At 69.2% G+C, this 54980-nt stretch carries 59 protein-coding genes and 1 pseudogene (2 of these 60 only partly in view); 23 read left to right on the top strand and 37 right to left on the bottom strand.

All coding sequences use genetic code 11. The features are described from left to right. Positions 1–319 carry the 3' portion of a flavin-containing monooxygenase gene (locus ACFRAQ_RS30095; RefSeq protein ID WP_379105714.1) on the top strand. Its footprint begins 1220 nt before the window's first position, so 319 of the gene's 1539 nt are visible here — the last part of the coding sequence; the start codon falls outside the window, past its left edge; it ends in the stop codon at positions 317–319. Between the two features lie 48 nt (positions 320–367). Here the strand turns inward: ACFRAQ_RS30095 and ACFRAQ_RS30090 are convergent, their stop codons facing one another. Together ACFRAQ_RS30090 and ACFRAQ_RS30085 are read right to left on the bottom strand one after the other, a co-directional pair. Further along, entirely contained in the window at positions 368–1135 is a 768-nt protein-coding gene (locus ACFRAQ_RS30090) for an SWIM zinc finger family protein (protein WP_379105594.1), read from the bottom strand. After that, a complete protein-coding gene (locus ACFRAQ_RS30085) occupies positions 1132–3966 on the bottom strand; it encodes a DEAD/DEAH box helicase (RefSeq protein WP_379105592.1) in 2835 nt (944 codons plus the stop codon). Before ACFRAQ_RS30085 ends, ACFRAQ_RS30090 begins: the two co-directional genes overlap by 4 nt. A gap of 198 nt (positions 3967–4164) precedes the next feature. Between ACFRAQ_RS30085 and ACFRAQ_RS30080 the strand changes: the two genes are divergently transcribed. Then, complete coding sequence (locus ACFRAQ_RS30080; RefSeq protein WP_357282100.1) at positions 4165–4527, top strand: hypothetical protein; 363 nt, start codon at positions 4165–4167, stop codon at positions 4525–4527. A 68-nt stretch (positions 4528–4595) separates the two neighbouring features. Further along, entirely contained in the window at positions 4596–5294 is a 699-nt protein-coding gene (locus ACFRAQ_RS30075) for an HNH endonuclease family protein (RefSeq protein ID WP_379105589.1), read from the top strand. On the opposite strand, the gene ACFRAQ_RS30070 is transcribed toward ACFRAQ_RS30075, so the two are convergent. Continuing rightward, positions 5235–5870: a TetR/AcrR family transcriptional regulator gene (locus tag ACFRAQ_RS30070; protein WP_379105587.1), complete on the bottom strand. Its 636-nt coding sequence runs from the start codon at positions 5868–5870 to the stop codon at positions 5235–5237. The two genes, ACFRAQ_RS30075 and ACFRAQ_RS30070, sit on opposite strands and share 60 nt — an antisense overlap. A 54-nt stretch (positions 5871–5924) precedes the next feature. Here ACFRAQ_RS30070 and ACFRAQ_RS30065 point away from each other — a divergent pair, with 54 nt between their 5' ends. Further along, entirely contained in the window at positions 5925–6665 is a 741-nt protein-coding gene (locus ACFRAQ_RS30065) for a class I SAM-dependent methyltransferase (protein WP_379105585.1), read from the top strand. A 119-nt stretch (positions 6666–6784) separates the two neighbouring features. Here the strand turns inward: ACFRAQ_RS30065 and ACFRAQ_RS30060 are convergent, their stop codons facing one another. The 3 genes from ACFRAQ_RS30060 to ACFRAQ_RS30050 form a co-directional block, all read right to left on the bottom strand. Beyond that, a complete protein-coding gene (locus tag ACFRAQ_RS30060; protein ID WP_379105583.1) occupies positions 6785–7618 on the bottom strand; it encodes a sulfurtransferase in 834 nt (277 codons plus the stop codon). Between the two features lie 206 nt (positions 7619–7824). Then, positions 7825–9033, bottom strand: a complete 1209-nt coding sequence (locus ACFRAQ_RS30055) for a benzoate/H(+) symporter BenE family transporter (RefSeq protein WP_379105581.1) — start codon at positions 9031–9033, stop codon at positions 7825–7827. Positions 9034–9096: 63 nt separating this feature from the next. Further along, the gene (locus ACFRAQ_RS30050; RefSeq protein ID WP_379105579.1) at positions 9097–9597 is read right to left on the bottom strand and encodes an Lrp/AsnC family transcriptional regulator; all 501 of its coding nucleotides are present in this window, start codon (positions 9595–9597) and stop codon (positions 9097–9099) included. Positions 9598–9776: 179 nt separating this feature from the next. Between ACFRAQ_RS30050 and pdhA the strand changes: the two genes are divergently transcribed. The 3 genes from pdhA (at position 9777) to ACFRAQ_RS30035 (ending at position 13299) form a co-directional block, all read left to right on the top strand. Then, positions 9777–10856: a pyruvate dehydrogenase (acetyl-transferring) E1 component subunit alpha gene (gene pdhA / locus ACFRAQ_RS30045; protein WP_379105577.1), complete on the top strand. Its 1080-nt coding sequence runs from the start codon at positions 9777–9779 to the stop codon at positions 10854–10856. Then, on the top strand, positions 10853–11836 hold the full coding sequence (locus tag ACFRAQ_RS30040; protein ID WP_379105575.1) for an alpha-ketoacid dehydrogenase subunit beta: 984 nt from the start codon (positions 10853–10855) through the stop codon (positions 11834–11836). The genes pdhA and ACFRAQ_RS30040 overlap by 4 nt, the downstream gene beginning before the upstream one ends. Positions 11837–11898: 62 nt before the next feature. Then, positions 11899–13299, top strand: coding sequence for a dihydrolipoamide acetyltransferase family protein (locus ACFRAQ_RS30035; protein ID WP_379105712.1), 1401 nt, complete (start codon positions 11899–11901; stop codon positions 13297–13299). Here the strand turns inward: ACFRAQ_RS30035 and ACFRAQ_RS30030 are convergent. Together ACFRAQ_RS30030 and ACFRAQ_RS30025 are read right to left on the bottom strand one after the other, a co-directional pair. Next, entirely contained in the window at positions 13296–13739 is a 444-nt protein-coding gene (locus ACFRAQ_RS30030; protein ID WP_379105573.1) for an acyl-CoA thioesterase, read from the bottom strand. The genes ACFRAQ_RS30035 and ACFRAQ_RS30030 overlap by 4 nt on opposite strands. Before the next feature lie 37 nt (positions 13740–13776). Beyond that, positions 13777–14733 (bottom strand): cupin domain-containing protein, encoded by a 957-nt coding sequence (locus ACFRAQ_RS30025; RefSeq protein ID WP_379105570.1) that lies wholly within the window; start codon positions 14731–14733, stop codon positions 13777–13779. A 74-nt stretch (positions 14734–14807) separates the two neighbouring features. Between ACFRAQ_RS30025 and ACFRAQ_RS30020 the strand changes: the two genes are divergently transcribed. Continuing rightward, positions 14808–15665, top strand: coding sequence for an NAD(P)H-binding protein (locus tag ACFRAQ_RS30020; RefSeq protein ID WP_379105568.1), 858 nt, complete (start codon positions 14808–14810; stop codon positions 15663–15665). A gap of 228 nt (positions 15666–15893) precedes the next feature. After that, a complete protein-coding gene (locus ACFRAQ_RS30015; protein WP_379105566.1) occupies positions 15894–17138 on the top strand; it encodes an MFS transporter in 1245 nt (414 codons plus the stop codon). Between the two features lie 3 nt (positions 17139–17141). Here the strand turns inward: ACFRAQ_RS30015 and ACFRAQ_RS30010 are convergent, their stop codons facing one another. After that, the gene (locus ACFRAQ_RS30010) at positions 17142–17672 is read right to left on the bottom strand and encodes a MarR family winged helix-turn-helix transcriptional regulator (RefSeq protein WP_379105564.1); all 531 of its coding nucleotides are present in this window, start codon (positions 17670–17672) and stop codon (positions 17142–17144) included. A 59-nt stretch (positions 17673–17731) separates the two neighbouring features. Between ACFRAQ_RS30010 and ACFRAQ_RS30005 the strand changes: the two genes are divergently transcribed. After that, the gene (locus ACFRAQ_RS30005) at positions 17732–19171 is read left to right on the top strand and encodes an MFS transporter (RefSeq protein ID WP_379105562.1); all 1440 of its coding nucleotides are present in this window, start codon (positions 17732–17734) and stop codon (positions 19169–19171) included. Positions 19172–19284: 113 nt separating this feature from the next. Here ACFRAQ_RS30005 and ACFRAQ_RS30000 read toward each other — a convergent pair whose 3' ends face one another. Genes ACFRAQ_RS30000 through ACFRAQ_RS29990 form a run of 3 tightly spaced genes read right to left on the bottom strand, consistent with a single transcriptional unit; the run spans position 19285 to position 21191 of the window. Next, entirely contained in the window at positions 19285–19923 is a 639-nt protein-coding gene (locus tag ACFRAQ_RS30000; RefSeq protein WP_379105560.1) for a Type 1 glutamine amidotransferase-like domain-containing protein, read from the bottom strand. Positions 19924–19926: 3 nt separating this feature from the next. Then, positions 19927–20745 (bottom strand): maleylpyruvate isomerase family mycothiol-dependent enzyme, encoded by an 819-nt coding sequence (locus ACFRAQ_RS29995; protein ID WP_379105558.1) that lies wholly within the window; start codon positions 20743–20745, stop codon positions 19927–19929. Next, the gene (locus tag ACFRAQ_RS29990; RefSeq protein WP_357282123.1) at positions 20742–21191 is read right to left on the bottom strand and encodes an HIT family protein; all 450 of its coding nucleotides are present in this window, start codon (positions 21189–21191) and stop codon (positions 20742–20744) included. The genes ACFRAQ_RS29995 and ACFRAQ_RS29990 overlap by 4 nt, the downstream gene beginning before the upstream one ends. A 325-nt stretch (positions 21192–21516) precedes the next feature. Between ACFRAQ_RS29990 and ACFRAQ_RS29985 the strand changes: the two genes are divergently transcribed. The 3 genes from ACFRAQ_RS29985 to ACFRAQ_RS29975 are packed head-to-tail and all read left to right on the top strand — an operon-like array spanning position 21517 to position 24419. Next, positions 21517–22659, top strand: a complete 1143-nt coding sequence (locus ACFRAQ_RS29985) for a Re/Si-specific NAD(P)(+) transhydrogenase subunit alpha (protein WP_379105555.1) — start codon at positions 21517–21519, stop codon at positions 22657–22659. Then, positions 22659–23000 carry an NAD(P) transhydrogenase subunit alpha gene (locus ACFRAQ_RS29980; RefSeq protein ID WP_379105553.1) on the top strand — a complete coding sequence of 114 codons (342 nt, stop codon included), beginning with the start codon at positions 22659–22661 and terminating at the stop codon, positions 22998–23000. The genes ACFRAQ_RS29985 and ACFRAQ_RS29980 overlap by 1 nt, the downstream gene beginning before the upstream one ends. Before the next feature lie 3 nt (positions 23001–23003). Beyond that, positions 23004–24419: an NAD(P)(+) transhydrogenase (Re/Si-specific) subunit beta gene (locus ACFRAQ_RS29975; protein WP_379105551.1), complete on the top strand. Its 1416-nt coding sequence runs from the start codon at positions 23004–23006 to the stop codon at positions 24417–24419. 55 nt (positions 24420–24474) lie between these two features. Here the strand turns inward: ACFRAQ_RS29975 and ACFRAQ_RS29970 are convergent, their stop codons facing one another. Continuing rightward, complete coding sequence (locus tag ACFRAQ_RS29970) at positions 24475–25182, bottom strand: polysaccharide deacetylase family protein (RefSeq protein WP_379105549.1); 708 nt, start codon at positions 25180–25182, stop codon at positions 24475–24477. Between the two features lie 41 nt (positions 25183–25223). On the opposite strand from ACFRAQ_RS29970, the gene ACFRAQ_RS29965 reads away from it, so the two are divergent. Together ACFRAQ_RS29965 and ACFRAQ_RS29960 are read left to right on the top strand one after the other, a co-directional pair. After that, the gene (locus ACFRAQ_RS29965; RefSeq protein WP_379105547.1) at positions 25224–25799 is read left to right on the top strand and encodes a TetR/AcrR family transcriptional regulator; all 576 of its coding nucleotides are present in this window, start codon (positions 25224–25226) and stop codon (positions 25797–25799) included. Positions 25800–25871: 72 nt separating this feature from the next. Continuing rightward, complete coding sequence (locus tag ACFRAQ_RS29960) at positions 25872–26660, top strand: oxidoreductase (RefSeq protein WP_379105545.1); 789 nt, start codon at positions 25872–25874, stop codon at positions 26658–26660. A 1-nt stretch (position 26661) separates the two neighbouring features. Here ACFRAQ_RS29960 and ACFRAQ_RS29955 read toward each other — a convergent pair whose 3' ends face one another. Next, entirely contained in the window at positions 26662–26982 is a 321-nt protein-coding gene (locus ACFRAQ_RS29955) for a GroES family chaperonin (RefSeq protein WP_379105543.1), read from the bottom strand. Between the two features lie 124 nt (positions 26983–27106). On the opposite strand from ACFRAQ_RS29955, the gene ACFRAQ_RS29950 reads away from it, so the two are divergent. Both ACFRAQ_RS29950 and ACFRAQ_RS29945 read left to right on the top strand, forming a co-directional pair. Next, the gene (locus ACFRAQ_RS29950) at positions 27107–28426 is read left to right on the top strand and encodes an FAD-binding oxidoreductase (RefSeq protein ID WP_379105710.1); all 1320 of its coding nucleotides are present in this window, start codon (positions 27107–27109) and stop codon (positions 28424–28426) included. Positions 28427–28506: 80 nt separating this feature from the next. Then, positions 28507–28797: a GNAT family N-acetyltransferase gene (locus ACFRAQ_RS29945; protein WP_379105541.1), complete on the top strand. Its 291-nt coding sequence runs from the start codon at positions 28507–28509 to the stop codon at positions 28795–28797. Positions 28798–28801: 4 nt separating this feature from the next. Here the strand turns inward: ACFRAQ_RS29945 and ACFRAQ_RS29940 are convergent, their stop codons facing one another. Next, a complete protein-coding gene (locus tag ACFRAQ_RS29940) occupies positions 28802–29122 on the bottom strand; it encodes a hypothetical protein (RefSeq protein WP_357097672.1) in 321 nt (106 codons plus the stop codon). Between the two features lie 318 nt (positions 29123–29440). On the opposite strand from ACFRAQ_RS29940, the gene ACFRAQ_RS29935 reads away from it, so the two are divergent. Then, a complete protein-coding gene (locus tag ACFRAQ_RS29935; protein WP_379105537.1) occupies positions 29441–29965 on the top strand; it encodes a hypothetical protein in 525 nt (174 codons plus the stop codon). A 104-nt stretch (positions 29966–30069) separates the two neighbouring features. On the opposite strand, the gene ACFRAQ_RS29930 is transcribed toward ACFRAQ_RS29935, so the two are convergent. The 4 genes from ACFRAQ_RS29930 to ACFRAQ_RS29915 all read right to left on the bottom strand — a co-directional run bounded on the left by ACFRAQ_RS29930 (position 30070) and on the right by ACFRAQ_RS29915 (position 33802). Then, positions 30070–31227: an acyl-CoA dehydrogenase gene (locus tag ACFRAQ_RS29930; RefSeq protein WP_357097668.1), complete on the bottom strand. Its 1158-nt coding sequence runs from the start codon at positions 31225–31227 to the stop codon at positions 30070–30072. 142 nt (positions 31228–31369) lie between these two features. Continuing rightward, on the bottom strand, positions 31370–32065 hold the full coding sequence (locus ACFRAQ_RS29925) for a TetR family transcriptional regulator (RefSeq protein WP_379105535.1): 696 nt from the start codon (positions 32063–32065) through the stop codon (positions 31370–31372). 35 nt (positions 32066–32100) lie between these two features. After that, positions 32101–32604, bottom strand: coding sequence for a 5-(carboxyamino)imidazole ribonucleotide mutase (gene purE / locus ACFRAQ_RS29920; RefSeq protein WP_357097664.1), 504 nt, complete (start codon positions 32602–32604; stop codon positions 32101–32103). Then, positions 32597–33802, bottom strand: a complete 1206-nt coding sequence (locus ACFRAQ_RS29915) for a 5-(carboxyamino)imidazole ribonucleotide synthase (protein ID WP_379105532.1) — start codon at positions 33800–33802, stop codon at positions 32597–32599. The genes purE and ACFRAQ_RS29915 overlap by 8 nt, the downstream gene beginning before the upstream one ends. A 138-nt stretch (positions 33803–33940) precedes the next feature. Between ACFRAQ_RS29915 and ACFRAQ_RS29910 the strand changes: the two are divergent. Beyond that, positions 33941–34474, top strand: a pseudogene (locus tag ACFRAQ_RS29910) (GtrA family protein); the annotation flags it as partial. On the opposite strand, the gene ACFRAQ_RS29905 reads toward ACFRAQ_RS29910, so the two are convergent. From ACFRAQ_RS29905 to ACFRAQ_RS29880, 6 genes are all read right to left on the bottom strand, one after another. Beyond that, complete coding sequence (locus ACFRAQ_RS29905) at positions 34455–35171, bottom strand: sensor histidine kinase (RefSeq protein ID WP_379105708.1); 717 nt, start codon at positions 35169–35171, stop codon at positions 34455–34457. The pseudogene ACFRAQ_RS29910 and the gene ACFRAQ_RS29905 sit on opposite strands and share 20 nt — an antisense overlap. A gap of 623 nt (positions 35172–35794) precedes the next feature. Beyond that, on the bottom strand, positions 35795–36487 hold the full coding sequence (locus ACFRAQ_RS29900; RefSeq protein ID WP_379105530.1) for a response regulator transcription factor: 693 nt from the start codon (positions 36485–36487) through the stop codon (positions 35795–35797). Between the two features lie 37 nt (positions 36488–36524). Next, complete coding sequence (locus ACFRAQ_RS29895) at positions 36525–36932, bottom strand: hypothetical protein (RefSeq protein ID WP_379105528.1); 408 nt, start codon at positions 36930–36932, stop codon at positions 36525–36527. Positions 36933–37045: 113 nt separating this feature from the next. Continuing rightward, positions 37046–38356: a sensor histidine kinase gene (locus ACFRAQ_RS29890; RefSeq protein ID WP_379105526.1), complete on the bottom strand. Its 1311-nt coding sequence runs from the start codon at positions 38354–38356 to the stop codon at positions 37046–37048. Positions 38357–38443: 87 nt separating this feature from the next. Continuing rightward, positions 38444–39121 (bottom strand): response regulator transcription factor, encoded by a 678-nt coding sequence (locus tag ACFRAQ_RS29885; RefSeq protein ID WP_040805082.1) that lies wholly within the window; start codon positions 39119–39121, stop codon positions 38444–38446. A gap of 33 nt (positions 39122–39154) precedes the next feature. After that, a complete protein-coding gene (locus tag ACFRAQ_RS29880) occupies positions 39155–39676 on the bottom strand; it encodes a PH domain-containing protein (RefSeq protein WP_379105524.1) in 522 nt (173 codons plus the stop codon). Positions 39677–39827: 151 nt separating this feature from the next. Here ACFRAQ_RS29880 and ACFRAQ_RS29875 point away from each other — a divergent pair, with 151 nt between their 5' ends. Together ACFRAQ_RS29875 and ACFRAQ_RS29870 are read left to right on the top strand one after the other, a co-directional pair. After that, a complete protein-coding gene (locus ACFRAQ_RS29875) occupies positions 39828–40781 on the top strand; it encodes an acyl-ACP desaturase (protein WP_379105521.1) in 954 nt (317 codons plus the stop codon). A gap of 59 nt (positions 40782–40840) precedes the next feature. Further along, a complete protein-coding gene (locus tag ACFRAQ_RS29870; RefSeq protein ID WP_379105519.1) occupies positions 40841–42250 on the top strand; it encodes a protein kinase in 1410 nt (469 codons plus the stop codon). 31 nt (positions 42251–42281) lie between these two features. Here the strand turns inward: ACFRAQ_RS29870 and ACFRAQ_RS29865 are convergent, their stop codons facing one another. The 6 genes from ACFRAQ_RS29865 to ACFRAQ_RS29840 form a co-directional block, all read right to left on the bottom strand. After that, the gene (locus ACFRAQ_RS29865; RefSeq protein WP_379105517.1) at positions 42282–43082 is read right to left on the bottom strand and encodes a biotin--[acetyl-CoA-carboxylase] ligase; all 801 of its coding nucleotides are present in this window, start codon (positions 43080–43082) and stop codon (positions 42282–42284) included. A 64-nt stretch (positions 43083–43146) separates the two neighbouring features. After that, on the bottom strand, positions 43147–43392 hold the full coding sequence (locus ACFRAQ_RS29860) for a hypothetical protein (protein ID WP_379105515.1): 246 nt from the start codon (positions 43390–43392) through the stop codon (positions 43147–43149). A 245-nt stretch (positions 43393–43637) separates the two neighbouring features. Further along, the gene (locus tag ACFRAQ_RS29855) at positions 43638–43982 is read right to left on the bottom strand and encodes a hypothetical protein (RefSeq protein ID WP_379105513.1); all 345 of its coding nucleotides are present in this window, start codon (positions 43980–43982) and stop codon (positions 43638–43640) included. Then, the gene (locus tag ACFRAQ_RS29850; RefSeq protein WP_379105511.1) at positions 43982–44407 is read right to left on the bottom strand and encodes a DUF1707 domain-containing protein; all 426 of its coding nucleotides are present in this window, start codon (positions 44405–44407) and stop codon (positions 43982–43984) included. Before ACFRAQ_RS29850 ends, ACFRAQ_RS29855 begins: the two co-directional genes overlap by 1 nt. A gap of 65 nt (positions 44408–44472) precedes the next feature. After that, positions 44473–46266: a biotin carboxylase N-terminal domain-containing protein gene (locus ACFRAQ_RS29845; protein ID WP_379105509.1), complete on the bottom strand. Its 1794-nt coding sequence runs from the start codon at positions 46264–46266 to the stop codon at positions 44473–44475. Positions 46267–46462: 196 nt separating this feature from the next. Then, entirely contained in the window at positions 46463–47362 is a 900-nt protein-coding gene (locus ACFRAQ_RS29840; RefSeq protein WP_379105706.1) for a sulfurtransferase, read from the bottom strand. 166 nt (positions 47363–47528) lie between these two features. Here ACFRAQ_RS29840 and ACFRAQ_RS29835 point away from each other — a divergent pair, with 166 nt between their 5' ends. After that, positions 47529–48344, top strand: a complete 816-nt coding sequence (locus ACFRAQ_RS29835; protein WP_379105507.1) for a helix-turn-helix transcriptional regulator — start codon at positions 47529–47531, stop codon at positions 48342–48344. Here ACFRAQ_RS29835 and ACFRAQ_RS29830 read toward each other — a convergent pair. The 6 genes from ACFRAQ_RS29830 to ACFRAQ_RS29805 form a co-directional block, all read right to left on the bottom strand. Next, positions 48270–48911, bottom strand: a complete 642-nt coding sequence (locus tag ACFRAQ_RS29830) for a Maf family protein (RefSeq protein WP_379105505.1) — start codon at positions 48909–48911, stop codon at positions 48270–48272. The genes ACFRAQ_RS29835 and ACFRAQ_RS29830 overlap by 75 nt on opposite strands. 6 nt (positions 48912–48917) lie before the next feature. Further along, positions 48918–49229, bottom strand: a complete 312-nt coding sequence (locus tag ACFRAQ_RS29825) for an acyl-CoA carboxylase subunit epsilon (RefSeq protein ID WP_379105704.1) — start codon at positions 49227–49229, stop codon at positions 48918–48920. 146 nt (positions 49230–49375) lie between these two features. Then, positions 49376–51013, bottom strand: coding sequence for an acyl-CoA carboxylase subunit beta (locus ACFRAQ_RS29820; protein ID WP_379105503.1), 1638 nt, complete (start codon positions 51011–51013; stop codon positions 49376–49378). Positions 51014–51265: 252 nt separating this feature from the next. Next, on the bottom strand, positions 51266–52456 hold the full coding sequence (locus tag ACFRAQ_RS29815) for a hypothetical protein (protein WP_379105501.1): 1191 nt from the start codon (positions 52454–52456) through the stop codon (positions 51266–51268). A gap of 193 nt (positions 52457–52649) precedes the next feature. Next, positions 52650–53990, bottom strand: coding sequence for an L-lysine 6-transaminase (gene lat / locus ACFRAQ_RS29810; RefSeq protein WP_379105499.1), 1341 nt, complete (start codon positions 53988–53990; stop codon positions 52650–52652). Between the two features lie 100 nt (positions 53991–54090). Continuing rightward, on the bottom strand, positions 54091–54543 hold the full coding sequence (locus ACFRAQ_RS29805) for an Lrp/AsnC family transcriptional regulator (protein WP_040855781.1): 453 nt from the start codon (positions 54541–54543) through the stop codon (positions 54091–54093). Between the two features lie 59 nt (positions 54544–54602). On the opposite strand from ACFRAQ_RS29805, the gene ACFRAQ_RS29800 reads away from it, so the two are divergent. Next, a protein-coding gene (locus tag ACFRAQ_RS29800; protein WP_379105496.1) for an aldehyde dehydrogenase family protein crosses the window boundary here: on the top strand, positions 54603–54980 show its beginning. Its footprint extends 1152 nt past the window's final position; only the first 378 of its 1530 coding nucleotides appear in the window; it begins with the start codon at positions 54603–54605; its stop codon lies beyond the right edge, outside the window.

Here is a 54980-nt window from a genome sequence, read left to right as displayed (position 1 = left end):
GCAGACCACCCACATCCTGCGACTGCTCCGCCGGGCCCGCCGCCACGCCGCCACCCGGGTGGAGGTCACCGCCGCCGCCAACGAGCGGTACTTCCAGGAGATGATGTCGCGGCGCGGCACCCAGGTGTTCTGGCAGGACAGCTGCACACTGGCCAACTCCTACTACTTCGACAAGAACGGCGACGTCCCGCTGCGGGCCATGAGCACGCCCGAAGCCGCCTGGCGCGCAGCCCATTTCGATCTTAACGACTACACCTTCGAAGCGCCCGGCGGACGCCGCACCGACGATCGGCCCGCCACCCGGACCGCCACGGCCTAGCGCCGCGGCGAGCCACGGCCCAGCCCGCAGCGGGCCGGGGAACAGCCCTCAGCGGTCCAGGGAGCGGTAGAGGTCGCGCAGGTGCCGCAGCCCGGCGGCGACGGACTGCTCGTCCTCGGAGGTCATGCGCAGGGCCTGGCGCAGCAGCACCGGGTCCAGATCGTCGGGGGCCGGATGGAATTCGGGGTCCGGCAGCGTGGGCAGCGCCGCGTGCTCGCCGTACAGGTCACCGCAGTCGAGGGTCTCGCTCTGCAGCAGGCCGCCGATGAGGTCGTCGAGCCGGATCCCGCGCAGGGTGAGCAGGTCGGTCGGGTGCTCGTCGAGCCGTTCCGCCACCACGTAGCAGATGGCGGCCGCGTGCTTGCAGGGCCAGCTGTGATCCGGGCAGCTGCAGGAGAAGTCGAGTTCGGACACCGTCGTCGGCAGCAGCAGCGGGCCCAGCGCCCGGGGCAGCGTGCCCGCCGCGATCTCGCCCAGCATGCCCGGCGACTCGCGCACCGCGTCCGCCAGTTCCTCCAGGTGGTGGCGGTCGAAGGTCCGCAGGGTCAGCACGGAGACGAAGGGGCGGGGCTGACTGCCCTGCACCTCCGCGGTCACCATGCCCTCCTCGAGCCGGTAGTTGATCACCTGGCCGGTGCGGGCGTAGGAGCGGCCGCGCGAGAGCCGCCCGGCGTCGGCGACCTGCTCCACGGCGTCCAGAAAGGCACGGCCCCACCAGGTCCGGGCGAAGGCGGCACCGCGGCGGCTGCGCGCCGGCACCCCGCCGCGCACCGGGCGGCGCTTGCCGTACCCGCCGAAGTCGATGACATCGTTCATTCGCCGACCGCCTCCGCTCCCAGCGCGAACAGTTCCCGCAGCTCCTCGTCGCCGAGTTCGGTGATCCAGTGCTCGCCGGCGCCGACGGTGAGATCGGCCAGCCGGCTCTTGCCCTTCAGCATGTCGTCCACCCGCTCCTCGATGGTGTCGACGCAGACCAGCTTGCGCACCTGCACATCCCGGCGCTGGCCGATCCGGAAGGCGCGGTCGGTGGCCTGGTTCTCCACCGCCGGATTCCACCAGCGGTCCAGGTGCACCACGTGATTGGCGGCGGTGAGATTGAGGCCGGTGCCGCCGGCCTTGAGCGACAGCAGCATCAGCGGCGGGCCGTCGCCGCCCTGGAAGTCCGCCACCATGGCATCGCGGGCCTGCTTGCTCACCCCGCCGTGCAGGAACGGAACCTCGGCCCCGAAGCGCTCGGACAGGAAGGGGGCCAGCAGCTTTCCGAACTCCGCGAACTGGGTGAACATCAGGGCGCGTTCCCCGTCGGCGATGACCGATTCCAGGATGTCCTCGACCAGCGCCAGTTTCCCGGACCGGTGCTGACCGCGGCGCAGCACCGCCGAACCGTCGTTCAGGTAGTGGGCCGGGTGGTTGCAGACCTGCTTGAGCCGGGTCAGCGCGGCCAGTACCGCGCCCTTGCGTTCCATGCCCTCGGCGGCCTTCAGTGTGGCCGACATATGGTCCAGGACAGCCTGATACAGCGCGGCCTGCTCCACCGTCAGGTTGGCCCGCACCGTCATCTCGATCTTCTCCGGCAGATCCGAGATCACCGCCGGGTCGGTCTTGACCCGGCGCAGCACGAACGGCGAGGTGATGGCGCGCAGGCGGGTGACGGCGTTCTCGTCGTGCTCACGCTCGATCGGGACCGCGAACCGGGCGTGGAACTCCGACGCCTTGCCCAGCAGCTTGGGATTGGCGAAATCCAGGATCGACCGCAACTCCTCCAGGCGGTTCTCCACCGGAGTTCCGGTGAGCGCCAGTCGATGCCGCGCCGGGACCAGCCGGGCCGCGCGCGCCTGCCGGGTCCCGGCGTTCTTGATGTGCTGCGCCTCGTCCAGCACCACCCGCTGCCAGTCCTGCCGCTTCAGCTCCTCCACATCGCGGGCCAGCAGGGCGTAGGTGGTGACCACCAGATCCGAATCCGCCACCGCCGCATCCAGTTCCGCGCCCGAGCGGCGGGCGGGGCCGTGGTGCACCAGCACGCGCAGATCCGGGGCGAAGCGTTCGGCCTCCCGCTGCCAATTGCCCACCACCGACATCGGGCACACCAGCAGGGTGGGGCCGGTCGACTCGGCGGCCGTCTCCCGCTCGTGCGCCAGCAGGGCCAGCACCTGCACGGTCTTGCCCAGGCCCATGTCGTCGGCGAGGATCGCACCGCAGCCCAGGCGGCTCATGGTCGCCAGCCAGGCCAGGCCGCGCTGCTGATAGGGCCGCAGCTGCGCCTTCAGGCCGACCGGGTCGGGCACCGGCTCGGTGGCGCGCTCGCCGTCGAAAAGCTCTGCCGCCCAGCCGGTCGCGGTGACCTCGTCCAGCGGCACACCGATCACCGGATGCGCGGACAGCTCCGCGAACAGGCCGCCGATCGTGGTCTCGGTGCCGTCGGTGCGGCCCGAGACGTAGTCGGCGGCCGCGGCGAGCATGCGATGGTCCGCCTGCACCCAGTCCCCGCGCAAGCGCACCAGATCCGATTTCGCGTCCACCAGCCGCGCCATCTCCGCGGGCGTCAGCACCGTGTCGCCCAGCGCCAGCTCCCACCGGAACGACACCAAACCTTTGAGCCCTACAGCGGTTTCGGTGGCCGCGGGGCTCTGCACCCGCAGCTTCATGGTCGGTGCGGCGACCCGCCACGCACGCGGCAGCATGAGACGCACCCCGGCGGCGGCCAGCACGTTCGCGCCGTGCGCCACCAGGTCCATGACCACCTCGGTGGGCAGGAACAGGTCCATGCTGCGCGGATCGCCGGGCAGGTCCCGCAGGCGCGGATACACCTCCTTGGCGGCGCTCAGCTTCTCCCCGGCCAGCCGGGTCAGCATCGGATCGCCGGGCAGCAGCACCGGTTGCGGCGCTTCATCTTCGACGCGCAGGCAGACCTCGAGCCGCCACAGTTCACCCGGCTCGTCGCCGTCGGGTTCCAGCAGGCGCAGCACCAGATCGGGTTCGCCCGCGGTGAGACTGGTGCGCCAGTCCTCGAGCACCGCCGCCACCCGATGCGAGCCGGTCTCCAGCGGTGTGGCGTCCAGCAGGGCCCTCAACAGCGGATGCGACACCGAATCCGGCGGCGCGGAACCGATCTCGGGATCGCGTTCGGAAATCCATATCCTGGCAATGGGATCGGTCAGCTCGGCGACCAGGTTCTCCAGGATGTCGGCGGGCCTGCCGTGGTCCTTCAGCGCCGCCGGCATGGCCACGGCCAACTCGGCCAGCCAGGCCCGCTGCCGCTGCCCGCCGACCAGCCGCCACCGCACCCACCACTCCCCGTCGTCGCGCCGGATCTCCGGCACGATCCGCCCCGCCCGCACCCAGCGCTCGATCCCGCGCGCCACATGGCCCAGATAGCGCAGATCCCCCGCCACCGGCCAGTGCGGCGGCAGCTCCCCCAGCAGCACCCGGGCCGCCGCCTCCGGGGCCAGCGCGTGCGCCCGCACCCGGGCCCGTTCCTTGCCGTACTCCCCCGCCAGCGTGACCTCGGCCCAGTGCCGCCACTTGGCCGCCCGCACCACCGACCGCAGCGGCTCGGGCAGCTTCTCCGTCTCATCGGCGAGCACGAAGCCGTCCGGGTCGTGCCACAGCACCAACCCGGACCCGGGCGTCCACAGTCCGTGCAGCATCCGACCATCCAAGCAGCCCGCCCCGACAGGGCCCGCGCTACCCGCGAGTCAGGTCCCTCTTTATTTCTGATCGGATACGGCACATACTGGATAAATCCGCAGGTCACCGCATGTCGGTAACACCTGTGTGCGCACCCGACATCACCGCGACCCAATCCGGGGCCGTGGCACTTTCGAGACCGTAGGGAGGCCGTGAAGATGACGATTCTGCTCCAAGTGCTCGAGCAGGCCTTCACGCCCACGACTTCGTGGGAACGGCGGAAATTCACCTTCGTGGATACAGCGAAGATCGTGGGGATGCGCCTGGACGGGCAGTCCGGGGTGTGGCTGGATCTGTCCCGGCCCGGTGAGTCGCAGCGACTCGCCCGGACCCCGGATCCACGCGACTCCATCACATTCCTGCTCACCATCTTCGCCAAGATCGCCGAGTGCGAGGACCGGGGCGGCTCGTGGCTCATCGGGCACGACGGCGCGCACGTGGATTCCATTGCGGCCACGCGCTTTCCGCCACAACTGTCGGAGACGGCGGCCGACGACATCCTGGCGCACGCCTGGCTGTAACCCGCCGCGGGGGTGCGAAGTTCGCATGACGGCCCGCTCCGGCGGGCGGTAGCGATACACCTGATGCCGTGTGGCTCAGAGGCGCGACTTCGCTGCTCGGCACGGTGGTCATCCTGTTCGCGGTCCTGGGGTGCGGGGCCGTCGGGCAGGTGACTCCCGCGCCGGGCAGCCCTACCCGCGCCCAGCTCGAACGCCTGCTCACCGCCGTGGTCACCGTGCCCGCGCGGCCGCGACCCGGCGGCTACCAGCGCGGATGCGGCGACGGGCAGGGGTGTGTGTTCGGCCCGTCCTGGACCGATGATCACGACGGGCCCGGCGGCCACGACGGGTGCGACAGCCGCAACAGCGTCCTCGCACGCCAGCTCACCGAGGTGGTCCTGCGGCCGGGCGATGCCTGCGTGGTGGTCGCGGGCGCGTTGAACGATCCGTACACCGGGCGGCGCATCGCGTTCGAGCGGGCGGCGGCCAAGGCCGTGCAGATCGACCACGTGTATCCGTTGGCGGCCGCCTGGGATCTGGGCGCGGCGGGCTGGCCGGTCGCGCGGCGGGTGCGGTTCGCCAACGACGTCGACTACAACCTGCTCGCGGTGGACGGAAAGACCAACCAGGACAAGGGCGATCGCACGCCCGGCGACTGGCTGCCGCCCGCGCGGGCGAATCGCTGCTTCTACGCGGGCAAGTATCTGACCGCCGCCGGCCGGTACGGGCTACCTGTCACCGCCGCCGACCGCGCCGCCCTCGCGGGCGTCGCCCGCGGCTGCCCATAGCGCGGCGAAATGCCGGTACGCCTGTTCGGCGGTGAGCTCCTGGGCCGGATCCATGACCGATTCGAGCAATCCGTAAAGCCCCCAGGAAAGAAAGGTGATCGCGACGGACGCCGCCGCGGGGTCGGGGCCCAGCAGCGGGGCCAGATGCTCGGTGAGCAGTTCGGCGTACATCTGCCGGATCGACCGCAGCACTGTGGCGTTGGCGCGCGGACCGACCAGCGGCCGGTACACCTCCGGGTGGGCGTCGATCAGACGGAACAGGACCTCGATCGGCAGCAGCGGCGGCGGGGGGCCCGGAAAACGGGACAGCTCCGCCGAAATCTCGGCCCGCACATACTCGATACAGCTGACCAGCAGCAGATCGTCCTTGTCGCGGTAGTGCGCGTAGAAGGTGGAGCGGCCGACGTCGGCGCGATCGATGATGTCCCGCACGGTGATTCGCGCGTACGGGCGGGACAGCATGAGTTCGATGAGCGCCCGGTGCAGGGCCGCACGGGTGCGGCGCACCCGGCGGTCGGCAACCGGGCCCGGATCCGTTCCGGGATGGATCCCGGCGGGGTGTCCCGAAACGTACACATCCGAGGAAACTGCGTCTGGCCTGGCATTTCCCATCCTTCGATGATGGAACACATGACTGAGAACAAGCAAGTGTCCGATATCGACGCCCGGTCCGTCGGAGCCCTGATCACCTGGCCGCGCGGCTACACCCTGCTCACCGACGTCTTCTTTCTCGGCCGCGGCGGCAGCCTGGTGCGGCACTTCGCCACCACCGCGGGCATCCGGTCCGGAGATCACGCCATCGACGTCGGCTGCGGTCCGGGGCGGCTGGCCAATGAGCTGGCCCGCCAGGCCGGGCCGCACGGGCGCGTGGTCGGCGTCGATCCGTCCGCGCCGATGATCGAGTACGCCACCGCCCACGCGGCCCCGAACTGTGTCTTCGAACTGGGCGCGGCCCAAGCCCTGCCCCATCCCGACGCGTCCTTCGACGTGGCGACGTGCACGTTCGCCATGCACCACATCGCCGAGGCGGATCGGAACACCGCGCTGGCGGGTTTCTTCCGAGTGCTGCGACCCGGCGGCCGCCTGCTGCTGGCGGACACCCACCCGGCGACCACGGGCGTGCGCGGACTGGCGATTCGCGCCATGGCCGGTCTGGCCGCGCATCGCGGCGGCCGTGATCACGGGCACGGCGGCGGCGGTCACGACGGAACCGACCATCATGGGCACACTCACGACGGCCCCGGCGACTCGCTGGCCGCGGTGGATGTCCGCCGCTACCGCGCCGCGCTGGCCGAGATCGGTTTCACCGCAGTCGAATTCCGCACCGGCCCGTTCGCGACCGGCATCCTGACCGGCGTCAAACCCGGTTGAGCACAGGCACGGCCGGGCGCGGCGGGCGGCTGTTGCCGGGCCGGCGTCCGGTTCGTCGGTGTCGGCCGGGCTCCCGCGGACCCGCCGGGGGCGATCCGGTCCGGCGGGGTCGGCGTCGATCAGGCCGGGTCGGGTCCGGTGGCCGCCGGGCGCTTGGGATCGTTGGACCACTGCGACCACGAGCCCGGATAGAGCGCAGCGTCGATGCCGGCGACGGCCAGTGCCGCCACCTGGTGGGCGGCGGTCACCCCGGAGCCGCAGTACACCGCGACCGGTCCGGAGCCGAAACCCTCGAAGCGGGCGGCCAATTCGGCCGGCGGCCGGAAATGCCCGGCAGCGGTGAGGTTCTCGGCGGTCGGCGCGCTCACCGCACCCGGAATGTGGCCCGCGCGCGGGTCGACGGGCTCCATCTCGCCGCGGTAGCGCTCGCCCGCCCGGGCATCCATCAGCACGCCTTGCCAGCCGGCCGCACCATCGGCGTCGACGGTCGGCATGTGCCCCGAGGACAGCACCACCGTGCCGGGTTCGGGTTCGGGTTCGTCACCGGCGGCGATCTTCCCACCGGCCGCCTCCCACGCGGGCAGCCCGCCATCCAGGATGCGGACATCGGCGAGGCCGGCCCAGCGCAGCAGCCACCAGGCGCGGGCCGCGGCCAGGCCGCCGGTGGCGTCGTACACGATCACCGTGTCGCCGTCGGAGACGCCCCAGCTGCGCGCGCACTTCTGCAAATGCGGCAATTCCGGCATGGGGTGGCGGCCGTGCGCGACCGACGGCGGATCGGCGAGTTCGGTTTCCAGATCGACGAAGACCGCCCCCGGAATATGCCCGTCCAGATAGTGCTGCGGCCCGTCCGGATCCCCGAGCGCCCAACGCACATCCAGCAATCGCACCCGGCTCCCGCCCGCCTCCAGCAGGTCCGCCAGCTCCGCAACCGAAATCAGCACCGAACTCAAGCCAACTCCTCCTCGCCGATCCACCACTCGTGACGCGAACCACCCCACCCTAACCACCCGCGGCCGGGACGCGCGGCGGTCCATCGAACCGCCGGGCGGCAGGCTCCGATGCGCCACCTCGATCAGCTCCTGCGCCTGTCCACCGCCGCGCCCGAGTTCGCCGCTCGCGGAACGGAGTCCAGCGACAGCGTCCGCTCTCCCGCGCCTCAGACGGTGACGGGCGGCAGGAACCAGCGCACCACCAGACCCGCGACCAGCGCCCAGAAGGCCGCGCCGATCCCGAGCATCGAGATGCCCGAGGCCGCCACCAGGAAGGTGAGGGCGGCCGCGGACCGATGCGCGGCGGGGGTGAGCGCGGCGGTCAGCGCACTCGCGAGGGTGGCGATGAGGGCAAGTCCCGCAACGGTTTCCAGTACGCCCTTCGGAGCGGCGGCCACCAGGGCGACCAGCGCGCCCGAGGCCAGCGCGAGCAGCAGATAGGTGCAGCCCGCGGTGTACGCCGCGACCCAGCGGCGCTTCGGATCCGGGTGCGCGGACGGGGCCGCCGAGAGCGCGGCGCTGATGGCCGCCAGATTGATGGCGTGCCCTCCCGCGGGCGCGCCCAGCACGGTGCCCAATCCGGTGACGGTCATGGCCGCGCGCCACGGCACCCGATAGTCGAAGGTGCGCATGACCGCCGTGCCCGGAATGTTCTGCGCCGCCATGGTCACCACGTACAGCGGCACCGCGACGCCGATCATGGCCTGCCAACTCCAATGCGGCACAGTCCATTCCACCCGGGGCACCATGGCGGACAGCTCCAGACTCCGGTGCCGCACGGCGATGTCGATGCCGGACCCGGCCGCCGCGACCGCGAAGGCCGCCAGCACCGACCAGCGCGGCGCGAAGCGTTGCAGCACAAGCCAGGTCACGATGACCGGCACCACCACGGCCGGGCTCACCGGCAACGCCTTCACCGGCGCGAGGCACAGCGGCAGCAGCACTCCGGCCAGCATGGCCTGCGCGATCTCCACCGGAATGGCGGCGATGAGCGCGCCCAGCCGGTCCCAGAATCCGGTCAGCACGATGAGTCCGCCCGCCACCGCGAACGCGCCGACCGCCGCGGCCCAGCCGCCCGCCACCGCCCCGGTGCTCGCCAGCAGAGCCGCGCCGGGCGTGGACCAGGCCAGTGTGATCGGCATCCGATAGCGGCGGCTCAGCACGAGCATGCCGACGGCCTGGGTCACGCACACCGCCAGCAGACCCGACGCCGCCTGCGCCGACGTGGCTCCCATGGCGGTGAGACCCGCCAGCACCACCGCGAACGAACTGGTGAAACCGACCAGCGCGGTGACGATGCCGGCTCCGATCGGCTGCCCGGGACCTGCCTCCGGTGGGCTCTCGACCTCGGCGGCGGGAGTGACGCTGGTGCTCATGGGGCTATCGTCGCGGTCCAGTCACCCGCCGGTCTGCGGCCAATCAGCCGAAACTGGACTGAATTACGCGCTGCCGCCGGCCGCCAGCCGTTCCAGCAGCGGCGTGATGCGCGGGCCGACCAGCGACTGCATGACCAGCGCCATATTGGTGCGCTCCACCCCCGGGATCCTCAGGATGCTGCCCGCCACCCGATACAGATCCTCCGCGTCCGCGGCCACCACCCGGACCGTCAGATCCGTCGGCCCGGTCATGCCGCACACCTCGGTGACCTCCGGGATCTCCGCGAGTTCGGCCGCCACCGCGTCGAGCCGATGCTGGTCCACCACGACCGCGACGAAGGCGGCCAGGGAGTAGCCGAGCGCACGCGGGTCCACCCGGCGCTCGAAGCTGGCCAGCACCCCGCTCGCCTCCCAGCGAGCCAGTCTGGCCTGCACGGTATTGCGGGAAAGCCCCAGGCGAGCGGCCAGGTCGACACCGGTCGCGCGCGGGTTCGCGACCAACTCCAGCAACAACCGGGCATCGGTGGCGTCCAGCGGCGCCGGATTGGGCTCCCTGCTGCTCATGGGGATCAGTATGACACCGGCGAACGCGAATTGACCGTGCATTCTGCTCAGTTCTGCGCGTCAGGCTTGCGCAGATCGCCACGCGGAGGATGCTTGTGGTACAGGACACACATTGGTTTGCCACACGGACACAATCCCGCGGTCGAAGCGATGTCACCCGGTGTCAGGAGGCGATACCCATGCCCGACAAGAACACCTATCCGGTCCAGCTCATCCAGCCCGACGGACAGCGCGTCCACGATCGCGTGCACGCCCCGCTGATCGCCGATATCGACGGCCCGCGCCTGCGCGCCCTCTACGCGGACATGGTCGTGGCCCGGCGCATCGACACCGAGGCCACCGCTCTGCAACGGCAGGGCCAGCTCGGACTGTGGCCCCCACTGCTCGGTCAGGAGGCCGCGCAGATCGGCTCGGCCCACGCCCTCGAATCCGACGACTACGTCTTCTGCAGCTACCGCGAGGCGGGTGTCGCCTACTGCCGCGGCGTCGCGCCCGAGGACCTCACCCGGCTCTGGCGGGGAGCCGCGCACTCCTGCTGGGACGCCGACCAGGTCAACATGACCAATCCCGCCATCGTGGTCGGCGCGCAGGGCCTGCACGCCACCGGCTACGCCTACGCCGCGCATCTCGAGGGCGCGGAGATCGCCACCATCGCCTACTTCGGCGACGGCGCGACCAGTCAGGGCGATATCGCCGAGGCGCTCGGCTTCGCCGCCACCTGGTCGGCGCCCGTGGTGTTCTTCTGCCAGAACAACCACTGGGCGATCAGCGCGCCGGTCCGGGTGCAGAGCGCCACCCCGATCGCGAATCGCGCCCTCGGCTACGGCATCCCCGGCGTCCAGGTCGACGGCAACGACGCGCTCGCCGTGCTGGCCGTGACCCGGCAGGCGCTGCGGCACGCGCGAGCCGGCGGCGGACCCAGCTTCGTCGAGGCCATCACCTACCGGATGGGCCCGCACACCACCGCCGACGACCCCACCCGCTACCGCACCGCCGCCGAACTCGAACTCTGGCAGCGCCGCGACCCCATCGACCGGATGCGGCGGCTGCTGGAACGAGAGGACCTGTGGGACAGCGACTTCGAGGCGACGGTGGCCGCGCGCGCCGACGACGTCGCCGCCCGGCTGCGCACCGCCACCCTCACCATGCCCGACCCGGACCCCGACCAGCTCTTCGACCACGTGTACGCCACCCCGCATCGGCTGATCGAGGAAGAACGCCGCGAGTACGCGGCCTACCTGGAGGGAGTCGGACGATGAAGACCACGTTCGCCGGAGCGATCAACCACGGACTGCGCCGCAGCCTGGAGGACGATCCGAAGGTCGTGCTCATGGGTGAGGACATCGGCCGCCTCGGCGGCGTCTTCCGGGTCACCGACACGCTGCAGAAGGATTTCGGCAACAACCGCGTCATCGATACTCCACTGGCCGAATCCGGAATCATCGGAACCGCTTTCGGAATGGCTTTGCGAGGATTGCGACCGGTCTGTGAAATCCAGTTCGACGGATTCGTGTACCCGGCGTTCGACCAGATCGTCTCGCAGGTCGCGAAAATCCACGCCCGGACCCGCGGAAAAGTGGTCGCGCCCATCACCATTCGCATTCCGTTCGGCGGCGGCATCGGGTCGGTCGAGCACCACTCGGAATCGCCGGAGGCGTATTTCGCGCACACCGCGGGGCTGCGGGTGGTGTCGCCGAGTAATCCCGCGGACGCCTATCTGATGATCCGGCAGGCCATCGACCTCGACGATCCGGTGATCTTCTTCGAGCCGAAACGCCGGTACTGGGACAAGGCCGAGGTGGATGTCGAACGACTCGACCACGACGGCGGAATCGCGCTGGACCAAGCGCGGATCTGCGCGTCCGGGGAGGACGCCACCATCGTGGCGTACGGCGGCACCGTGGCCACCGCGCTCACCGCCGCCGATATCGCGGCGTCGGAAGGACATTCGATCGAGGTGATCGATCTGCGCAGTCTCTCGCCCATCGATTTCGACACCATCGAGACCTCGGTGCGGAAAACCGGGCGGCTGATCGTGGTGCACGAAGCGCCCGTATTCGCCGGGCTGGGAGCCGAAATCGCGGCCCGGATCACCGAACGCTGTTTCTACCATCTGGAATCGCCCGTATTGCGCGTCGGTGGCTTCGACATCCCCTATCCCCCGGCTAAGCTCGAGCGGCACCACCTGCCCGACCCCGATCGCATTCTCGCCGCGGTCGACCGCACGCTCGCCGCTTAAGCCGCTCGCCGCACGAATGGTTACCGCACGGAGGAAGCCCGGTGGATAGTCAGCAGCAGGTCATGGAATTCCGTTTGCCCGATCTCGGCGAGGGCCTGGCCGACGCGGAATTGGTGTCGTGGGCGGTCGCGCCCGGCGACAGCGTCGCGCTCAACCAGGTCATCGCGGAGGTCGAGACGGCCAAGGCCCAGGTGGCGCTGCCCAGCCCGTACGCGGGCACGGTGCTGGAACTGCTGGCCCAGCCCGGCGACACCGTGCCGGTCGGAGCGCCGCTGATCCGGATCGGCATGGCCGCGCCCGCCGGGACGATCGGCGCCCCGGAAGCAACAGCAGCCACGGACGCCGCGGCGGAAACCCCGCAGGCTCCGGCCGAACGGCAATCCGTGCTGGTCGGCTACGGCCCCGACGCCGAGCCGGTCTCCCGCCGCGCGGCCCGCGCGGCGAGCGCGCGCGGCATGGGCTACGACGGCGCGGAGGGACTCGGCAGTTCCGCACCCGCCGGTCGGCCCGCCGCAACCCCGGCCGCCCGGAAGCTGGCCCGCGAGATCGGGATCGACCTGAGTACCGTGATCGGCACCGGACCGCAGGGCGCGGTCACCATCGAGGATCTGCACGGCATGCGGCCGGAATCCATGAGCTCGGGCCATATTCCGATCCACACCCCGCCGCCCGCCACCCTCACCGCGCTGCCCGCCACCCAGGCCGCGCCCGAGGTGACCCCCATGCATCCGGCGCTCGGCGGCGGCCGCGCCGTCCCCGCCGAACGCGAGACCCGCACGCCGATCAGCGGCATCCGCAAGCGCACCGCCGCCGCCATGGTGGCCAGCGCCCAGCACATTCCGCAGGCCAGCACCTTCGTGACCACCGACTTCACCGCGTCCATGGAGCTGCTCGAGCATCTGCGCACCACGCCCAGCTTCACCGGGCTCACCCTCACCCCGCTGGCCCTGGTGGCCCGGGCCGCGCTGGCGGCGCTCACCGAGTTCCCGGAGATCAATGCCCGCTGGGACGAGGCGAATCAGGAGATCGTCACCAAGCACTACGTGAACCTGGGCTTCGCGGTCGCCACCGAACGCGGGCTACTGGTGCCCAATCTCAAGGACGCACAAGGTTTCACGCTGCGCGACCTGTGCCTCGAGATCGCCGGGGTCGCGGGCAAAGCGCGCAGCGGCACCGCCACCCCCACCGACCTGACCGGCGGCACCTTCACCATCACCAATGTGGGCGTGTTCGGCGTGGACACCGGTGTGCCGCTGGTGAATCCGGGCGAGGCGGCGATCCTGTGCCTGGGCTCCATCCGCAAGCGGCCGTGGGTGCATCGCGACGAACTGGCCGTGCGCTGGGTGACCAGCCTGGGCCTGAGCTTCGACCACCGGATGATCGACGGCGAACAGGGGTCGCGGTTCCTGGCGAGCGTGGCCGCCCTGCTGGAGGATCCGCTGACCCTGCTGAGCCGGGTCTAGCCCTCGGCGGGCCCCGCGACCACCAGCGGCTCGGCGGCCGCCCGGATGACCGCCGGGATCGGCACCGGCTTGCGGGTCTGCTCGTCCACGTAGACGTGCGTGAAGGTGCCGGTGGCGGCCAGCTCCAGATGGTCGCCGCCGTCGCGGAAGATGGCCAGCTCGTAGTTGATACTCGAATTGCCCAGGCGCGCCACCCGAATGCCCACCCGCAGCATGTCCGGGAAGCTGATCGACCCCAGGAACTTGCAGGAGGTCTGGGCCACCACGCCGATCGCGTGCAGGTCCCGGATATCGGTTCCGGTCGCGCTGATCAGCCAGGCGTTCACGGCCGTGTCGAAGTACGAGTAGTACGTCACGTTGTTCACGTGCCCGTAGTGGTCGTTATCGGCCCAGCGCGTAGGCACCGGCCAGAGCACGGGGTATCCATGATCCTGCGTCACCTTGCGACCCTAACCCGGCGACCGGGCCGTTCCGCGCTCAGGCGGAGCGTTCGTCGGGTGTGGCGCGATGGTCGCGGGGGCTGATGCCGTAGTGGCGTTTGAAGGCGGTGGACAGGGCGAAGGCGCTGCCGTAGCCGACGCGGCGGGCGATGGCCTCGAGGGTGGCGTCGGATTCGTGCAGCAGGTCGGCGGCCAGGGCCAGCCGCCAGTCGGTGAGGAAGGCCATGGGCGGTTCGCCGACCAGTTCGGTGAAGCGGCGGGCCAGCGCGGCCCGGGAGACGCCGACCTCCGCGGCCAGCGAGGCGACCGTCCACGGGTGGGCGGGATTGTGCTGCATGAGCCGCAGCGCCTTGCCGACCAGCGGATCACCGTAGGCGTGATACCAGGCGGGGGCGTCGGCGCGGGAGAACCAGGCGCGCAGGGCGGCGATGAGCAGCAGATCCAATAGTCGGTCCAGCATGGCCCCCTGCGCCGGCAGATCCTTGGCGGACTCGTCGACCAGCAGATCCAGCACCCGCGAGTCGATCTCGCCGCGGCCCAGCACCGCGATGGGCGGCAGCGCGCGCAGCAGCCGGCGACTGGCCGCCGACTCGTGCTCGTAGGTGCCGGTGACCAGCACGGTCTGGGCGTCGGCGCTGGTGCCCCAGCTGCGCACGCCCAGACTCAGTGCCTCGCACAGGACTTCACCGTCCATGGTGGTGGTGATGTTGCCGGGCTCGATGAGCACCTGCGGCGCGGTGCCCGGATCGTCGGCGACGACGTAGTGGTCGGGGCCGCGGAAGATGGCGATATCGCCGGTGCGCAGCTGCCGCGGCGGACCCGGCTTGCCGTTCGAGGGTTCCGGCAGCACCCAGCCGCCGCCCCGCACCACCGCCACCACGGTCAGCGGGGCCTCGTCCCGAATTCGCAGGGACCACGGCGGATCGAACGACGAGCGCATCACGAATGCCGCTCGCGCCCGTGGTCCTTCGAGCAGACTGGCCAACGCATCCATGACAAAGACGATGGCAAATGCCCGGGCGCTTCTCAACCATGTTCGCGCTCGCCGAATCCCGGTGTACTCGTTACATGATCAACGAAACCACCTCGAGCAGCGCGAACACCGTCCTCGTCCTCGGCGCGACCGGCAAGACCGGACGCCGGGTGGCCGCCCTGCTGACCGAGCACGGCGTGCCCGTGCGGGCCGGTTCGCGCACGGCCGCAATCCCGTTCGACTGGACCGACCGCGAAACCTGGACGGCCGCGCTGGACGGCGTCGACGCCGTATACCTGTCCTACCAACCGGATCTCGCGGTGCCGGGCGCCCCCGCCGACATCAAGGCGTTCTGCGGCCGGGCCGCGGCGGCCGGGGTGCGCACCGTGGTGCTGCTGTCGGGCCGCGGCGAACCCGAGGCCCTGGAATGCGAAGGCATCGTGCGGGATTCGGGAATGTCGTGGACCGTGGTGCGGTGCGCCTGGTTCGCGCAGAACTTCGACGAGGGCTCGTTCGCCGACTTCATCCTGGCCGGCGAGGTGGCCCTGCCCGCCGGTGACGTCCCGGAGCCGTTCGTGCACGCCGACGACATCGCCGAGGTGGCGGTGGCGGCGCTGCTCGACGACCGGCACGCCGGGCAGGTGTACGAGCTGACCGGCCCGCGCGCGATCAGCTTCGCCACGGCGGTGGCCGAGATCGGTGCGGCGGCGGGACGGGAGATCGCCTACATCCCGCTCACCCGAACCGAATTCGTCGCGGCCCTGACCTCCTACGGGGTCCCCGCCGACGAGGTCAGCCTGCTGGACTACCTGTTCGGCACGGTGCTGGACGGACGCAACTCGCCCGTCAGCGACGGAGTGCGGCGGGCGCTGGGCCGGGAGCCGCGCGACTTCGCCGATTACGTGCGCGCGGCGGCCGCGACCGGGGTCTGGTCGGTCACCGCGGACGCGTGAGGTCAAGGCATCCGCCCCTTTCATCGCCCCCGGCCAGCCGGTAGCCCCGGAAGTCGGGGGGCGATCGCGGCCCGGCGGCGGGGCCGAAAGCTGTCGGCGCCGCCTCGTACAATGATAGGCAAACAGGTTGTACCGCAAACGATTCGGATCGCGGTCCCGACCGTCGACGCCGCCGGACGGATCGCGAAAACCGGGGAGACGCCGGGTGCACCCGGTAGCGTCGTACCGATGGCCGCTGCGACGCCCACTCCCCGCCTCCGCAAGGCGCGCCTGGCACTGTTCGCGGTGTTCGGGCTCAACGGGATGCTCTCGGCCGTGTGGATCGTGCACATCCCCGCCGTCACCGCGCGCGCCGGCGTCTCACCGACCGTGCTGGGCATGCTGATCCTGCTCATGGCGGGCTGCGCCATCGTGGGCATGCAGACCGCGGGGCCGCTCGCGGACCGGGTGGGCAGCCGCACGCTCACCGCGGCGGCCGTCACGCTGCTGGCCCTGACGCTGCTCGGCCCGGCCCACGCCGCCTCCCCCGCCGCCCTCGGACTGTTCCTGTGCGCCTTCGGTTTCGCCAACGGCGCGCTGGACGTGTCCATGAACGCGCAAGCGGTCCACATCGAGCGGGCCTACGCCCGGCCCATCATGTCCGCGTTCCACGCCTTCTTCTCCTGCGGCGGATTCCTCGGCTCGGCTTTCGGGGCGGCCGCTCAGCACGCGCACTGGTCCCTGCCCGCCACGTTCACCCTCACCACGGCGGTCGGCCTCGCCGTCACGGTTGTGGCGATCCCCGCCCTGCTCCCGCACACCGTCCCGGCGGCGGACGACGTGCCGGGCACGTACGTGGATCCGGCGGCGGCCCAGCATCTTCCGGCCACCGAAGCCCCGACGCCGTCGGACGGCGAGCCCTCCCGGCGGATGGGACGGAAGGTCGTGGCCCTGGGGCTGATCGCTTTCGCGCTGCTGATGGCCGAGGGCGTCGCCGCGGACTGGAGCGCCCTGCAGGTCCGCGATCGGCTCGGTGTCGACGCGGGCGCCGCCGCGCTGGCCTTCACCGCGTTCTCCCTGACCATGACCATCGGCCGATTCGGCGCGGACCGGGTGAGCGGCCGGCTCGGCCGGGTGGGCGTGCTGCGCTGGGGAACGGCCGTGGCGGCCGTCGGTTTCGGGGTCGTCGTGCTGTCCGGATGGCTGCCGCTGACCGTGGCGGGGTGGGCGCTGTGCGGGATCGGCTTGTCCGGCGGCGTCCCGCAGGTGTTCACGGCCGCGGGCAATCTGGGCTCGGCGACGGCGGCGACGGATATGTCGCGCGTCTTCGGGCTCGGCTATGTGGGCCTGCTGGCCGGTCCGGCCGTCATCGGCTGGCTCGACAAGCTGGTGCCCCTGACCGCGGCCATGACGGTGCCGCTGGCCGCGATGGCCTTGTGCGCGTGGGGCGCCCGCGCGGTCGCCGCGCCCGTTCCGGCGCCGACGAGCGACTGAGGCTCAGGCCGAGGGGCGCTCGCGCGCGGTGGCGCCCAGATCGCCGATCACCTCGGCGTGGTCGAGAAAGGCGTCCACCATGCGGTGATTGAGGACGGCGACGGCTTTCAGGTCCTCGGGACTCCAGTCGGCGAGCGCCTCGGCCATCCAGCCGCGCATCACCTCGCGCACGGCCTCCACGGCCTGGCGACCCGACGCGGTGGGTTCGACCCGCTGGGCGCGACGGTCGTCCGGGTCCTGGACGCGTTCCACGTACCCGGCCTTCTCCAGGCGCTGGATCTGGCGGCTCACGTGCGGGGCCTCCACATCCAGGCGGGTGGCGAGCTCGCCCAGCCGCATGGGTTCGGGGGCGTCGGCGAGCAGGCGCAGCAGCGGGACGCTGGCCCGGTCCATGGTCAGGCCGCACTGCACCATGGCTTTGTCGTGGCGGCGGACCCGGGTCAGCAGGTAGGCGACACGGGCCAGCGCGCGTTCCAGTTCGACGATGTGAGCTGCGTCAACTTCGATGGCGGGAATGGCTTCCGATCGCGGCATGTGGTTATCTTACGAAACCCATTTACTTAATTTTGGTAAGTAAACCAAAGGACCATTTCATGACTACGACCGCTGTCGGTCAGGTCGACGTGTCGAAACCCGTCGAACCTTCGAAGGCCCACCTCGGCCTCACCCTGCTCGCGTTGTCAGCGGCCGGTCTGGTCGTGTCCTTGCAGCAGACCGTCGTGATTCCGCTGCTGCCGCGCTTCATCGTGCAGTTGCACACCGATGTCGCCGGGGTCACCTGGCTGTTCACCGCCGCGCTGCTCTCCGGCGCGGTCGCCACGCCGCTGCTCTCCCGCTTCGGCGACATGTACGGCAAGAAGCCGATGGTCATGGTCACCATGGGCGTGCTCATCGTCGGCTCGGTCGTGTGCGCCTTCGCCACCACGCTGCCCGTCTACATCATCGGCCGGGCGCTGCAGGGCATCTCGTCGGCCATGATCCCGCTCGCCATCGGCATCATCCGCGACACGTTCCCGCGCGAAAGACTGGTCCGCGCAATCGGAGTCGTGTCCGGCACCATGGGCGTCGGCGGCACCATCGGCCTGCTGGCCACCGGCGTCATCGCCGACCACACCACCGACCCGCACCCGGTCTTCTGGCTGACCGCGGGTCTGGGCGTGGTCGCCACCGTGCTGATCCAGGTGAGCGCCAAGAACAATGGCGTTCGCCACGGCGGCAAGCCCGACTTCATCGGCGCGGCCCTGCTGGCCGCGCTGCTGATCTGCCTGCTGCTCGGCATCAGCGAGGGCCCGCGCTGGGGCTGGGGCTCCACCTCGGTCATCGGCATGTTCGCGGCCGCCGCGGTGCTCACCGCCGTCTGGGTGTTCGTGGAGCTGAAGGTCGAACAGCCGCTGGTGCGCCTGCAGCTGCTCGTCGGCCCGCAGTCGCTGTCGGCGAACGTGGCCTCCGCGCTACTCGGCTTTTCCATGTTCGGCGCGTTCTCGCTGGTCTCCAACTTCATTCAGACACCCGCGGACAAAGTCGGCTACGGCCTGTCCGGGACCGTGCTGTCGGTCGGCCTCTACGGCATCCCGAGCGCTGCGCTGATGACCTTCTTCTCCTTCAACACCGGCCGCATCTCCGCCAAGATCGGACCCGCCTACACCCTCGCCATCGGCGCGACCTTCGCCGGGCTGTCGATGGGCTGGCTGGCCTTCTCGCACGGCCACGGCTACGACATGGTCATCGCGAACGCGCTGCAGGGCATCGGCTTCGGCATCGGCTACGCGGCGCTGGGCACCCTCGCCGTACAGCACGTGCCGATGAGCGAGAGCGGCATCGCGTCGGGCATCAACTCACTGGTGCGGACCGCGGGCGGCTCGATCGCGGGCGCGATCACCGGCTCTATCCTGACCGCCCACGTGCTGAAGCTGGGCGCGCACGCCGTGCCGACCGAGGGCGCGTACGTCGCGAGCTTCGCGACCCTGGCCGTCGGCGCCTTCGGCGCGGCGGCGGTCGCGCTGGGACACGGCCTGCGCCACAAGGGGAATTGACAGCTCTCGTCACTCGGGCCTCCGCCTCCCGGCCGGCTTCGCCCTGAAACCCGATCCCGAGACATCCCGGAAAGCCTGCGCCCTCCTCGGTGTGCGCAGGCTTTTTCCATGTCCTAGGTCAGGACCGTGGTGCTCTCACCGTCGACGACGACCACGTGGTCGTCGGTGAGCGCCCAGTGCGGAATTCCTTCGGAGACGTAGTCGCGCACCAGTTTCCGGGACAGGCCCTGCGGGTCGGTCGGGGAATCCAGGTGCGGGACGATGCGGCGGTCGACCAGGCCGAGACCGTCCCAGCGCGGCTCGACACCGCAGGCGGTGCGCACCTCGTCCGGGTCGTCGATGGCCTCGATGCCGTGGAAGTCGGGGGTCATCACGCAGGCTCCCGCGCTGTAACCCGCGTACACCAGGGCATCCTCGGCGAGCAGTTTCCTCAGGGCGAGATCGGCTCCGCTGCGGGCGAATTGGGCGCGCAGCACGAAGGTGTTGCCGCCGCGCACCCACACCGCCGGGAACTCGCGCAGCCGTCGCTCCACCTCGTCCGGGCGGCCGAGGTAGTCGCGCAGGTCCAGGACCTCGGGCTGGAAACCCACGCGGCGCAGCGGGACCAGATCGCTCGCGACCGCGCTCTGCCAGGCCGAGGGCCAGGCGTCACAGGCATTGGCGATGACGGCCACCGGGCCGGGCGCACCGGTCAGTTCGAGCAACCGCCGCTGGTGCGCGCCGAAGCGGTAGCTGGACAGGAACAGTCGCACGGGTCAGATGGTGAAGGCGAGGCTGCGGACCAGGCGGTTGCCGAGGTCCGTGTCACCGGCGAGGGTGATCTCCCCGGCGTGCGCGTCGGCGGTGGTGCGGCCGCCGCGCAGCCGGGCGAACAGCCGCGAGTCCAGGGTGACGACCGTGGTGGCCGGACCGTCGAGCGCCTCGACCAGGTTCGCCCGGCCGCCGTCGACCGCCACGTGCAGGGTCTGCGGCACCGGACCGGTCAGCTCGAAGGTGATGCGCGAACCGTCCGGCGCGCCCGCGCCCTTGACCGCGGCCCTGCCGAGAGCGGTCAGCAGTTCGGCGTAGGCCTGGGCGCCGCGCGCCCCGCCCTCATCGACGGAGACGCCGAGGGCATCGGCGATGTCGTGCTCGTGCATCCAGCAGTCGAACAGGCGGATGCGCATGAACCGGCCGTAGGGGGCCATGCCCACCGGGGTCGGCACGAGCTCGGCCCACGCCTCCGGGGTGGTCTGCTCGAGGGCCTTCAGGCGGCGGCCGGTGACGTCGAGGAAACGCTCCAGCAGTTGCGTCCCGGCTAGGGGGCGTAGGGATTCGATCCACTTCTCGTTGAGCGCGCCGATGTCGTTGCGGATGTGCTCGCCGGACACCTCGGTGTCGGGGGTCGGCTCGCCCAGCAGCAGCGATTCGGTGCCGACCACGTGGGCGATCACGTCGAAGACCGTCCAGCCCGGCAGCGGCGATGACGTGCGCCACCGGTTTTCGTCCAGCCCGTCCACCAGCCGGGTGAGGGCGTCCCACTGGTCGGATAAAAGGGCGGTGATCTCGGCGCGGTCCGGCACCGTGTCGGTCATGCGGTGGTCTCCCTCTCCTCGTCGGCGAGCCGGTCCAGTCCGGCTCGCAGTGCCGCGGCGGTGCGCTCGGTGTCGTGCGGGCGGCGCAGCACGAAGCCCTTCGCGAAGCGCAGGGTGTCGCCGTGATGGCGGGGAATCACGTGCAGGTGCACGTGATGAACGGTCTGGAAGGCGGCCTTGCCGTCATTGATGAGCAGGTTCGCGCCGTCGGCGGTGAGGCCCGCCCGGCGCATGGACTTGGCGAGGCGGTGGCCGAAGCCGAACAGGCGGGCGCCCATCTCCGGGTCGAGCTCGTCGAGATCGGTCGCGTGCCGCTTGGGGATCACCAGGGTGTGCCCCCGGGTGATCGGCCGGACGTCGAGGAAGGCGACCAGATGGTCGTCCTCGAAGATCTTGGTCGCGGGTGCGTCGCCCGCGACGATCCGGCAGAAGATGCAGCCACTCACCATGCAGACATTACGGCGTACAGGTGATGCGGTACACCCCCTACTCGACCCCGACACGGGCACAACCGGACCGAGAGCTACCGGCCAGTAGCATCAGGGATTCGATCATGTTCGAAGCCGGGAGAACCCCGGCCGAGCATGGAGTTGTCCGGTTTTCTCGCCACACCATGTGATGGGCATCTCCGCTACGCTCACCGCGAACCAGGTACAGTTGCGAGAATTCTCACGAACTTACTGCACAGTAAGTTCGGACCACCGTTCAACCGGTGACACGGCTTGGAACCGACAGGTGGCCTGGGCTCACCACGAGAAGGAAGTTTGACAAGTGGACACAACGCAGAGCGCACAGACCGCTGCGCCCCGCGGTGCGCGCGTCGGAGTGGTTCGCGAGACGAACCCGGACGAACGACGCGTCGCATTGGTGCCGAAGATCATTCCGGCCCTGCTGAAGCAGGGTGTCGAGGTGATCGTCGAGGCCGGTGCCGGTCTGGGCGCGTTGATTCCGGACGAGGCGTACACCGAAGCCGGTGCGACGCTGGGCGATCCGTACAGCGCCGACGTCGTCGTGAAGGTCGCGCCGCCCAATGACGGCGAGATCGGCAAGCTCGCGCCGGGCCAGACCCTCATCGGGTTCCTGGCGCCCCGCAACGCCGACACCAAGATCGGTGCGCTGAAGGCCGCGGGCGTGCAGGCGTTTGCCGTGGAAGCGATTCCGCGCATCTCCCGCGCCCAGGTCATGGACGCGCTGTCCTCCCAGGCGAATGTCGCCGGCTACAAGGCCGTGCTGCTCGCCGCGTCGGAATCCACCCGATTCTTCCCCATGCTGACCACCGCCGCGGGCACCGTGAAGCCGGCCACCGTGCTGGTCCTCGGTGTGGGTGTCGCCGGTCTGCAGGCCCTGGCCACCGCCAAGCGCCTCGGCGGCCGCACCACCGGTTACGACGTTCGCCCCGAGGTCGCCGACCAGGTCCGCTCGGTCGGCGCCCAGTGGCTCGACCTGGGCATCGACGCCGCCGGTGAGGGCGGGTACGCCCGCGAGCTCACCGACGACGAGAAAGCTCAGCAGCAGCAGGCCCTCGAGGACGCCATCAAGGGCTTCGACGTGGTCATCACCACCGCGCTGGTGCCCGGCCGCCCGGCCCCGCGCCTGGTCACCGCCGCCGCCGTCGAGGGCATGAAGCCCGGCAGCGTGATCGTGGATCTGGCCGGCGAGACCGGCGGTAACTGCGAGTTGACCGAACCCGGCAAAACCGTTGTGCGCCACGGCGTCACCATCGCCTCGCCGCTGAACCTGCCGGCCACCATGCCGGAGCACGCCAGCGAGCTGTACTCCAAGAACATCGCCGCCCTGCTCGAACTCATGCTCAAAGACGGTGCCCTGGCACCCGATTTCGAGGATCAGGTGCTGGCGGATTCCTGCGTCACGCGCGAGCGAAGCGAGCAGAGCGCTCAGAAGGTGGAAGCCTGATGTACACCGAATTGTTGGCGAACATCGCGATCCTGGTGCTGTCCGGGTTCGTCGGCTTCGCCGTGATCTCCAAGGTGCCCAACACCCTGCACACGCCACTGATGTCGGGCACCAACGCCATTCACGGCATCGTGGTGCTCGGCGCGCTGGTGGTCTTCGGCAAGATCGAGCACCCCTCGGTCCTGATGCAGATCATCCTGTTCGTCGCCGTCGTGTTCGGAACCCTGAACGTCATCGGCGGTTTCGTCGTGACCGACCGCATGCTGGGCATGTTCAAGGCGAAGAAGCCTGCTGCGGGCGAAGCGAAGCGAAGCGATGAGACTGCGAAGGCGGGCCACTAAGTCATGGACAATCTGGTCAACGTTCTCTACATCGCCGCGTTCGCGCTGTTCATCTACGGTCTGATGGGCCTCACCGGCCCCAAGACCGCGGTGCGCGGCAACTGGATCGCCGCGGTCGGCATGGGCATCGCGGTCGTCGCGACGCTCATCTCCATCCGGCACACCAACAACTGGATCCTGATCGTCGCCGGTCTGGTCGTCGGCATCGGCCTGGGCGTGCCGCCCGCCAAGTTCACCAAGATGACCGCCATGCCGCAGCTGGTCGCGGCGTTCAACGGCGTCGGCGGTGGCACGGTCGCGCTGATCGCGTGGGCCGAGTTCCTCGACACCAAGGGCTTCTCCCAGGTGCACGAGCAGCCGTCGGTGCACATCGTGATCGCCTCGCTGTTCGCGGCCATCATCGGCTCGGTCTCGTTCTGGGGCTCCTGCATCGCGTTCGCGAAGCTGCAGGAACTGCTGTCGGGCCGCCCGATCACCGTCGGCCGCCTGCAGCAGCCGCTGAACCTGCTGCTGCTCGCCGGTGCGATCGCCGCGGCCGTGGTCATCGGCATCGGCGCCACCAATGACGGTGTGCCGCAGTACTGGATGATCGCGGTGCTGGTGCTCGCCGGCATCCTGGGCCTGATGGTCGTGCTGCCCATCGGCGGCGCGGACATGCCGGTCGTCATCTCGCTGCTCAACGCCCTCACCGGTCTGTCGGCGGCGGCCGCGGGTCTGGCGCTGAACAACACCGCCATGATCGTGGCGGGCATGATCGTCGGCGCGTCCGGCACCATCCTGACCAACCTGATGGCCAAGGCCATGAACCGGTCCATCCCCGCGATCGTCGCCGGTGGATTCGGTGGCGGCGGAACGGCTCCCGGCGCGGGCGGCAGCGGCGAGCAGAAGCAGGCCAAGGCCACCTCCGCCGCCGACGCCGCGATCCAGATGGCCTACGCCAACCAGGTCATCGTGGTCCCGGGTTACGGCATGGCCGTGGCCCAGGCCCAGCACGCGGTCAAGGAGATGGCGGCCCTGCTCGAGGCCAAGGGCGTCGAGGTCAAGTACGCCATCCACCCGGTCGCCGGTCGTATGCCCGGCCACATGAACGTGCTGCTGGCCGAGGCCGAGGTGTCCTACGACGCCATGAAGGAAATGGACGACATCAACGGCGAATTCAGCCGCACCGATGTCGCCCTGGTCATCGGCGCCAACGACGTCACCAACCCGGCCGCCCGCGAGGACTCCACGTCCCCGATCTACGGCATGCCGGTCCTGAACGTCGACCAGGCCAAGTCGGTCATCGTGCTCAAGCGCTCGATGAACTCCGGCTTCGCCGGCATCGACAACCCGCTGTTCTACGCCGACCACACCTCCATGCTGTTCGGCGACGCCAAGAAGTCCGTCGGTGCGGTCACCGAGGAACTGAAGGCGCTGTAACCGCGACTCCACCGCGACGGCCCGCATCCCGGAAGGGATGCGGGCCGTCGGCGTTTCACGGCTTGTCGATGAGCTGGGAGACGGTGACGAAGCGGTAGCCCTGCTCCCGGAGAGCCTCGGCGATGCGTGGGATGGCGGCGAGGGAGGGGTCGCCGGCGGGATACATGGTGTGCAGCAGGATGATCGAGCCGGGGCGGACGTTCGCGAGGGTTTCGGTGACGATCTCGTCGGTGGTGGGGGTCTTGCCGGAGTCGGGTTCGACGTCCCAGGTGACGGTGGTGCGGTTGTGCTTGGACAGGTACCACGGGAGAGCGATCAGCTTCTTACCGTTGGGCGGGCGGAAGGTGATCGGGCCCCGGTAGCCGGTTTTCGCGATCTCGGCGTCGGTGCGCTCGACCTCGTCGCGGACGAAACCGGGGGTCACGAAGATCATGCGTTCGTGGTGGTAGGTGTGGTTGCCGATCTCGTGGCCGGAATCGGCGATGGCGCGGCCCTGGTCCGGATGGTCGGCCAGTTCGCTGCCGATGAGATAGAAGGTGGCGGGGATGCCCGCGTCGGCCAGAGCCCGCAGGATCGCGGGGGTGCGGTCGGTGGGGCCGTCGTCGAGGGTGAGGGCGACGACCTTGTCGGCGGTGTCGACGCGGGCGACCAGGCGGCCCGCCACCTGATAGGTGCGGGAGTTCATGAGCACGTACAGACCGGTCGAGATCAGCACCAGCCCGGCCAGGATGAGCGCGCCCCGGACGAGCAGTTTGAGTCCCATAGTTATTGACCTCCAGGTTCAAAACGGCTAGGTTCAATCACATGGGCAGGCCACGCAACTTCGACGCGGACACGGTGGTGGACCGCGCCATGGACGCGTTCTGGACCCATGGGTACGCCAACACCTCACCCGCACAGCTCGCCGACGCTACCGGAGTCGCGAAAGGCAGTCTCTACAACGCCTTCGGGAGCAAGCGGGAACTGTTCGACCTGTGCATGGCCCGCTACGACCGGATGGGCACGGAACTCGCCAACGACGTGCTGAACCAGCCCGGCACCACCAAGGAACGATTGCGGGCGTGGATGCGGCTGGTCGTGGACAGCGATCTGGCGCGGCCGGTACGACGGGGCTGCCTGGTGGCCAATACCGCCATGGAACTCGGCGGGCACGACACCGAGGCGACCACCGCCGTGACCGCCGCGGTCGAGCACATGGTCGAGGCGTTCATCGCACGCATCGAGCAGGGGCAGCGCGACGGCGACGTCCGGGCCGAGATCGACGCCCGCGCGTACAGCGAGTTCCTGATGAATACCGTTGGCGGACTCCGCATCACCACGAAGGTCTCGGACGCGGAGACGCTGTACCGGATCATCGACACCGCCCTGTCCACCCTCTGACTCCGGGCCGCACCCGTGCGGCCTTTTCCTTTACCCCAGTTTTTGACCCACAGTTCAAGAAAGGTACGGATCATGGATCTCGGACTGAACGGCAAGACCGCACTCGTCACCGGCGCCAGCCGGGGCATCGGACTCGCGGTGGCCGAAGCGCTGGCCGACGAAGGCGTGCGCGTGGTGGGCGTGGCTCGCACCATCTCTCCCGAGCTCGAAAAAGTCGCGGCGGCAACCATTTCCGCCGATCTCAGCACCACTGAGGGCGCACTCGCCGCGGTCACGGCGGCATTGGAGGAGCTCGGCGGCCTCGACATCCTGGTCAACAATGTCGGCGGCGGCGACGCCGACAAACTGGCCCTGGGCGGCTTCCTCGACATCCCGGACGAGCAGTGGCGAAAACTGTTCGACCTCAACCTGTTCGGCGTGGTCACCACCACCCGCGCGGCGCTGCCCAGCCTGATCGAGCGCCGGGGCGCGATCGTCACCGTGTCCTCGATCAACGCGCGGATGCCGGCATCCGGTCCCGCCGGCTACAGCGAGGCCAAGGCAGCACTCACCAATTTCGGCAAGCGGCTCAGCGAGGAGTTCGGCCCGCGGGGCGTGCGCGTGAACACCGTGTCACCGGGCCCGGTCGGCACCGACATCTGGCGTGGGCCCGACCATCTCGGGGCCCGGCTCGCCGCGGCGAACGGCGTGACGCAGGAGGACTTCCTGGCGGCTATCCCGACACAGTTCGCCATCGCGTCGGGCCGGATCGCCGAGGCCGACGAGATCGCCGCGCTCGTGACGTTCCTGACCTCGGAGCGGGCCGCGATCATCAACGGCGCGGATTACGTCATCGACGGTGGCATCGTGAAGACGGCCTGAGCTACAGGTACAGGCCGGTGCCGTGTTCGGGGTGGGTGTTGGCGACGGCGTGCAGATCGCGTTCGCGCAGTACGTAATACGCCTGCCCCTGGATCTCCACCTCGAACTGGTCATCGGCGCTGAACAGCACCTGATCGCCCACGCTCACCGCGCGCACGTGCGAACCGACGCCGCACACCTCACCCCAGGACAGGCGCTTGGCGACCTGGGCGGTGGCGGGAATGAGGATGCCGCCGCTGCTGCGCCGCTCGCCCGCCTCGGGGCTGAGTTTGACCATGACGCGGTCGTGCAGCATGTGGATTTCGAGCTTGGCATCGGACACCGCGGCAGTGTACTGCGCGGGAATGTCCGGTTCAGCCCCGGTGCCCGCCCGACCGCGTAGGTTCGGAACCGTGACGGGCCAAATCTCCGATATCGACGGCCTCCGGGCGCTACTGCCCGCGGGCATGGTGGTGACCGATCCGGATGTCCTGGGTGGCTATCGGCAGGACCGGGCGCTGGACCCGGACGCCGGGACCGCGCTCGCGCTGGTGCGGCCGCTCACCACCGGGCAGGTCGCGGCCACCGTGCGGTGGGCGGCCGAACACCGGGTGCCGATCGTGCCGCGCGGGGCCGGCACCGGGCTCTCCGGCGGGGCCACCGCGCAGAACGGGGCGCTGCTGCTGAGCACCGAGAAGATGCGTGCGATCAGCGTCGACACCGTGACGCGCACCGCGGTGGTGCAACCGGGGCTGCTCAACGCCGAGGTGAAGCGGGCCGTCGCCGAGAAGGGGCTCTGGTATCCGCCGGACCCCTCCTCCTTCGAGATCTGCTCGATCGGCGGCAACGCGGCCACCAACGCGGGCGGGCTGTGCTGCGTGAAGTACGGGGTCACAACCGATTACGTGCTCGGCATGGAGGTGGTGCTGGCCGACGGCACCGCGGTGCGACTGGGCGGGCCGCGGCTCAAGGACTCCGCGGGCCTGTCGCTGACCAAACTGTTCGTGGGCAGCGAGGGGACGCTCGGCATCATCACCGAACTGACCCTGCGGCTGCTGCCCGCGCAACCGCCGCAGTCCACGGTGGTGGCGAGCTTCCCGACGCTCACCGCCGCCACCGACGCCATCCTGGCCATCACCGGCCAATTGCGGCCCTCCATGCTGGAATTCATGGATTCGGTGGCCATCAACGCCGTCGAGGACGAGCTGCGGATGGGGCTCGACCGGCAGGCGGCCGGGCTGCTGGTGGCGCGCTCCGACGCCCCGGGCGAACACGCCGGACACGAGGCCGACCTCATGCTGGCGGCGTGCGAGAAGGCCGGGGCCACAGAGGCTTTCCGCACCGACGATCAGGAGGAGGGCGAAGCCTTCTGCGCGGCACGGCGATTCGCCATCCCCGCCGTGGAGCGCAAGGGGCCGCTGCTGCTCGAGGATGTCGGGGTGCCGCTGCCCCGGCTGGGGGACCTGGTGAACGGGATCGCGGAGATCGCGGCAAACCGCCAGGTTTTGATCTCCGTCATCGCGCACGCGGGCGACGGCAACACCCATCCGTTGATCGTGCACGACCCGGCGGACCCGGAAGAATCCGAACGAGCACATCTGGCATTCGGCGAGATCATGGATCTGGCCATCGTCCTGGGCGGCACCATCACCGGCGAACACGGTGTCGGCCGCCTGAAGAAGCCGTGGCTGCCCGACCAGCTCGGCCCCGACGTGATGGGGCTCACTCGCCGGATCAAGAATGCGCTGGATCCGAACGGGATACTCAATCCGGGTGCGGTGATGTGAGCCCGCTCAAAAGGGTTGGGGGCCGAGCTCCCCGAACTCCCTGAGGAACAATCAGCATCACAGAGGAGTTCACACAGGTCATGAGCACCAAGCTGGAACACAATGCCGACGCGACCCGCTACGAGATCTACCTCGACGGCACTCTCGCGGGCTACGCCGACTACGCGGAGCGGGTCGACGGCGACGTCAAGGTCCGCGATATCCAGCACACCATGACCTTTCCCGAGTTCCGGGGCCGCGGCGTGGCCGCGCAGGTGGTGGAGTACGCGTTGCGGGACGCCCGCACCGAGGGCTTCTCGGTCATCCCCACCTGCTGGTATGTGGAGAAGTACATCGGCGAGCACCCCGAATACGCAGACCTGGTGGCCTGATTCGCTAGTTGGCGCGGTGGTGCCGGCGCTGCCAGACCCGGAAGTGCCGGTCGGCGCTGCCCACCATCGCCTCCCCCACCTTCGCGTCGTCGAACCCCGGCAATGACTGCAACTTCGTCAGGAACACGGTGTCGGCGGCCGAGTAGGGCACCACGCATCCCTTTCCGGTCGCCCCGATGAGCACGAAGAACACGTCCCCGGCGAACGGCCCGTCCGCCGCGGTGATGATGCGCACTTCCGCCAGCTCCGTCCACGCGACCTCTTCCACCCGCCCGTCGGCCAGTGTCCGCCGCACGAAGGTGTCGTTGATTTCGACTCCGGACATGGCTCCATAGTGCCCCCAGCATCCCGGCCCGAACAGCCCTCGAATCCGTGCTTCACCTGAGGAAGCGGGAAAGAAAAACTCTGGCGAACCCCCCTGCCGCACATCGAGGGCGAACCGTTTCCCGGAGCAATTCTCCAGCTATTGAAGAGTTTTCGACGTGCCGCGATCCCGCGCGTCATCCGGGCAACCGCTGATTCGTCCACAGCGATTCACAGCAGATTCCATGCTGTGTGAAGTATTTACATTTCACCAGGCGGGTTAGTGTCCCGAAGCCCCCTCGACACAGGGGTTTTCGACAACTCGGGAGACACAGTCCACATGAAGAAGTCGGTTCTCGCTCGATCGGGCGCCGGAATCGCGGGGGCCGCGGCCGTCGCCGCCGTCACCATCGCGATGGCCCCCGCCGCCTCGGCCCAGATCGCCATCACCACCTCGACGGCCTACTGCGCCGACACCACCTACACCGTCACGCTGCCCGCCGCCGACGCCGCCACCATGGCGAGCCAGTACGGGGACAACAACTTCGTGCTGCAGGCCACCAACACCGGCACCAATGTCACCTGGTGGTCGGCCGCGCAGGCCTCGGTCTCCGGGCAGGACCTGACCTTCCAGTGGACGCCGTCGCAGTCGATCCCGGCCTCGGGGACCGCCACCGGCACCTGGAGCCTCTACATCACCGAGGCGCACGTCGCGGCCACCGCGCTCGGACCGGTGTCGGTCACCGTCGTGCAGACCGCGCCGCAGGGCACCACCTGCCTGCCGCAGACCAGCACCGGCAGCTCGACGCTGACGCCGCTGGGCAGCATCATCAGCAATCTGCTGAGCAGCCTCTCGGCACAGTAGACGCGAACTTCGGTCCAGCCCAACCCTGGACCGAAGCGACCGGAGGCGGCCCGAACGAAAGTCGGTGCCGCCTCCGGGTGTTCGTCACGCCGTCCGGAGCGGAATCAGCGCAGGATCTGGCGGGACATGACCAGACGCTGGATCTGGTTGGTGCCCTCGTAGATCTGGGTGATCTTGGCGTCGCGCATCATGCGCTCCACCGGGAAGTCGGTGGTGTAGCCGGCGCCACCGAAGAGCTGGACGGCGTTGGTGGTGACCTCCATGGCCACATCCGAGGCGAAGCACTTGGCGGCCGCGGAGATGAAGCCCAGGTTCTTCTCGCCACGCTCGGCGCGGGCGGCCGAGGTGTAGACCATCAGGCGGGCGGCCTCGACCTTCATGGCCATGTCGGCCAGCATGAACTGGGTGTTCTGGAAGTCGGCGATGGCCTTGCCGAACTGCTTGCGATCCTTGGTGTAGGCGATCGCGGCGTCCAGCGCGCCCTGCGCCAGACCCACGGCCTGCGCGCCGATGGTCGGGCGGGTGTGGTCCAGGGTCTGCAGCGCGGTCTTGAAACCGGTGCCCGGCTCGCCGACGATGCGGTCGCCCGGAACCTTGCAGTTCTCGAAGTACAGCTCGGCGGTCGGGGAACCCTTGATGCCCAGCTTGTGCTCCAGCGGGCCGACCACGAAGCCCTCGTCGTCCTTGTGGACCATGAACGAGGAGATGCCGTTGGCGCCCTTGTCGGCGTCGGTCACGGCCATGACGGTGTACCAGTCGGACTTGCCGCCGTTGGTGATCCAGCACTTGGAGCCGTTGATGATCCAGCCGTCGCCGTCCTGACGGGCCCGGGTGCGCATGGAGGCGGCGTCGGAGCCGGCCTCACGCTCGGACAGCGCGTAGGAGGCCATCTTGCCCGCGACGATGTCGGCGAGCACCTTGGTCTTGAGCTCCTCGGAACCGTTCAGGATCAGGCCCATGGTGCCGAGCTTGTTGACGGCGGGGATCAGCGAGGAGGAACCGCAGACGCGGGCCACTTCCTCGATCACGATGCAGGTGGCGACCGAGTCGGCGCCCTGGCCGCCGTACGCCTCGGGCACGTGCACGGCGTTGAAGCCGGCCGCGTTGAGGGCGGTCAGCGCCTCCTCGGGGAAGCGGGCGTTGCCGTCCACGTCCTTCGCGTAGGGGGCGATCTCCTTCTCACAGAGGCCGCGGATGGCCTCGCGCAGCTCATGGTGGAAGTCCTCGAGCTGGAACAGGTTGAAATCGGGGTTGCCCGCCATGGGGTTGTCTCCTGGTCGTCGCCAACATATGCGGCACTGAGTGCCATTTGCAGCCAACTATACGCCGAGATATCGCGGCCACGTGCGGGTACTTCGTCACAACGCTGTGGCACGCAGTGTCAAATACCGCACCGCGGTTACTTCACAGCGTATCGAGACGACGGGCCAGCAGGTCCGCGACCTGCCGAGGCGCCAGGTCACGGGGGAACACCGCCACCACCATCTGATCCGAACCCGCCGCCGCCTCGCGGCCCGCTCCCCCACGCGGAATCGCCGCCAGCGCCGATCGCAGATCCTCCGGACTGGCCGCGGACTCGCCGCGCACCATGCGCCGCAGCAGATAGTTGTGGGTCGCCGTCACCGCGGCGGTGAACTGCACCAGCGCCAGATCCGAAGTCCCCGGCAGCGTCCGGCGCAGGTAATCGGTGAACAACCGCTCGTAGCGGAACACGGTCACGATCTCGCGCTCGCGCAGGGTCGGCACCTGCCGCACCACCCCGTAGCGGCGAGCCGCGAGGTCACGCCACTGCGTGAACCGCTCGAACACCTCGACCACGGCCTCGCACACGGCATCCCAGGCATCCCCGCGCGCGGCCTCCAGGAAGGCCCGCGCCTGCGTCAGCTGCGACTCGTGATCGGCGAAGACCACATCCTCCTTGGACCGGAACTGCCGGAAGAAGGTACGCCGCGAGATTCCCGCGGCCTCCGCGATCTCGTCGACCGTCGTTGCCTCGTAACCCTTCTCGGCGAACAACCGCAGCGCCTGGTCCACCACCGTCAATCGGCGTTCGGTCGAATCCGCGTCGGCGCGCGGCCGCGCGGGCTGGTCGTTGGGCATCCGCCAACGGTAGCCCGGCGCGGGAGCCCGGTGGCTCAGCCCAGCAGTTTGGTCCGCAGCGCTTCGTCCTTCTCCAGGACGAGGGTTTCCAGGTTGGCCTGGAATCGCTCCATGCGCGAACGCAATTCGGGGTTCGCGGTGGCCAGGATGCGCGCCGCCAGCAGGCCCGCGTTGCGGGCCCCGCCGATGGAGACGGTGGCGACCGGCACACCGGCCGGCATCTGCACGATCGACAGCAGCGAGTCCATGCCGTCGAGGTACTTCAGCGGCACCGGGACGCCGATCACCGGCAGCGGCGTGGCCGAGGCGACCATGCCCGGCAGGTGCGCCGCGCCGCCCGCGCCCGCGATGATCACCTTGATGCCGCGGTCCGCGGCGGTCTTGGCGTAGTCGAGCATGCGCTGCGGGGTGCGGTGCGCGGAGACCACGCCCACCTCGAAGCGGATCCCGAACTCGGCCAGCGCTTCCGCGGCGGCTTCCATGGTGGGCCAGTCGGAGTCCGACCCCATGATGAGGCCAACCTGGGCGGTGTCAGTCATGGTGCGGATCCCATCCGTCGGTCCAGATCGCGTGCGACATCCAGTGCGCCGCGCGCTCGGCTTTCTCCCGGGTCTCGGCGGCGTCGTCGCCGAGGACATTGATGTGGCCGATCTTGCGGTCGGGGCGTTCACCCTTGCCGTAGAGGTGCACCTTGGCCTCGGGGAGACGGGCCGAAAGATGGTGCAGGCGTTCGTCCATCGACATCTCGGGGGCCTCGGGCGCGCCCAGGATGTTGGCCATGACGGTGACCGGGGCCAGCGGCTTGGTGCTGCCCAGCGGGTAGTCCAGCACCGCGCGCACGTGCTGCTCGAACTGTCCGGTGCAGGCGCCGTCCATGCCCCAGTGTCCGGAGTTGTGCGGGCGCATCGCGAGCTCGTTGACGAGCAGTTCGCCGGAGTGGGTCTCGAACAGCTCCACCGCCATCGCGCCGGTGACGCCCAGCTCGGCGGCCAGCCGCAGGGCCAGCGCCTCGGCCTCGGTGGCCTTCGCCGTCGGCAGGTTCTGGGCGGGCGCGATCACGACCGCGCACTGGCCGTTGCGCTGCACGGTCTCGACGACCGGCCAGGCCGCGGCCTGACCGAACGGGGACCGCGCCACCATGGCCGACAGTTCACGCTTCAGATCCACCTTGGCCTCGGCCATCAGCGAGACCCCGTGCGCCAGCTGGTCCTCGATGATCGGGGTGGCCTCGGCGGCGTCGGCGGGCATCCAGACGCCACGGCCGTCGTAGCCGCCGCGCACCGCCTTCAGCACGAAGGGCCAGCCGTGCTCGTCGGCGAAGGCGACGGCGTCGGCGACCGAGTTCACCTCGGTGTAGGCCGGGATCGGCACGTCCAGCTCGGCCAGCTTGCGGCGCATGCGCAGCTTGTCCTGCGCGAAGATCAGCGCCTGCGGCCGCGGCTGCACGTTCACGCCCTCGGCGATCAGCGCCTCGAGGTGCTCGGTGGGCACGTGCTCGTGGTCGAAGGTCAGCGCGTGCGAACCGATCGCGGCCTTGCGCAGCGCGGCCAGATCGTGGTGGCTGCCGAGCACCACGTCCGGGGTGACCTGCGCGGCCGGGTCGTCGGGCCGTTCGGCGAGCACGCGCAGCCGCTGGCCCAGCGCGATGGCCGCCTGGTGGGTCATGCGCGCGAGCTGGCCGCCGCCGATCATGGTGACGGTGGGCATCGCGGAGGTATCGAAGGAACGGGCGCTCACGCTGCACTATGTTGTCATGACACCCACCGGCGGCTCGCCCGTGGGTCGCATGACAGGTATCGGCGAGTCTCCCGAAACGCCGCTGCCCCGATTTGTACCGGCCCGACACAGCCCAGCCGAGAGACGTAGACTCGGCCCGTGTCATTTGTCGATGAAGTGGTCAATCGCCTGCCCGCGCCGCTGCGGGCCCTCGCGGACCGCCATTACGAACTCCTGAAGTTCGCGATTGTCGGTGCGACCACGTTCGTCATCGACCTCGGAATCTTCTACGTCCTGAAATGGACGATCATGGACACCAAGCCCACGGTGGCCCGCATCATGTCGGGAATCGTCGCGGTCATCGTGTCCTACATCCTCAACCGGGAATGGACGTTCGACAAGCGCGGTGGTCGCGAGAAGCACCACGAAGCGCTGTTGTTCTTCCTGGTCAGCGGTATCGGCGTCGGCCTGGCCGCGCTACCGCTGTGGGTGTCGAGCTATGTGTTCGACCTCCGTCAGCCCAATGTGAGTTTCACCGTCGAGAACATCGCGGACTTCTTCAGCGCCTTCATCGTCGGCAACCTGCTGCAAATGGCGTTCCGATTCTGGTCCATGAAGAAGTGGGTCTTCCCGGACGAAATGCAGGAACTCCAGGACGAATTCGAGGACCTCGTCAACGAGAACGAGGAACAGCTGGGTCACAGCTGAGGGTGATGGTCAGCCGGACACCGCCTGCCGGACTTTCCCCGATTGTCGCGGTTCCGCCGTGTAAGCGGGCTTGCTGAACCACCAGCGCGAGACCCAGGCCACTGCCCGGTGTCGGGCTCGCCCGATAGAACCGTTCGAAGACCCGCTCGCGATCCGCGGCGGGAATGCCGCTCCCGTTGTCGTCGATGGTCAGCACCGCGTGACCGTCCGCCGGGTGCGCCGCGATCTCGATCCGATCCGCGCCGCCGTGCCGCACCGCATTGGTGACGGCGTTGTCGACCACCGAGCGCAGGCCCGCGGCCAAGCCGCGCAGGCGAATCGTCTCGACCCCCTCCGTGCCGATCGTCACCCCCGGATACTGCCGCCGGGCGTCGTCCACCACCTGGTCGACCACCTCCCCCAGATCCAGATCCGCCCAATCGGATGCGGTGGTGAGATCGCCCACCGCGAGCCGCTCCAGGGCGTGCAGGGTGGCCTCGACCGAGCTCTGCGCGCTCAGCACGTCGTCGAGGATCTCCGCGCGTTCGGTGTCGGACAGCGGCATCGAACGCAGCACCTGCAGGTCGGTGCGCATGGCGGTGAGCGGGGTGCGCAATTCGTGCGCGGCGGTGGCGGCGAAATCGCGGGCGGTGACCAACGCCTCGTCGGTGTGACGGCGCTCGGTGGCGATCCGTCCCAACATGGTGTTCATGGCCTGCGCCAATTCCGTTGTCTCACTGGCCACCGGATGGCGCGGAGTCTCCACCGCGAGGCCCGCGCCGAGTCCGGCCGTCGCGGCGGTCAACCGGCGCAGCGGAATGACGGCGCGATGCGCGGCCAGCCAGCCCAGCACCGCCGCGAGCGCCACCCCCGCGACGCCGATCAGCACGATCCGGATGCGTTGCCGGGTAGCCGAATCCGAGGCGACCTCGGTGGGGACGGTCAGCGCGACCGGCTCACCGTTCAGGGCCACGGTGCGCGAGAACTCCGCATTCGGATTGCCCGGATCGACGCGGGTGATGAGCAAGCCCGGCGACGGGGAGGCCGGCAGCGCGGGCAAGGCGGTCGGCGGTTGCGCCGGAGTACCCGGGACCGGTCGCGCGGGAGCACCCGGTTCCGGCAGCTGCACCGTCTCGGCGGGGGCCAGCGCGATCGCACTCACGATGCGGCCCACCTGGTTCGACGCCTCCGCGGGCGCGAACGCGAACAGCACCACCGACATGACCGCTACCACCACCGCGGCCGTCACGGCACTCGCCAGAGCCACTCGGGCCCGCAGGGACAGGGCCATCCGACCCCGCGGCGGGAGCCGTCGCAGCGTCCGGATCACGGCTCGGCCCGCAGCACGAAACCGACGCCGCGGACCGTGTGGATGAGACGCGCGCACCCGGTGTCCTCGATCTTTCTGCGCAGGTAGGAGACGAAGACGTCGACCACCTTGGTCTGGGTTTCGAAGTCGTAGCCCCACACCCGATCCAGCAGCTGCGTCCGGGAGAAGACCTGTCCGGGAGCCGAGGCCAGCGCGGCGAGCAGATCGAATTCGCGTTTGGTCAGCTCGAGGGGGGTGCCGTCGATCGCGGCCCGGCGCGCGCCCGGCAGCACCGTGAGCGGGCCGACCGTGATGCGGTCATCGGAGACGTGGGCGGGCGCGGGGGCCCGGCGCAGCATGGCGCGCAGCCGCGCCACCAGCTCACCCAGGTCGAAGGGCTTGGTCAGGTAGTCGTCCGCCCCCGCCTCCAGGGCGTCGATGCGATCGGTGACCTCGGCGCGGGCGCTCAGCACGCAGATCGGAATATCGTTGCCGAGCGCGCGCAACGCCGTCACCACCTGGACGCCGTCCAGATTCGGCATGTTCAGGTCCAGCAGCATGGCCTGCGGGGCGTCGGTCGCGATGTGGCGCAGCGCGGCGGCCCCGTCCGCCGCGGTCTCGACCTCGAAACCCGACATCCGGAGCCCCCGCGCCACCGAGGTCAGCACCCTGGCATCGTCGTCCACAATCAGAATCCGGGGACCCGTCACGGCATCAGACGATACGGGCGCGGACTGAGAAAACTTCTCAGCGAGCCGGGTTCAACACGATGGTGCGCGACGGCGAGTGACCGTCCGGCGTCGCCACCACGGGACCGTCGGGCAGGACCACGCCCGGCTCCAGCGGGACCGCCGGAATCGAGTCCGGCCCGATCGGCTCGCCGGGCTGGAGCCGCCGCACGATGACATTGCCGTCGCGGTCCTTGATCACCACCGTGCCCGGACCGGTCGGCTCACCCGGCAGGGCGGGCAGCGCTGGCTCCAGGGGCAGCGCCGGCTGGGTGGCCAGGGCCGGTCCGGAGCTACCCGTATCCGCCAGTCCGGCAATCGAATCCGGGGTGTCCGCGTGCGCGGTCGCGGGCAGCGCCGCCACGGTGAGGGCGGCGGCGCCGATGACACCGGCGGTCAGAGTGCGGCGAACGGTGAACGTGGGCATGGGATCTCCTGTTCTTCGTCGACGATCGCTCGTCGGTTCCTGATGACCGGACCCACCGTAGGAACCGAGTTCTCAGGGCCGGATAACGAAGAGTTAGAGAACCGTTAGAAGAATCAGCGCGGCTCGGCGCCCACCGAGATCGGCCGCGACGCCACCCCCGACGAGCCGAGGAACACCGCGAACAGGGCGGGGCGGCGGCGCTGCAGTTCCAGCCGGCCGCCGTCGGCCTCGATGAGCGCGCGGGCCAGGGCCAGCCCCACACCGGTGGACCCCGCCGCCGAGAAGCCGCGGTCGAAGATGTGTGGCGCCAGCTCATCTCGCACCCCGTCGCCCTCGTCGGCGACCTCCACCACCACCAGCGGTTCGCGGTCGTCCATGCGGCCCGCCACCGTGCGCACCGACACCGTGCAGGTGCCGCCGCCGTGCATGAGCGCGTTGTCGACCAGGACGGCCAGCGCCTCCCGCAGACGGGAACCGGTCACCGGCGCTTTCAGGGTCGGGTCGCCGAGCAGCACCAGTTTGCGCCCGGCCTCGGCGAAGGGATGCCGCCATTCCGCTACGACACTGCGCAATTCGGCCACCACGGGCAGCGGATCGCGTTCGGCCGCGCCCTCGTCGCGGGAGGCGCGCACCAGTTCGTCGATGGCGTCGGTGAGCCGATCCACCTGCGCCATGGCCTCTTCCGCCTCGTGCACGACGGCCGGATCGGCATGCGCGGACAGTTCGTCCAGGCGCAGCCGCACCGCAGTGAGCCGGCTGCGCAGCTGATGCGAGACGTCGGCGACCAGGGCGTGCTCGCGTTGCAGCCGGCCCGCGATCTCCACGGTGGCCGAATCCAGCACGTCGGAGACGCGATCCAGCTCGGTGATGCCGTGCCTGCGCGGGTCGGCGCGGAAGTCGCCCATGGCCAGCCGGGCCGCGCGGGCCGCCACGTCCCGCAGCGGGTCAGCCACCCGGCGCGCGGTCACCACCGCCACCGCGATGCCCGCGCCCAGCGAGATGAGCACCAGGCCCAGCACCGCGCCGAGCGCCTGCCGCTGCATGGAATGCATGGGGGCGGAAGGGATCTCGAGGCGCAGCGAGCCGTTGATCCCCATCGACCAGGACTCGGCCAGCGGATCGACCACCGTCTCCGCGCCGATGTCGATCTTCTTGTTGTTCTCCGACTGGGTCGGATAGATGATGGTCAGCTTGCCGTTGGCCGGGATCAGCAGCCGCACCGCCTTGGTGTCCAACTCGCCGTACACCATGCCGTCGTGCTCCTGCCGCATCACCTCTTCGGAGATGCTGTTGAGCCGGTTGCGCAGTTCGTTGCGGCTGATGTCCTCGACCCACTTCCAGGCCGTGAACGCCAGCGGCACACCGAGAACCAGGGTGGTGAGGGTCAGCGCGGCCACCATGGACAGCAGGATCCTGCGTCTCATCGTCGAGATGCCTCGCTTCGCCGGGGCTTCGGGGTTCGCACGCGCACGGAACAGCACAACAGATCGATCGGCAGAGATTTCGAACGGCTAGTCGGTGTTGAACCGGAAGCCTACGCCGCGCACGGTCACGATACGCCGCTCGGCCACCGGACCCTCGTCACCGATCTTGCGGCGCAGCCACGACATGTGCATGTCCAGGGTCTTGGAGCCGCGCAGATCCGCGTCCCCCCACACCTCGCGCAGGATGGTCTCGCGCGAGACCACCTGCCCGGCGCGGTCGATGAGCACCTTCAGCAGCTCGTACTCCTTGTTGGCGAGGTTCACCTCGATGCCGTTCACCAGCACCCGGCGCGCCGCCGGCTCCAGCCGGATACCGCCGACCTCCACCGCCTCGTCGCCGATTCCGCTGCGGCGCAACAGCGCCCGCACCCGGGCCAGCAGTTCGGCCAGCCGGAACGGCTTGCCCACATAGTCGTCGGCGCCCGCGTCCAGGCCGACCACGAAGTCCACCTCGTCGGTGCGCGCGGTCAGCATGAGCACCGCCAGCTCCGCGCCGCGGGCCCGCACCTGACGGCACACCTCGAGCCCGTCCATGCCGGGCAGCCCGAGATCCAGGATGAGCAGGTCGTGACCGCCCTCCAGAGCCCGCTCGAGCACGGCGGGACCATAGCTCTCCACGGTCACCGAATAGCCCTCGCGGCCCAGCGCCCGCGACAGCGGCGCGGCGATGGCCTCGTCGTCTTCGGCCAGCAGTACTGCGGTCACGGCATCAGCCTACGGGTACGCACCGGCGGAACCCTAGAAGCCGCCGCCGTTCGGATTCTTCTGCACCACATCGAAGACCTGGTGGTAGAGCAGGTTGTGCACCCGCTGCACGTGCGGAATGTCGTCGTACTCCAGCGGATCCTCCGACGCCGACCCGATGATCAGGGTGCCGGTGCCCAGCATGCGGTCGAACAACCCATGGCGGAACTGCACATTCGAGATCCGATTCATCGGAATGTCGATGCCGGTGTGGGTGAGCACGCCCTGCCGGATCAGCACCCGGCGATCGGTCACGATGAAATGCGTCGATTTCCATCGGATGAGCGGAGCGACGCTGCGCCACAGCACGATCCCCGCCCACAGCGCGAGAATGCCGAGCAGCAGACCGGTTCGGAAACCGTCCTCGGTATTGCGCGCCGCCACCCCGGCGCCGAATCCGGCCAATGCCGTGATCAGGATGAAAGTCACAGCGGGCCAGAACAACATCTTCCAATGCGGATGGCGATGTAGGAGCAGCACCTCTTCGGGGGCCAGTGCCTCCTCCGGATAACCCATGCCGAAACCCTATCCCGCCGAGATGCCGGAATGCCTCACGCGGCCCCGGGGACCGGGGCACAATCGTGCGGTTGCCGGTAGCATCGTCGGCACGCGTTTGCCGTTCGTCATCAGCAGGCTCCACCCGGTGTGCAAGACACAGGAGGCGTGTGTGACCCGAGAGTTGACGCAATACCAGATACTTCGCGAGCTCGAACCCGTTGCCGAAGAGAACCTGAACCGGCATCTGTCGATGGCCAAGGATTGGCACCCGCACGATTACGTGCCGTGGGACCAGGGCCGCAATTTCGCCGCCATGGGTGGTGAGGACTGGGATCCGTCGCAGTCCACGCTGTCCGAGGTCGCCAAGGTCTCGATGATCACCAATCTGCTCACCGAGGACAACCTGCCCTCCTACCACCGTGAGATCGCCGAGAACTTCTCCCAGGACGGCGCCTGGGGCACCTGGGTGGGCCGCTGGACCGCCGAGGAGAACCGCCACGGCATCGTCATGCGCGACTACCTGGTGGTGACCCGCGGTGTGGATCCGGTGGCGCTGGAGCAGGCCCGCATGATCCACATGACCGGTGGCGCGCAGTCGCCCGACGAGTGGGGCGGCTTCCTCGACAATATCGCGTATGTGACGTTCCAGGAGCTGGCCACCCGCGTCTCCCACCGCAATACCGGCCGCGTCTGCGACGACCCCATCGCCGACCGCATGCTGCAGCGCATCGCCGCCGACGAGAACCTGCACATGATCTTCTACCGCACCCTCTGCGGCGCGGGCCTGGACCTGGTGCCGGATCAGGCGATCGACGCCATCACCCGGGTGCTCACCAGTTTCGTCATGCCCGGATCGGGCATGCCCAACTTCCGCCGCAACGGCGCGCTGATGGCCAAGCACGGGATCTACGACCTGCGCCAGCACATGGACGAGGTGGTCGCGCCGGTGCTGAAGAATTGGAATGTCTTCGAACGCAACGATTTCGGACCCGCCGGCGAGCAGGCGCGTGAGACCCTGGCCGCGTATATGGAGAAACTGGGCAAGGACGTGGTCAAGTTCGAGGAGCAGCGCGACCGCCTGCTCGCGCGGGAAGCCGCCCGCGGGGTGCTGCAGACCGCATGACCGTCACCCGCGTGCTGCGCGGGTGAAATAAATTCGGTTCGCTATGGTAGTCCCCCAGTGTGACGAGAGGAACTCCGTTGGGGGATGGCTATCTGGGCCGATACCGCCTCGACGAACTGCTCGGCAGCGGCGGGTCGGCGGAAGTGTGGCGCGCCCACGACACCGCGACGGATCGGACCGTCGCGCTGAAGCTGCTGGCGCCCGTGCTGACCGCCGACCCCGAATACCGGGAACGGTTCGAACGGGAGGCGCGGGCCGCCTCGATGCTGCACGGACCCCACGTGGTCGCGGTGCACACCTACGGCGAGCTCGAGGGGCGACTGTTCATCGAGTCCGAGTTCGTCGACGGCCTCGATATCGAAGCCCTGCTCGAATGGGAGGGGCCGATGGCCCCGGACGCGGCCGTCGGGCTGATCGCGCAGGTCGCCTGCGCCCTCGACGAAGCCCACACCGCCGGGCTGGTGCACCGCGACGTCAAACCACAGAACATCATCGTGGCGCCCGACGACGTCGCCTACCTGATCGACTTCGGCACCGCGCTGCAGGACGGGCAGACCGCCATCACCCAGACCGGCATGCTGATCGGCACCCCCGCCTACATGGCGCCCGAACGCTTCGACGGCACCGTCTCGATCCGCTCGGACGTGTACTCGCTGGCCTGCGTCCTCTACGAATGCCTCACCGGCGAGCGGCCCTTCCGGGTGAAGAACCCCGCCCAGCTGATGCGCGCCCATCTGGAACGCGTGCCGGAACCGCCGTCCAAGCGGTCCCCGGCCGTTCCCGCGGCCCTCGACCGCGTCGTCGCCCAGGGCCTGGCCAAGAATCCGGCCGAACGGTACGCCACCGCAGGCGAATTCGCGGACGCCGCCCGCGCCGCGCTCACCGAGTGCGCGCTGCCCGAGACCGTCGCCGACCCGGAACCCGATGACCGGGCGACCGTGAGCATTCCGATGCCCCGCCCGCCGGTGGCGGCGAAAATTTCCTCCGGACAGCCCGATTCGCCCGAACCCGACCCGGATACGCGAACCGTCGCGCTGCCGATGGATTCGCTCACCGCCGAGCCCCCGCCCGTCCACCGGTGGACGAAACAGCGCAAGGTCGCCGCCGCCGGTATCGCCGTCGCGGCGCTGGTGCTGGCCCTGGGGGCGTCCTGGATCGGCGGGAGCTCGGCCGACCCCGAGCCCCGGCAGACGCGGGCGCCCGGCACGATCGCGAAAACGCCGGTCCAGGAATCGGTTCCGACGACGACCGAACAGCCGGTGCAGGAGCAGCTCCCGCCGCCGGAGCCGAGCGGGCCCGAGGTCCCGGAGCAGCCCGCACCGGCCATGCCGGTCATTCCGCTGCCGACCGTGCCGTGGAACCTGCCCAATCTCCCCGATCTCCGCAATATCCCGGCTCCCGACCTGTGGCCCGACACCATTCCGAGGAAGCCGGGCGGCGATCGCCGCGGGCACGGAAACAAGCAGTAGCCGGATCCGGGTGCGGCGGGATCGGTTTCGCTCAGTACTCGGCGCGCAGATGAGTGACGTCACCGGCGGAGACGGCGCGGTCTCCGATCAGCAGACGGCCGTTCTCGTCGATGCCGGTGGCGACGCCGGTGAGCACCTCGCCGCCCGGCAGCTCCGCGCGGACCTGCGCGCCGAGGGTGGCACAGCGTTCCCGATAGGCGGCCGCCAGCTCCGTGATGTCCCAGCCCGCCGCCTCCCAGGCGGTGAAGCGCCGCGCGAACTCGCGCAGCATGGCCTGGGCCAGCACGGTCCGGTCGACACCGGGCGCTCCCGCCAGCAGCAGCGAGGTGCCGTGCGGGACAGGCAGTTCGGCATCGGTGAGCGAGACGTTCAGGCCGACGCCCACCACCACCGCCGGATCCGGACCCACCGCGGCGATCTCGGCCAGGATGCCCGCCAGCTTGCGGGCGTCCACCAGCACGTCGTTGGGCCACTTGAGGACCGCCTTCAGACCGGTCTCGGCCCGCACCGCGTCCACCACGGCGATCCCGGTGAGCAGCGGCAGCCAGCCCAGCACCGCCGGGTCGATGCCGCGCACCCGCACCAGCACCGACATCGCGATCTGCGCCCGCGCGGGGCTCACCCACTGCCGGTCGTGGCGGCCGCGGCCGTGCTCCTGCGCCTCGGCGATCAGCACCAGCCGATCGGCACTCGAATCCGCGGCCCGCGCAACCAGATCCGCGTTGGTCGAACCGGTCGACTCGACCACCTCGATGGCCGAGAAGAACCCCAGCCCCGGCGACTCGACAATGCTCCGGCGCAGTACATCGGCGTCCAGCGGCGACCTCTCCATGACCCGAGACGCTACCCGTCCCGCCTCTCCGCGCCTTCAGCGGACAGCTACGTGTCGTCGACAGTCACACAACCGTGCCGGCGGTTGGGTACCGAACCGATTTCGGACGTACCCCCGGAGTTACCCCGACCGGCACGAGATCGGTGGTCACGTCGGAATACGAGGAATCCCATCCAGGCTCATGCGGCTCGCAATAGCCCGCGAGCGCGGTGAACAGCTCGGCGAGGGCGCGCTCGGAGACATCCGAGTACGCGCCGTCGTCCGCCTCCCCGCCCTCGTCCTCGGTCTCGTCGAATTCCGGGTCGGTCACGGTCGGTTCCGGGTCGCGTACCCGCCACGCGGTGAACGATCCCGCCGCCGCCCGATCAGCCTGGTGTCTGCTCCATTCCCACATAACCGCCTCCCCTGGTCGTCGGTTCCGGATGCGATTCCAGACTGACGCACGACAGGGGCCGGGCACGAATGATTTTCCGGCGGACGAATACGATCTCCGCTGGTGAACAAGCGTTTTCGGGAGTTGATCAGGTTTCCGGACCGGACAGCCGGACGACGATCTCAGGCGTCGACGGGGTCCAGGCCGAGCGCGCCGGCGGTGAATCGGCGGACCGAGACCAGGCCGTCCTCGAGGGCGGAGTCGTATCCGGTACGGGCCCAGCCGGTCACGGTCGCGGTGCCGTCGGCGTGGGGGTGCACGCCGATCTCGGCGACCAGTTCGGCGGTGGTCGGCACGCACACCGCCCACGAGAAGTGGCTCTCGTCGGCCCATTCCGCGGTGCGGCGGTCCACGTAGCCGGGATCGGTGATGCCGCCGTCGGCCAGGGCCGGGCGGTCGTCGATGCGCTCGTCGGCGCGCAGGGCCCGCAGATACCAGCTGCCCGCGTTGATCTCGATGGGTTCCATCAGTCCTCCTGTCCGCGGTCGAGCCGCCGCCGTCGATCCCGGCGCTCGCCCCGCTTGCGGCGTTCCCGGCCGCTCTCCCCGAACAGCACCGCGCCCGCCAGCGGGATCAACAGGAACACCCACCACTGATGCGTGATGAGGAACAGGATCACCGCGACGATCGGCACCACCGGCATGATCCGCTCCGGCGGAATCGAACCGAACGGCATCCGTCGCGGCGCCGGAGCGGGCTTGTCCGCCACCGGTTCCGGCAGATCGGTGAACACCTGCTCCAGGTCGCCGCGGGTCAGCGCCGCGGCCACTACGCCACTGCGTTCGTCGAACTCGGCCACGCTGAGCCGTCCCGCCGCGAAGTGGTCCGACAGCCGTTTCATCGCGTCCTCGCGCTCGACGGTGCCGATACGGATCTCCGGTGGTTCAGCCATGCCACGACATTAGCGCGAGTGGCCGCTCACCTGCAGGTGAGCGGCCACTCGCGAATTGTCTTGCGTTACTTGATCTCGGCCAGGACGGTGCCCTGGGTGATGGCCGCGCCGGCCTCCACCGCGAGACCCGTGATGACACCGGCCTTGTGGGCGGTGACCGGGTTCTCCATCTTCATGGCCTCGAGCACCACGACCAGGTCGCCCGCCTCGACGGACTGGCCCTCTTCGACGGCGACCTTGACGACGGTGCCCTGCATCGGGGCGGTCACGGCGTCACCGGAAGCGGCACCCGCGCCCGCGCCGCCGCGCTTGCGCGGCTTGGGCTTCTTGCGGACGACGCCCGCGCCATTGGCGGACGCGGCGGCGCCGACCGAGAACTGACCCGGCAGCGACACCTCGAGGCGACGGCCACCGACCTCGACGACGACCTTCTGGCGCGGAGCCTCTTCGTCCTCTTCGATGGCGACAGCGCCCGTGTAGGGCTCGATCGGGTTGTCCCACTCGTTCTCGATCCACTTGGTGTAGACGTCGAACTTCTCGCCGTCACCGATGAACGCGGGGTTCTCGACGATGTGGCGGTGGAACGGGATGACGGTCGCGAGACCCTCGATCTGGAACTCGGCCAGCGCGCGAGCGGCACGCTGCAGCGCCTGCTCACGGTTCTCACCGGTCACGATCAGCTTGGCCAGCATGGAGTCGAACTGACCGCCGATGACCGAACCCTCGACCACACCGGAGTCGACGCGCACACCGGGGCCCGCGGGCTCGCGGTAGACGACGACCGGGCCGGGGGCGGGAAGGAAGCCGCGACCGGCGTCCTCACCGTTGATGCGGAACTCGAACGAGTGGCCGCGCGGAGTCGGGTCCTCGGTGATCGACAGCTCGTGGCCCTCGGCGATGCGGAACTGCTGACGCACCAGGTCGATTCCGGCGGTCTCCTCGGTGACCGGGTGCTCGACCTGCAGGCGGGTGTTCACCTCGAGGAAGGAGACGGTCTCGCCCTGCACCAGGTACTCCACCGTGCCGGCGCCGTAGTAACCGGCTTCCTTGCAGATGGCCTTGGCGGAGGCGTGGATCTTGCCGCGCACCTCGTCGGACAGGAAGGGGGCCGGAGCCTCTTCGACGAGCTTCTGGAAGCGGCGCTGCAGCGAGCAGTCACGAGTACCCGCGACCACGACATTGCCGTGCTGGTCGGCGATGACCTGAGCCTCGACGTGGCGGGCCTTGTCCAGGTACTGCTCCACGAAGCACTCACCACGACCGAACGCCGCGATTGCCTCACGGGTCGCGGACTCGAACAGCTCCGGAATCTCCTCGATGGTGTGCGCGACCTTCATGCCACGACCACCACCACCGAACGCGGCCTTGATGGCCACCGGAACACCGAACTCCTTCGCGAACGCCACGACCTCGTCGGCGTCCTTGACCGGGTCCTTGGTGCCCGCGGCCATCGGCGCCTTGGCGCGCTCGGCGATGTGGCGCGCGGTGACCTTGTCACCCAGATCCCGGATGGACTGCGGCGAGGGGCCGATCCAGATCAGACCCGCGTCGATCACAGCCTGCGCGAAATCCGCGTTCTCCGACAGGAACCCATAACCGGGGTGGATCGCGTCGGCGCCGGCCTTCGCGGCGGCGTCGAGGATCTTGTCGAACACCAGGTACGACTCGGCCGAGGTCTGACCACCGAGCGCGAACGCCTCATCGGCGAGCTTCACGAACGGCGCGTCGGCGTCCGGTTCGGCATACACGGCCACACTGGCGATACCGGCGTCCTTGGCGGCCCGGATCACGCGCACGGCGATCTCGCCTCGGTTGGCTACGAGGACCTTTGTGATCTGCGCGTTGGCATGGTTGGGCACTGAGCCTCCTGTGCTCTGGATACTTTCGTCTGTCGGCAGTGTAGGCATCGTGCCAACAATGACCGAACCCGGCTAGGGCTACCAATGAGTAGGCCCAGAGAGTGGGCGTGCGACTCTCGAGGCCTTATTTTTAGAACCTGTTCTACCAGACTCCGTGGAAGCCTCCACAGGGAATCCCCCGAAGGGGGTTCGGGCGTTACGAGCTTGCCACGACCGAGGGCGCCACGCCGGGTTCTTCACCGATCACGATGGGCGCCCCCACGGCATTGGCCCACTCGGTCCAGGAGCCGTCGTAGTTGCGCACCCCGTCCACGCCCAGCAGGTAGGTCAGGACGTACCAGGTCAGCGCCGACCGCTCCCCCACCCGCGAGTAGACCAGCGGCGCGACACCCTCGATCACCCCGCCGTAGATGACGTCCAGTTCGACCCGGGGCCGGAAGCGGGCGTCCGCGCCCACCGACGAGGTCCACGGGATATTGACCGCGGTCGGGATGTGACCCGCGCGCAGCGCCTGCTCCTCGGGACGGTCCAGCACCACCAGATCGCCGGTGTACTCCTCGAACGCGCGCGAGTCGATGAGCGGCCCGCCCAGGTGCGCCACCACGTCCTGCCGGAAGGCGCGCGCGGACTTGTCGTCGCGATCGGCCACCGGGTACTCACCCCGCCCGGCCGGGGGCACCTCGAAGGTGGTGTCGCGAGCCTCGGAGATCCAGGCATCGCGGCCGCCGTCCAGCAGGCGCACGTCCTCGTGCCCGAAGAGGGAGAACACCCACAGGGTGGCGGCCGCGGTGCCATTGGATTTATCGCCGTAGACGACGACGGTGTCGCCGCGTTCGATGCCCTTGACCCGCATAAGGTTGGCGAAGGTCGCGCCGTCGACGACATCGCGAGTACGCGGATCGATCAGCTCGGTCCGCCAGTCGATCTTGATGGCACCCGGGACATGGCCGATGTCGTATAGCAATATGTCTTCGTTGGACTCGATGATCTTGAGTCCCGGCGTGCCGATGTTTGCCGACAGCCACTCTGTGGTTACTAGTCGGTGAGGATGTGCGTAGGAGCCGAATGAGTGATGCGGATCCGGAGCGACAGGCACGTTGTGGTCCTTCACGCGTGGTGGGTTAGGTATTGGTGGTTCGATTCTCTGCACCGATCGTAGGCATGTGGCGGTTACGAAACTCGTTTCAGATCACGAATCGGATGATTGGGCGAATTAAGCGCAGCTTCATCCGATAAAGTCTCTCGGAGAGGAGGGGTGATCTATGTCCGATTCTTGGCCGCGACGGCGACTGCTGGCGATCCTACGTGGCGCCAGCGAGCCTCTCGACGCCCAGGAACTCGCGCGCGTCACCGGACAGCATGTGACAACAGTGCGTTTCCATTTGGATGTGCTGACCCGGGAATCGCTGGTCCGCCAATTCCAGCAGCCGCCCCGCGGCCGCGGCCGCCCGCGCATCGGCTATACCGCTGTACAGCGATCGGTGGGTTATCAGGAATTGGCGCAAGTGCTGGCCGATCAGCTCGGCAGCGACCCGCGCCGCCGCTCGGAAGCCGCCATCAGCGCGGGCCGGGCCTGGGGCTCGAAACTCGAAGCCGCCGACCAGCCCATCGAATCGCTCGAGGACGCCAAGGACCTCACCGTCACCCTGATGTCGGAACTCGGCTTCGCGCCCGAACGCGATCAGGCCGGCGAGACCGACGAATCCGCCTTGATCCGCATGACCGCGTGCCCGCTGCGCGAACTCGCCCGCACCCACTCCGAAGTGGTGTGCGGCGTGCACCTGGGCCTGATGCGTGAAGCCCTGGACCGCAACGGCGGCCGGGAGAACGTGAACGTGCGCCTGCATCCGTTCGTGGAGCCCGAATTGTGCGTGGCGCGACTGGAATTGCTGCAGGGCCGCCCCGGCGAGGACGCGCGTGACGGTCAGGCCGAGACCGACGAACCCCGATCAGCCACCGGCGAGCCCAGATTGGCGCCCTCGGCCGGGCGGATCGCGCCGCAACTACGCGCGGCCACCGATCCACAGCCGCGCAATGCCGACACCCACCTCGGCAAGCAGTCGACGAACCAGTGGTAGTCCGATACCGATGACGCTCGACGGGTCGCCGTCGATCTTGTCCACGAACCAGCCGCCCATGCCGTCCAGCGTGAAGGATCCGGCCACCTGCAGCGGCTCCCCCGTCGCGATGTAGGCGTCGAGTTCCTCCGGCTCGGGTTTGGCGAAATGCACCGTGGTGGAACTGCAGTCGGCGGCCTCGCCGACGATCTCTCCGGCATTCAGCCGCAGCACACAGTGACCGGTCAGCAGATCAGCGCTGCGTCCGGCCATCTCGGCCCAGCGCGCGCGGGCGACCTCGGGAGTCAGGGGTTTGCCCTGCAGAACACCGTCGACGAGCAGCATCGAATCGCAGCCCACGACAACGGAATCGGTGAAGGCGGGATCACCCGCCAGCTGCCCGGCCACCTCCAGCGCCTTGGCGCGGGCCAGCTCGATCACCACTCGATCGGGCGGGGTGTCCAGGGGAAGAGCCTCGGCCACGGCGTCCTCGTCCACGTGGGACACCCGGACGACCGGCTCGACGCCCGCGTTGCGCAGGACGCCGAGCCGAGCCGGAGATTGTGACGCCAGTACGAAGACGGTCACAAGCCGTCAGTCGCGCAGGTGCGAGAGGGCCGGAAAGGCGTAGGGGGAGAACGGCGAACTGCCGCGGTGCAGCAGGGTCGGGCGACCCCACATGTCCGCCGGGCCACGGTCGGCCGGGGCGGGGGCGGTCGCCGACGCGGCGGCGAACACGCTCACCAGGGCGGCGAGCTCGAGGTCGGTCGGGTTGCCCTTCAGGACCTGGATGACCGGACCGGTGCTCGCCGGTTCGATCTCCGCGACGGCGGTGTCGATGGCGTCCGCCAGATCCTCGACAGCCAGATCCAGTTCGGCGGCGCGCAATACCTCTTCATCGGCCATGGTCGTCACAGCGCCAGTCCTCCTGTCCTTCGCCGCGGGGGTGGTGCGGCGTTCCTTCATCTTTGCCCGGATGAGGCGATCGTGCGCGGTACGAGTCCCACTGTCCTATTCGACAGTGTGCGCCTCACACCGCGCATATCGCATTTTCAGAGCGGAATGTTGCCGTGCTTCTTCGGCGGCAGGGACACCATCTTGCGCTCCAGCAGACGCAGCGCCGACACGATCTGGCCGCGGGTGTGCGACGGCGGGATGACCGCGTCGACGTAACCGCGCTCGGCCGCCACGTACGGGTTCACGAGGGTGTCCTCGTACTCGTTCTGCAGCTCGAGGCGCAGAGCGTCGACGTCGTTGCCCTCGGCGGCCGCGGTCTGCAGCTGCTTGCGGTACACGAAACCGACCGCTCCGGACGCACCCATGACCGCGATCTGAGCGGTCGGCCACGCCAGGTTCACATCAGCGCCCATGTGCTTGGAACCCATGACGTCGTAGGCGCCGCCGTAGGCCTTGCGGGTGATGATTGTGATCTTGCCCACAGTGGCTTCACCGTAGGCATAGAGCAGCTTGGCGCCGCGGCGGATGATGCCGTTGTACTCCTGGCCGGTGCCCGGCAGGAAGCCCGGCACGTCGACCAGGGTGATGATCGGGATGTTGAAGGCGTCGCAGGTGCGCACGAAGCGCGCGGCCTTCTCCGAGGCGTCGATGTCCAGGCAGCCCGCGAACTGCGAGGGCTGGTTGGCCACGAAGCCGACGCTGCGGCCGTCGATGCGGGCGAAGCCGACGATCACGTTCATCGCGCGCTCGGCCTGGACCTCGAGGAACTCCTCGTCGTCCACCAGGCGCTTGATGACCTCGTGCATGTCGTACGGCTGGTTCGGGGAGTCCGGGACGATGGTGTCCAGCTCGAGGTCGGCCTCGGTGAGGTTCTCCTCGATGGCGCCCGCGTTGGCGGTGGCCGGGAAGCGGGGGGCCTCGGCACGGTTGTTGCTGGGCAGGTAGCCGAGCAGGTCGCGCACGTAGTCCAGGGCGTCCTGCTCGCCGGAGGCGACGTAGTGCGCGACACCGGACTTGACCATGTGGGTGTGGGCGCCGCCCAGCTCCTCCATGGTGACTTCCTCGCCGGTGACGGTCTTGATCACGTCGGGGCCGGTGACGAACATCTGCGAGGTCTGGTCGACCATGACGACGAAGTCGGTCAGGGCGGGCGAGTAGACGTGGCCACCCGCGGCCGGGCCCATGATCAGCGAGATCTGCGGGATGACACCCGAGGCCTGGATGTTGCGGTGGAAGATCTCACCGTAGAGGCCCAGGGAGACGACGCCCTCTTGGATGCGCGCGCCGGCGCCCTCGTTGATGCCGACGAGCGGACGACCGGTCCGCAGCGCCAGGTCCATCACCTTGACGATCTTCTCGCCGTAGACCTCGCCGAGCGAGCCACCGAAGACGGTGACGTCCTGGGAGAAGATGCAGACGTCGCGGCCGTCGATGGTGCCGTAGCCGGTCACCACGCCGTCGCCCAGCGGACGCTGGTTCTCCAGGCCGAAGTTCACACTGCGGTGCCGGGCCAGCGCGTCGAGCTCGACGAAGGAACCCTCGTCCAGCAGGGCGAGAATGCGCTCACGCGCGGTCATCTTGCCCTTGGCGTGGACCTTGTCGACCGCCGCCTCACCCATCGGGTGCTTGGCCTCTTCCAGCCGATTGCGCAGGTCAGCCAGCTTGCCGGCGGTGGTGTGGATATCGGGGGCACCCGCCGGACCCGGCGAAGGCTGATGCTGGACACTCGTCATGCCCCGGAGTGTAACCAGTACCAGACCCGCTTCGTAATCCAGTCGGGGCTACTCGCGAGTACGGTTATTGACTACCCGCCAGTTAAAACCCGCAGGTAGAGCCCAATATCCGGCTTCGCCACCGGGCAAACTCGAACAATGTTCAATAGTGGATCTCGCCAGTCATCCCGGCAAGCTTTTGGCGGGGTCCACACTTCGGTTCACCGCGCCACTCCCCGGTTCCACCGAGCCGCCGCCGGAACCGGCGACGGCTCAACGCATTACGCCCGTGTGGCCCGTCGAGTACCGGCCCGGCTGCGGCCAGATGGTGAGCCCGTGCGCCCCGCGGCCGACCGGAATCCGGGCCAGCAGCTTCCAGTCGACGATGTCGATGGCGTACACCTCGCCGTGGTTGCGGCCCGAGACCCAGAACACCCGCCCGTCCGCGGACAGGTTGCCCATGTCGGGGCTGCCGCCGCCGGGGATGCGCCAGGTGTCGGCCAGCCGTCCGGTGGCGAAGTCCCAGACCGAGATGCTGCCCTCGCCGCGGTTGGTGATGAGCATCCGCTTCGAGTCGCGGGTGATGTAGAGGCCGTGGGTGCCGCGGCCGGTCTCGACGAAACCGGTGTTGTCGAAGGTCCGGGCGTCGAAGACATAGATGCCGCCCGCCATCATGTCGGCCACGAAGAAGGTGCGGCCGTCGGGCGAGAGCTTGACGTCCTGCGGCATGCCGGACGAGCCGCCGGGCAGGTCGATCATGCGCAGCAGGCTCAGGCCCGCGATGTCGACCACCGCCATGCGGCCGCCGAATTCGCAGCTGACCAGGGCCGTGCGGCCGTCGGCGGTGAAGTCCATGTGATTGACGCCGTGGCATTCGGGCACCGCGATGTCGTGCAGCTTCTGCCAGCTGTGCGGGTCGTAGAAGTCCAGTGAGCGGTCGGCCTCCGCGACGACCAGGGCGTACTTGCCGTCCGGGGTGAAGTACATGTTGTACGGGTCGCGGACAGGGATGGGATCGCCGGGTTTGCCGGTGCGCGGATCGATGGGCAGCAGGCTGCCGCCACCGATGGGCAGATCGTTGTTGGCGTAGAGCGTCTGCAGGTCGTAGGCGGGCACCACGTGCTGGGGTTCGGCGCCGCCGGAGGGGTAGCTGTCGACGATCTCGAAGGTGGCCGGGTCGATGACGGTGATGGTGTGCGACTCGCTGTTGGGGACGTAGACGCGGGTGGGCTGTCCGGCGACGGCGGGGCTCAGTTCCCGGGTGGCGGCGTAGACGTCGGTGGGTGAGAGCGGCGGCGGCATGCCGGGCAGGAGATGCGGCGCTTCGGCCGCGGCGGGCGCCGCGCCGGTCGGGGCGGAAGACGGTGCGGCGGTCGGCGATGCGGGACCGGTGTCACCGTTCGAGCAACCGGACAGCATCGCCAGCGAGAGAATCAGACCCAGACGTGCACCCCGCGCGATCACAGGGTGCACCGTGCCATGCCGACATTGCGGTGAGCTGACATGTCATTGCGGTGAGCTGACATGTGGTCGAATAGTAGGCGGCGGCACGGACGTTCACGGCGACAACGCGGGATGTCGCCGCGCCGCGCTCTTCGGGCAAAAGCCATCTTTCAGCAAATGCGGGCAAGCCGGATCGGGCGATCCGGCTTGCGGCTCAACCCAATACGCGGTCGAGAGCGTCCACGGCCTCGTCGAGTTCGGCGGCGGTCACCGTGAGCGGCGGCCGGAAGCGGATGCCGCGTTCGCCGGTGCCGAGGATCAGGACATGCTCCTGCTCGAGCAGGCGGTTCACCACGTCGTTGCGGAGCGCCGCGGATTCGAGGGTGATCGCGCACATCAGTCCGCGGCCGCGCGGATCGGTGACTTCCGCATGGGCGGTGGACAATTCGATCAGACGGTCGAGCAGGTGGGGGCCGAGGTCGCGGGCGCGGGACACCAGGTTCTCGTGCTCGATCACCTCGAAGACGCGGCGGGCGCGCACCATGTCGGCGAGGTTGCCGCCCCAGGTGGAGTTGAGGCGGGAGCTGACCCGGAAGACGTTGTTGGGCACCTCGTCGACGCGGCCGCCGGCCATGATGCCGCACACCTGGGTCTTCTTGCCGAAGGCGACGATGTCGGGCTCGAGCCCGAGTTGCTGGTAGGCCCACACGGTGCCGGTCATACCGACGCCGGTCTGCACCTCGTCGAGGATGAACAACGCGTCGTGCTCGTGGCACAGCTGCTGGATCGCGGACAGGAACTGCGGCCGCAGGTGCCGGTCGCCGCCCTCGCCCTGGATCGGTTCGGCGATGAAACATGCTATGTCATGCGGGTTTTCGTGGAAGGCGCGGCGGGCCTGGCCCAGGGCGTGGCGTTCGGCGGCCTCGATGTCGAGGTGGTCGGGGCCCACGTACGGGGTGTCGATGCGCGGCCAGTCGAACTTCGGGAAGCGCGCGGTCTTCACCGGATCGGTGTTGGTGAGCGAGAGCGTGTACCCGCTGCGCCCGTGGAAGGCCCCGGTCAGGTGCAGCACCTTGGTGCCGAGTTCGGCTGGGCGGCCGTGGCTTTCGTTGTGCCGGGACTTCCAGTCGAAGGCGGCCTTGAGGGCGTTCTCGACGGCGAGCGCGCCGCCGTCGATGAAGAACAGGTGCGGCAGTCGCGGATCGCCCAGCACGCGCACGAAAGTGTCTATGAAGCGCGCCATTTCGACGGTGTACATGTCGGAGTTGCTGGGCTTGTTGAGCGCGGCGGTGGTGAGGCCGGACAGGAAGCGCTTGTCGCCGACCAGGGCCGGATGGTTCATGCCCAGCGTGTTGGACGCGAAGAAGCCGAACATGTCCAGGTAGGAGGTGCCGTCGCGGGCGTCGACCAGTCGGAGTCCACGAGATTTGCGCAGGTCCAGTACGAGGTCGAAGCCGTCGGCGAGGATGCTCGCCGACAGGATCTCATGCACCCGGGCGGGGGTGACAACGGTGGATTCGGCGGCCGCCCCGAGCCGATCGAGTTCGAGGGTCACGCCCTCAGGGTAAATGAATATTTACGGCAATGCCCGTAAGTTCCGGAATAATTACGTCCGTAACCGTGTCGTCATCCGAAGGTCTGCGGCCTGACCGGGGCTACTTGTCATAGAATGTTTGCAGAATGATGGTGCTTCGCGTCCTGACATTGGCCGTAGCGCGGATCTCCTGCAGCAGCTGCTCCAGGTGTCTGGGCGAGGCCACCCGCACCATGAGCATGTAGCTCTCGTCTCCGGCCACCGAATGACACGCCTCGATGCCCGGAATGTGCTGCAGCAGTGCGGGTGCGTCATCGGGTTGCGACGGGTCGAGAGGAGTGATCGCGACGAAAGCCGACAGCATCTGGCCCAGCGCCTCGGGATCGACATTCGCCGTGTAGCCGCGAATCACGCCCCGCGCCTCGAGCCGCCGCACCCGCGACTGCACCGCGGACACCGAAAGGTTGGCCTTCTCCGCCAGATTGGACAGGGTGGCGCGACCATCGGCAATCAGCTCACGGATCAGCAGTCGATCGATGTCGTCGAGTACAAGTTTCGCCGGTGTATCCGCCATCAGCGAAGGCTAACGCAGCGAAACGAACTCGGTTGCCGGAACCCAACCTGGAGCATGTAATGACTCACGCACTGACCGAGACCGCGACCCGTGAGCTCCGTGAGCGGACGGAGACGCTGCTGCGACGGCTGGGCGTCGACACGCCCGAGCCGGGTGAACTCTCGGCCCGCACCCCGATCACCGGCGGTGAACTGATCACCCTGCGCGCGAGCGACTCCGCCGCCGTGGACGCCGCCATCGGCCGGGCGCACGCGGCCTTCCGGGACTGGCGGACGGTCCCGGCGCCGCAGCGCGCGGCGGTGGTGCGGCGGCTGGCGGCGCTGCTCACCGACCACCGGGACGACCTGGGCGAACTGGTCACCCTGGAGGCGGGCAAGATCGGCGCGGAGGCCCGCGGCGAGGTCCAGGAGATGATCGATGTCTGCGAGTTCGCCATC

Origin of the sequence: Nocardia sp. NPDC056611 (genome assembly GCF_042792755.1) — a bacterium.
Classification (GTDB): domain Bacteria; phylum Actinomycetota; class Actinomycetes; order Mycobacteriales; family Mycobacteriaceae; genus Nocardia.
Note: the sequence above shows the minus strand (reverse complement) of the source record. Positions and strands in the feature narration are given on the sequence as shown.

Excerpts from the sequence above, each read along its gene's own strand:
- ACFRAQ_RS30085 (WP_379105592.1), bottom strand. The coding sequence starts at position 3,966 with ATGCTGCACGGACTGTGGACGCCCGGGTCCGGGTTGGTGCTGTGGCAC.
- ACFRAQ_RS29930 (WP_357097668.1), bottom strand. The coding sequence starts at position 31,227 with ATGGCGGGCAACCCCGATTTCAACCTGTTCCAGCTCGAGGACTTCCAC.
- ACFRAQ_RS29890 (WP_379105526.1), bottom strand. The coding sequence starts at position 38,356 with ATGAGACGCAGGATCCTGCTGTCCATGGTGGCCGCGCTGACCCTCACC.
- ACFRAQ_RS29975 (WP_379105551.1), top strand. The coding sequence starts at position 23,004 with ATGGACAATCTGGTCAACGTTCTCTACATCGCCGCGTTCGCGCTGTTC.
- ACFRAQ_RS29825 (WP_379105704.1), bottom strand. The coding sequence starts at position 49,229 with ATGGCCGATGAAGAGGTATTGCGCGCCGCCGAACTGGATCTGGCTGTC.
- ACFRAQ_RS30005 (WP_379105562.1), top strand. The coding sequence starts at position 17,732 with ATGACTACGACCGCTGTCGGTCAGGTCGACGTGTCGAAACCCGTCGAA.
- ACFRAQ_RS30015 (WP_379105566.1), top strand. The coding sequence starts at position 15,894 with ATGGCCGCTGCGACGCCCACTCCCCGCCTCCGCAAGGCGCGCCTGGCA.
- ACFRAQ_RS29945 (WP_379105541.1), top strand. The coding sequence starts at position 28,507 with ATGAGCACCAAGCTGGAACACAATGCCGACGCGACCCGCTACGAGATC.
- ACFRAQ_RS30065 (WP_379105585.1), top strand. The coding sequence starts at position 5,925 with ATGACTGAGAACAAGCAAGTGTCCGATATCGACGCCCGGTCCGTCGGA.
- ACFRAQ_RS29965 (WP_379105547.1), top strand. The coding sequence starts at position 25,224 with ATGGGCAGGCCACGCAACTTCGACGCGGACACGGTGGTGGACCGCGCC.
- ACFRAQ_RS30055 (WP_379105581.1), bottom strand. The coding sequence starts at position 9,033 with ATGAGCACCAGCGTCACTCCCGCCGCCGAGGTCGAGAGCCCACCGGAG.
- ACFRAQ_RS29835 (WP_379105507.1), top strand. The coding sequence starts at position 47,529 with ATGTCCGATTCTTGGCCGCGACGGCGACTGCTGGCGATCCTACGTGGC.
- ACFRAQ_RS29865 (WP_379105517.1), bottom strand. The coding sequence starts at position 43,082 with ATGGAGAGGTCGCCGCTGGACGCCGATGTACTGCGCCGGAGCATTGTC.
- ACFRAQ_RS30090 (WP_379105594.1), bottom strand. The coding sequence starts at position 1,135 with ATGAACGATGTCATCGACTTCGGCGGGTACGGCAAGCGCCGCCCGGTG.
- ACFRAQ_RS29980 (WP_379105553.1), top strand. The coding sequence starts at position 22,659 with ATGTACACCGAATTGTTGGCGAACATCGCGATCCTGGTGCTGTCCGGG.
- ACFRAQ_RS29970 (WP_379105549.1), bottom strand. The coding sequence starts at position 25,182 with ATGGGACTCAAACTGCTCGTCCGGGGCGCGCTCATCCTGGCCGGGCTG.
- pdhA (WP_379105577.1), top strand. The coding sequence starts at position 9,777 with ATGCCCGACAAGAACACCTATCCGGTCCAGCTCATCCAGCCCGACGGA.
- ACFRAQ_RS30040 (WP_379105575.1), top strand. The coding sequence starts at position 10,853 with ATGAAGACCACGTTCGCCGGAGCGATCAACCACGGACTGCGCCGCAGC.
- ACFRAQ_RS29880 (WP_379105524.1), bottom strand. The coding sequence starts at position 39,676 with ATGGGTTATCCGGAGGAGGCACTGGCCCCCGAAGAGGTGCTGCTCCTA.
- ACFRAQ_RS29950 (WP_379105710.1), top strand. The coding sequence starts at position 27,107 with ATGGTGGTGACCGATCCGGATGTCCTGGGTGGCTATCGGCAGGACCGG.
- ACFRAQ_RS30010 (WP_379105564.1), bottom strand. The coding sequence starts at position 17,672 with ATGCCGCGATCGGAAGCCATTCCCGCCATCGAAGTTGACGCAGCTCAC.
- ACFRAQ_RS30080 (WP_357282100.1), top strand. The coding sequence starts at position 4,165 with ATGACGATTCTGCTCCAAGTGCTCGAGCAGGCCTTCACGCCCACGACT.
- ACFRAQ_RS29855 (WP_379105513.1), bottom strand. The coding sequence starts at position 43,982 with ATGGAACCCATCGAGATCAACGCGGGCAGCTGGTATCTGCGGGCCCTG.
- ACFRAQ_RS29850 (WP_379105511.1), bottom strand. The coding sequence starts at position 44,407 with ATGGCTGAACCACCGGAGATCCGTATCGGCACCGTCGAGCGCGAGGAC.
- ACFRAQ_RS29960 (WP_379105545.1), top strand. The coding sequence starts at position 25,872 with ATGGATCTCGGACTGAACGGCAAGACCGCACTCGTCACCGGCGCCAGC.
- ACFRAQ_RS30050 (WP_379105579.1), bottom strand. The coding sequence starts at position 9,597 with ATGAGCAGCAGGGAGCCCAATCCGGCGCCGCTGGACGCCACCGATGCC.
- ACFRAQ_RS29940 (WP_357097672.1), bottom strand. The coding sequence starts at position 29,122 with ATGTCCGGAGTCGAAATCAACGACACCTTCGTGCGGCGGACACTGGCC.
- ACFRAQ_RS29995 (WP_379105558.1), bottom strand. The coding sequence starts at position 20,745 with ATGACCGACACGGTGCCGGACCGCGCCGAGATCACCGCCCTTTTATCC.
- ACFRAQ_RS29820 (WP_379105503.1), bottom strand. The coding sequence starts at position 51,013 with ATGACGAGTGTCCAGCATCAGCCTTCGCCGGGTCCGGCGGGTGCCCCC.
- ACFRAQ_RS29935 (WP_379105537.1), top strand. The coding sequence starts at position 29,441 with ATGAAGAAGTCGGTTCTCGCTCGATCGGGCGCCGGAATCGCGGGGGCC.
- ACFRAQ_RS29805 (WP_040855781.1), bottom strand. The coding sequence starts at position 54,543 with ATGGCGGATACACCGGCGAAACTTGTACTCGACGACATCGATCGACTG.
- ACFRAQ_RS30035 (WP_379105712.1), top strand. The coding sequence starts at position 11,899 with ATGGAATTCCGTTTGCCCGATCTCGGCGAGGGCCTGGCCGACGCGGAA.
- ACFRAQ_RS29895 (WP_379105528.1), bottom strand. The coding sequence starts at position 36,932 with ATGCCCACGTTCACCGTTCGCCGCACTCTGACCGCCGGTGTCATCGGC.
- purE (WP_357097664.1), bottom strand. The coding sequence starts at position 32,604 with ATGACTGACACCGCCCAGGTTGGCCTCATCATGGGGTCGGACTCCGAC.
- ACFRAQ_RS29905 (WP_379105708.1), bottom strand. The coding sequence starts at position 35,171 with ATGTTGGGACGGATCGCCACCGAGCGCCGTCACACCGACGAGGCGTTG.
- ACFRAQ_RS30020 (WP_379105568.1), top strand. The coding sequence starts at position 14,808 with ATGATCAACGAAACCACCTCGAGCAGCGCGAACACCGTCCTCGTCCTC.
- ACFRAQ_RS30025 (WP_379105570.1), bottom strand. The coding sequence starts at position 14,733 with ATGGATGCGTTGGCCAGTCTGCTCGAAGGACCACGGGCGCGAGCGGCA.
- ACFRAQ_RS29925 (WP_379105535.1), bottom strand. The coding sequence starts at position 32,065 with ATGCCCAACGACCAGCCCGCGCGGCCGCGCGCCGACGCGGATTCGACC.